Genomic DNA, 57,671 nt, shown 5'->3' on the forward strand with positions numbered 1-57,671 from the left:
GTAGCCACGCCCGCGCGGGCGGCCGCGCGGCCTTCTGTTCGGGCGTCATGGCAGCATGCTCCGCCCAGGTCTTGAAGGGAAGTTCGGTCGCCGGATCGATCACAACGTCGGCGCCCATCTTCTCGGCCAGTGTGCGCCGCGCAGGCGAGTAGTCGGCAGCGACGATCGGGTGTAGCCCTTTCAATTTCAGGGCAGCGATCACGGCCAGTCCGACGGGTCCGCAGCCGATCACCAGCGGCACCTCGTCACCCTGCACGTTGGCCTTGGCAACGGCGTGGACGCCGACCGCGAGCGGCTCGGTCAGCGCCGCGTGCTCGGCGGGCAGACCGTTCGGCACCTCCAGCATCAGCGCCTCGCTGAGCAGCATGCGCTCCGCATAGCCGCCGACATGGTCATTGGAGTAGCCGATGCTTTTTGGTCCATCGCCGCCAAGAAGAGCAGGCACGGAGCAGACCCGCGCGCCGGGCTTGAACCGCCGCTCGGTCGATGGCCCGTGCTCGATGATCTCGCAGCAGAACTCGTGACCGAACACGACATCCCGTGACGGATCCATCGGCTTGCGCGTGCCGCCCAGATGCTGCGTCATCTCCGCCATCCGGCGGGCATGCTTGCGCGCGTGCAAATCGGAGCCGCAGATACCGCAGGCAAGCGTCTTCACCAGCACCTGCCCGGCGCCGGGTACAGGCTCAGGCAGCGTGTCGGCGACGATTTCGCCGCCGCGAAAAATGGCCGCGCGCATGATTCCTCCTCGTGTACTTTCGTTGCCTGCTACCTTATACCTTCATCCGGAATGTTGAGAATGGTGCCGCAGGCCTTGCAGTGCACCGCATCGACGTCGTGGCGCTGGAGGCCGCATGTCGGGCAGGGGAAACGGACCTTGTTCGGCGCAATCAGCGCACGCGCGAGGTTGAAGAACAGCGTCACGCCGAAAATCATGATGATCACCGAGATCAGCCGGCCGATCGTTCCCGGCAGGGTGATGTCGCCGAAGCCGGTTGTGGTCAATGCGGTAACGGTGAAGTACAGCGCATCGGCGTAGTTGACGATCTGTGGATTGCGGAATTTCTGCGTCTCGTAGACGATCGCCGTCATGATGAAGATGAAGACCGCAAGATTCGTGACGGCGAAGATGACCTCCTCGTTACGCCGGAAGAAACTGAAATCGCTGCGCAGGCGCGTCAGCATCTGGTAGTCGCGCAACAGCCGCAAGGTGCGCAGAATGCGCAGGAAGCCGCCGCCTTCTCCCGCGAGCGGCGCCAGGAACGAGATGATCGCGACGATGTCTGTCCAGGTGGATATGCGGGTCATCTCCCGCATGCGGTTGCGGCTGATAAAGAGCCGCGCCGCGAAGTCGGCAAGGATCAGAGTGCCGAACGCGACGTCGATGATATCCGTCACCTGGGTGGACGGCAGGAACGAGGTCGCGATGATGAAGAGGATCGTGACGACGTCGAATGCGAGCAGCACATAACGGAAGCGAACGCCCTGCGGCGTCGACCCCTCGTAGAGCTGGCGCAGCTTGCGTTGCAGGTTTGCCCAAGTCACGCAGCTATTTTCACGCTTCGGAGGGCGTTTTCAAGAGCTACTGCGACCGCAACTTGCGGACATGGATGTTGATGTCGAGATCGATCCGGCTGACGCACGTTTGCTCGGTGCGGTGCGAGTTGCCGGCAAACCATCGCCCCTCACGCGCCTGCGGGTTGCGGACAGCAGCCAGCTTCAGGCAGCGCCATTGAGGCAGCTTGCCACTGCTCTCGCCGGCGAATTGCCAGGCCAGAACGACTTCCTCGCCATTCTTGTTGGTGCCGATGATGTGCGGGCACAGTTCACGCCGGCGGCCCTCGTAGTCGCAAGTCACCTGCCGTTCGGTCAGGATCGCGGCGCGGAAAAGGTTGTAGCTCGCGGAAGCCATGAGGCGCGGCCGTAGAGCGGAATACACGCTCGCTCAACAACGGGGACGCTGCGTTGTTCCATCGTAGCGAGGTGCCGGCAGGCTCGCGCAGCGAAGCAGTTTACTCCGCCGCTTCTTCCGTTCCTTCCTCGCTCGACTTCTTCACGCTACCTTCGTGCTTCTTCGCCAGCACAGGCTTCAGAAACTTGCCCGTGTAGCTGCGCTGAGCTTTGGCGATATCTTCAGGCGGACCCCAGGCGACGATCTCGCCACCGCCGTCACCGCCTTCAGGGCCTAAATCGATCACCCAGTCGGCAGTTTTGATGACCTCGAGATTATGCTCGATGACGACGACGCTGTTGCCTTGGTTGACCAACTCGTGCAGCACCTCGAGCAGTTTCGAGACGTCGTGGAAGTGCAGGCCCGTGGTCGGCTCGTCGAGGATGTAGAGCGTACGACCGGTCGCACGTTTGGAGAGTTCCTTGGCGAGCTTCACCCGCTGCGCCTCGCCGCCGGAGAGCGTGGTCGCCTGCTGGCCGACATGGATGTAGCCGAGGCCGACACGCTGCAGCGTCCGGAACGTGTCGCGCACCCGCGGCACCGCCTTGAAGAACTCCGCCGCTTCGTCGACCGTCATGTCGAGCACGTCGGCGATCGACTTGTTCTTGAACAGCACCTCCAGCGTCTCGCGGTTGTAGCGCTTGCCCTTGCAGGTATCGCAGGTGACGTACACGTCGGGCAGAAAGTGCATCTCGATCTTGATGACGCCGTCGCCCTGGCAGGCCTCGCAGCGGCCGCCCTTGACGTTGAACGAGAAGCGCCCGGGCTCGTAGCCACGTGCCTTGGCCTCAGGCAATCCGGCGAACCATTCGCGGATGGGCGTAAATGCACCGGTGTAGGTTGCAGGATTGGAGCGCGGCGTGCGGCCGATCGGCGACTGGTCGATATCGATGATCTTGTCGATATGCTCCAGTCCCTCGATGCGATCGTGCGGGGCCGGGCCCTCGCTCGCGTTGTTGAGCTTTCGGGCGATGGCCTTGTAAAGCGTGTCGATCAGCAGCGTCGACTTGCCGCCGCCGGAGACGCCGGTAATGGCCGTGAACAGGCCCAGCGGAATTTCCGCCGTGACGTTCTTCAAATTGTTGCCGCGCGCGTTGACCACCTTGATCGTGCGGCGGTGGTTCGGCGGCTTGCGCTGCGGGATCGAGATGAATTTCTCGCCGGTCAGATACTGTCCGGTGATCGAGTTGGGATTGCGCATGATGTCGTCCGGGGTGCCCTGGGCGACGATGCGGCCGCCATGCACACCGGCGCCAGGACCGACGTCCACCACGTAGTCGGCCGTGTGGATCGCATCCTCGTCATGCTCGACCACGATCACGGTGTTGCCGAGATCGCGCAGCCGCCGCAGCGTCTCCAGCAGGCGGGCGTTGTCGCGCTGGTGCAGGCCGATCGACGGCTCATCGAGCACGTACAGCACTCCGGTAAGTCCCGAGCCGATCTGCGAGGCCAGACGAATGCGCTGGCTTTCGCCGCCGCTCAACGTGCCGGAGGCGCGTGACAGCGTCAGATAGTCGAGACCGACGTCGTTCAGAAACGTGAGACGATCGCGGATCTCCTTCAGGATGCGAACCGCAATCTCGTTCTGTTGCTTGTTCAGCTTCTTCGGCACGGCCTCGAACCACTCGCCCGCGCCCTTGACGGACAGTTCGGCCACTTCGCCGATGTGCTTGCCGCCGACCTTCACGCACAGCGCTTCAGGCTTCAGCCGGTAGCCATTGCAGGCGGCGCAGGGAATGTCGGTGAAGTATTTTCCGAGTTCCTCCCGGGCCCATTCGCTCTCGGTCTCGCGGAAGCGGCGCTCGAGGTTGGTGACGATGCCCTCGAACGGCTTCCTGGTTTCGTAGGAGCGCATGCCGTCGTCATAGGCGAATTTGATCTCGTCCTCGCCGGAGCCGTGCAGGATCGCGTTCTGCGTCTTTTTGGGCAGATCCTTCCACTTGGTGTCGAGAGTGAATTTGTAGAACTTTCCGAGCGCCGTCAGCGTCTGCACATAGTACGGCGATGACGACTTCGCCCACGGTGCGATTGCGCCCTTGCGCAGGGTCAGCTCCTTGTCGGGGACGACGAGGTCAGCGTCGATGTGCTGCTCGACGCCAAGGCCGCCGCACTGCGGGCAGGCGCCATACGGGTTGTTGAACGAGAACAGCCGAGGCTCGATCTCGGGAATGGTGAAGCCGGAGACCGGGCAGGCGAACTTCTCCGAGAACAGCAGGCGTTCCGGGCCTGACTTGTCGTGGATCTTCGCGGTCTTCTTGTCCGACTTCTTATTATTTTCAACGGGTTCGCTGGTCGCCGGACCATCGGCGAACTCGACGACCGCGAGGCCTTCCGCCAGCTTCAGCGCCGTCTCGAAGCTTTCCGCCAGCCGCTGGGCGATGTCGGCGCGTACGACGATGCGGTCGACCACCACGTCGATATCGTGCGGAAACTTCTTGTCGAGCACCGGTGCTTCCGACAGTTCATAGAACTTGCCGTCGATCTTGACGCGCTGAAAGCCCTTCTTGAGGTATTCGGCGAGTTCCTTCCGGTACTCGCCCTTGCGACCGCGCACCACCGGCGCCAGCAGATAAAGCCGCGTGCCTTCGGGTAGCGCCAGCACGCGATCGACCATCTGGCTGACGGTCTGGCTTTCGATCGGCAGGCCGGTTGCGGGAGAGTAGGGCACGCCGGCGCGCGCCCACAGCAGGCGCATGTAATCGTAGATCTCGGTCACGGTCGCGACCGTGGAGCGTGGATTCCTGGAGGTCGTCTTCTGCTCGATCGAGATGGCCGGCGACAGGCCGTCGATCTGATCGACGTCCGGCTTCTGCATCATTTCCAGGAATTGTCGCGCGTAAGCAGAGAGCGATTCGACGTAGCGGCGCTGGCCCTCCGCGTAGATCGTATCGAACGCGAGCGACGACTTGCCGGAGCCGGACAGCCCCGTGAACACGACCAGCTTGTCGCGCGGAATCTCGAGGTCGATGCCCTTCAGATTGTGCTCGCGCGCGCCGCGAATCGTGATGGCGCGAAGTCCGCCTGCCGCGGACTGCTTGCGGTTCGCCTTGAGCACTTCATCCATCGATCAATTCCGGGGCTCTCCGCGCGGAGACTATCGCGCGCTGAAATGACGTTCGCGCTGCTGGGTAATCGGCGCTACGGAACATAGTGGGAACGATGCGGCTTTTCCAGAGGCTCGTCCGCCTCATCAACCGCTTCCTGCAGCACAGTGTCAGGAACTGTCAGTAGCTTTTCGCCGATCTGCTGCTGTTCCACCAGAACAATAAAACATGCAAACAAAAAGGCCGGCGCGAGGCCGGCCTTTCCGTGTTTCGGATCGTCGCGCGATCTCAGTAGCGCGTGGCGACCGGACCACCGAAGCGGTAGTTGATGCGGCCGGTGAAGACGTCGGTGTCGAGGCGGATGCGATCGCTCGCGTTCGCAGGCGAGAACGCGATGTCGTCCTTGCCCATGAACAGGTGATTGTACTCCAGGCCGGCCGACCAGTTCGGAGCGAAGGCGTATTCGAAGCCGACGCCAACCGAGGCACCCCAGCGGGTCTCGTCGGCAGAGCCGAGCGTGACGCCGTTCAGCGTGTTGGAGACGCTATATTCAACGGATTGAACCGCCGCGCCGCCCTTGGCGTAGAGCATGAACTGGTTCCACGCGTAGCCAACCTTACCGGTGAACAGGCCGAAAGCATCGACCTTCGAGTGGTTGGTCACACCGAACAGCGTGTTAGCGTTCGAACCCGACAAGTCCGCCCAGTTGCCCTGCGCTTCGAGGCCGAGCACCCAGGGACCAATCTGCCAGTTGTAGCCGATCTGGCCGCCGACGGTTCCGCCGTCGACATCGTGGCTGCCGAGCACACCCCATTTGCTGTCGCCCCAGCCGTAGCCGCCGTTGATACCGACATAGAAGCCGGTCCAGTTCCACACCGGCTCGACCATCGGCGGTGCCTTCACGGGATAACGTGCACCCAGGTCAGCCGCCGCTGCCGGTGTTGCGATCGCCAGGGCCACCAGCGCGACCGTACCCAGCAAATACTTCTTCATCTTACTTCTCCAGTGCATGGCCGTGCTTGATGCTGCGGCCTCTTCTTCGGCGCACGGCTGCTAACCTAATAGGCAACCCCCGACGCTTGATGCGCAGGACCATAGCGATTTCCGGCGCAGATGGCCGTCACCGAAATGACACAGCCAGGGGCGAATTTGCGGTGCAAAAACTAACAATTCGGCAACTTTTTCAATGTGTTAAAAGTTACCGAGAGCCGCGCTTCGGCCACATTTCCGGGCCCGAAACGCCGCTTTTATCACTGTCCTGTAATAATGTTTCTCGCAGTCGCGAGATGATGAAATTTTGAGTAAAATTGGCGTCTTCGATCGCAACCGAGGGTGGACACGTATGCAAAGTTCGAATAGAACATAAGTGGAACAAGGTCCGACCCAGCGTCTTAAAATTTGCGGTGTGGATAAGCCGCCGGGGCGCTCTCGGCGGCGACGACCGCAAGATAGGGTGAGTTTTTGGTATACGTGGCTGGGGCGGCCGCGCGTTCAGTGGAGAGTACGATGGCGGGTAGCGTCAACAAGGTCATTCTCGTAGGCAATCTCGGAGCCGATCCGGAGGTCCGGCGCACGCAGGATGGTCGTCCCATTGCCAATCTTCGCATCGCCACGTCTGAAACGTGGCGAGACAAGGCGACCGGGGAGCGCAAGGAGAGGACCGAGTGGCATCGCGTGGTCATCTTCAGCGAAGGGCTGGCCAAGATCGCCGAGCAGTATCTGAAGAAGGGCGCCAAGGTTTACATCGAGGGCCAGCTGCAGACGCGCAAATGGACCGATCAGCAGGGCGCTGAGAAATACACGACTGAGGTCGTGCTGCAGGGCTTCAATGCGGTCCTCACCATGCTCGACGGGGCGCGCGGCGGCGGTGGTGGTTTCGTCGCCGACGAGAGCGGCGACGACTTCAGCGCGGGCGGTCCGGCAGGTGGTGGTCAGCGGCGTGTCGCAAGTGGCGGCGGCGGTGGCCGTCGTGACATGGACGACGAAATTCCATTCTAGCCTTGAAGGTCGGCTTCGAAGTCGACTTCGTTAGCAGACGTGCCGGGTCGCCAGGTGGCGGCCCGGCGTCACGTTTTGCTGATTTGATATCGGGCCGATCATGCCAGGCCTCGTGGTCCTAATTTCACCGCAAGCTTCTTCGAAGTTTGGGATTCGCGGGGGCATCGTTTCGACGTCCGACCGGGCGGCGACCCGGCAACAAGGACAGACAATGCGCAAAGCATCTCTGCGTCTCCTCGGCGTAGCTGCAGGAACGATTCTAAGCTTTCTCGTGATCCAAGCCCCCGGTTTCAGCGCGGCACATGCCGCTACTGACGGCGATACCTATTCGCAACTAAATCTGCTGGGCGAGGTGTTCGAACGACTAAAGCGGGAGCACGTCGAAAAGGTTGACGATGCGAAGCTCGTCGAGGGCGCCATCAAGGGTATGCTCGAGTCGCTTGACCCGCATTCGCGATACATGGATGCGAAAGCCTGGCGCGACATGCAAGTCACGACCAGTGGCGAGTTCGGCGGTGTGGGCGTCGAAATCACAGCGGAGGATGATCTCGTCCAGGTGATCGCGCCTCTCGACGGCACGCCGGCGGCGAGAGCCGGTATCATGTCCGGCGACCTGATCACCCACATAGACGACCGCTCGATCCACGGGGTGTCGCTGGAGGAGGTCTCCGAATGGATGAAGGGGCCGATCAACACGCAGGTCCGGCTCAAGGTCATCCGTAAGGGAGTAGACGTACCGGTCGACATCGCGCTGACCCGCGAAGTCATCCGTTTGAGGTCGGTCAGCTATCGCATCGACGGCGACGACATCGGCTACGTGCGCATCAGCAGGTTCAGCGAGCAAACGACAAGCGAATTGCACAAGGCGCTCGCCGACATAGCCAAGCGCATCCCGCGCGAGAAGCTGTCGGGCTACGTCGTAGACCTGCGCAACAACCCGGGTGGGCTGCTTGAACAGGCGGTTTCGGTGTCGAGCGCGTTCATGGCGCGAGGAGAAGTGGTCTCGATCCGCGGCCGCAGCGCCGCCGACTCGCAGCGCTTCACCGCGCGGGGCGGGGACCTGACCAGGGGGAAGCCCCTCGTCGTTCTGATCAACGGCGGCTCGGCGTCGGCGTCGGAAATCGTCGCCGGCGCGCTGCACGATCACAAGCGGGCTACTCTGGTCGGCACCCGATCGTTCGGCAAGGGCTCGGTGCAGACGCTTATTCCGCTCGGAACCAGCAAGGGCGCGCTGGCTATCACCACGGCACGTTATTTCACGCCGTCCGGCCGCTCGATCCAGGCGCAGGGCATCATGCCTGACCTCGAGATTCTGCAAGATGTGCCGGATGCGCTGAAGGGACGTTCGGACGTCCAGGGCGAGGCGTCCATGCCAGGGCATCTTTCCGGCGACAGCGAAGAACGGCCGGGCTCGCAGTCTTACGTTCCCCGCGAAGAAAGGGACGACAAGGCGCTTAGCACCGCCTTCAGCCTGCTGCGGGGCTCCGTCAGCGCGAGGGCCGTGCCGAACTGAGGCGCGTCGGCTTGCGTTGCGCCATTCCGGATGCCGTTTGGCGCGGCGATCCGGAGTCCAGTTGCGTGCCTTATCGCCGGCTTCCTTGAATACGACGTATTTTTCGCACGCCCCGAATGGGCGGGAGTCATCAGCTACCCAGTGACCGCATCACTCCACGTCGTGTGCGCTACGCAGCGTGCGACCACACGAAATGCCGGAGACGTGTCATGAGCCTTGCACCGCTTTTGAACGCGCCGTTCGCGATCCAGCTGCACGCCTTCGCAGCAATGGCTGCCTTTGTCCTCGGCCTGGTTCAGTTCGCTGCGCCGAAGGGTACGCTGCCGCATCGAACGCTGGGCTTTATTTGGTTCGCCCTGATGCTGACAGTGGCGATCAGCTCCTTCTGGATTCACGAAATCCGCCTGTGGCGTGATTGGAGTCCTATTCACCTGATCTCAATCTATGTGCTGACCATGATTCCGATGGCGATCTACTTTGCGCACCGGCATAACATCCGCGGTCATGCCAGGACCGTGATTGGTATCTTCATCGGCGGGCTGATCATTGCCGGATTGTTCACTTTCGTCCCCGGCCGCATCATGCACGCCGTGGCCTTCGGGAACTGAAAACATCTCCGTGTAAGTTATTGGAAAGACGGTGAGAAAAAGCCCCGCTTGGCGCCTGATTCATTTGGTTTTGGCGCGCCGATCAGCTATATGATTCCCAGCTAAAATCAGCCTGGAATTGACCTTGTCCGATACCGACGACATGAAACCCGGGGAGCCGCCGCAGCCCTCCGATATTAAGCCCGTTTCCATCCTCGACGAGATGAAGCGCTCGTATCTCGATTACGCCATGAGCGTGATCGTGTCGCGTGCTTTGCCCGATGCGCGTGACGGCTTGAAGCCCGTGCACCGGCGCATCCTGTTCGCGATGAACGAGCAGGGAAACACACCCGATAGTAAGCTCGTGAAGTCGGCGCGTGTAGTCGGCGACGTCATGGGTAAATATCACCCGCATGGCGACCAGTCGATCTACGACGCGCTGGTGCGCATGGCGCAAGATTTCTCCATGCGGCTGATGCTGATCGACGGGCAGGGCAACTTCGGCTCGGTCGACGGCGATCCGCCGGCAGCGATGCGCTATACCGAGTCGCGTCTGGCCAGGCCGGCGATGGCGCTGCTCGAAGACATCGACAGGGACACTGTCGACTTCCAGCCGAACTACGACGGCAACGAGAAGGAGCCGGTGGTTCTGCCGGCGCGCTTCCCGAATCTGCTGGTCAATGGCGCCGGCGGCATTGCCGTTGGCATGGCGACCAATATCCCGCCGCACAATCTCGGCGAGACGATCGATGCCTGTATTGCGCTGATCGACAATCCCGCTCTCGGCGTCGACGACCTGATTTCGATCATTCCAGGCCCGGACTTCCCGACCGGAGGCTTCATTCTCGGCCGGCAAGGCATCCGTTCAGCCTATCACCTCGGCCGCGGCTCAGTCGTCATGCGCGGCAAGGTCGAGATCGAAGAAATCCGGAAGGATCGTGAAGCGATCGTCATTTCCGAGATACCGTATCAGGTGAACAAGGCCTCGCTGGTCGAGCGTATCTCCGAACTGGTGCGCGAAAAGAAGATCGAGGGCATCGCCGATTTGCGCGACGAGTCGGACCGCGATGGCTACCGCGTCGTCGTCGAGCTGAAGCGCGATGCCATGGCGGACGTCGTATTGAACCAGCTTTACCGCTTCACGCCGCTGCAGACGAGCTTCGGCGTCAATATGGTGGCGCTGGATTCGGGCCGGCCGCAGGTGATGAACCTGAAGGACCTGCTGACGATCTTCGTCGGCTTCCGCGAACAGGTTGTAACCCGGCGCACCAAGTTCCTGCTGGGCAAGGCGCGCGACCGTGCGCACATCCTGGTGGGCCTTGCGATTGCAGTTGCCAATATCGATGAGGTCATTCGCGTCATTCGCACGTCGCCGGATCCAGCGACGGCGCGCGAGACCTTGATGGCGCGCGACTGGCCGGCGCAGGACGTCGCCGCGATGGTTACGCTGATCGACGATCCGCGGCATCGCCTCAACCCGGACGGCACGGCCCGGCTTTCGCTGGAGCAGGCCAGGGCGATCCTTGATCTGCGGCTGCAGCGGCTGACGGCGCTGGGACGTGACGAGATTTCCGAGGAACTCGACAAGCTGGCGGCGGAAATCGCCGACTATCTCGACATCCTGCGCTCGCGCGCCCGCGTGCAGGGCATCGTCAAGGACGAACTGCGGGCGGTGAAGGAGGAATTCGCGACGCCGCGCCGGACGATGATCGTCGAACAGGAGGGCGAGGTCGAGGACGAGGACCTGATCCAGCGGGAGGACATGGTCGTCACCGTGTCGCACGCGGGCTACGTCAAGCGGGTGCCGCTCTCGACCTATCGGGCGCAGAAGCGCGGCGGCAAGGGCCGCTCCGGCATGCAGACGCGCGAAGAGGATTTCGTCAGCCGCCTGTTCATCGCGTCGACGCACACGCCGGTGTTGTTCTTCTCCTCGCGCGGTCAGGTCTACAAGGAAAAGGTCTGGCGCCTGCCGATGGCGCCGCCGAACTCCCGCGGCAAGGCGATGATCAACATCCTGCCGATGGAGCAGGGCGAGCGCATCACCACCATCATGCCGTTGCCGGAGGACGAGAGCACGTGGAAGGACCTCGACGTGATGTTCGCCACCACCGGCGGAACCGTCCGGAGGAACAAGCTGTCGGACTTCGCCGACGTTCGCCGGTCCGGCATCATCGCAATGAAGCTTCAGGAGGGCGAGGCGATCGTCGACGTGCAGATCTGTACCGAGCGCGATGACGTGTTGCTGACAGCGGCCGGCGGTCAGTGCATCCGCTTCCCGGTCACGGACGTTCGGGTGTTCTCCGGGCGCACCTCGATGGGTGTGCGCGGCATTGCCCTCGGCAATGACGACAAGGTGATTTCGCTGTCGATCCTGCATCACATCGAGGCGACCGCCGAGGAGCGGGCGGCCTATCTGCGCCGCGCCAGCGCCGTGCGGCGCGGCGACGCCGAGGAGGAGGCGGGCACCGATCAGGAAGAGGCGAACAGCGCCATCGAACTCGGCGAGCAGCGGTATGTGGAGATGTCGGCAGCCGAGCAGTTCGTGCTGACGATCTCTGAAAACGGCTACGGCAAGCGCACGTCATCGTTTGAGTACCGAACGACCGGACGTGGCGGCAAGGGTATCGTCGCGATGTCGGTGAACAACCGCAACGGCAAGCTTGTGGCGTCGTTCCCGGTCGAAGAGAGCGACCAGATCATGCTGGTGACCAACGCCGGTCAACTCATCCGTTGCCCGGTGGACGGCATCCGTATCGCCGGCCGTTCTACGCAAGGCGTGATCGTATTCGATACCGCCGAGGGCGAGCACGTTGTTTCCGTCGAGCACATCGAGGAGGCCGAGAACGGCAACGGTGGCTGACGGATTGTGTCACCGCGCTGCGCGAGAAAAAAAACGGCGGCCCTTGGCCGCCGTTTGAGTTTTGCCTGGAGGGAGTGAGAAGCGGAGGGGGCATCCTCCGGCCGTCTTCAGGCGCAACTCTTAGCGCTGCGCCACCGAAACGATGCGGACCTGCGTCGGTGCCGTCTTGGTGCCGGCATTGCGCAGGCAGGAGGCCTCGAAATTCGGCCACGCCTGCTGCGAGCAATCCTTGCCAATCGGCCGATAGTCGAGGCGGTCGGCCTTCTTGAGCGCGATGGACGAGTACACGCTCGCTTCGACCTGCGGAGCGAAGCCCGGGAGAACTGTCAGTGCGGCTGCGATGAAGGCCGCGACGGCAATCGCTGAAAACGCCTTGATCATGGTGGTCCCCTGTTATCGATGGGCTCGTTGGCCCGTCTTGCGCCGTTGTTGAGGAAAGATTTACCGAGTTACGGTTTCAGGACTTCTGCACGAGAGCGGGAAAACGGTTTCGTGCCGGTCTCGAATTGTTTCGTCATCCGCAGCTGACGAAACAAAGCAGGAGAAAATCATTGAATTTCAATGGATTGCTGGAGCCCGATGAGGTGACCCGAAAGGCTGGGCACTAGCCGTCCGACGACGTGCGGCCGCCTAGTGCATAGAGACTGCAACTGGAGCCCTGCTTGCGGGCGACCCGGCCGGCGGGTTAGACGAAGCGCATGCCCCGTATCGCCATCTATCCGGGTTCATTCGACCCGGTCACCAACGGCCACCTCGACGTGGTGCGCCATGCGGTCCACCTCTGCGACAAGCTGATCGTCTCGATCGGCATCCATCCTGGCAAAAAGCCCTTGTTCACCACGGAAGAACGCCTGGCGATGGTGCGCGAAGTGTTTGAGCCGATCGCCAAGGCAGCGGGCTGCCAGTTCGACTGCTCAACTTACGACAACCTGACAGTCACGGCGGCAAAGGCGGTAGGCGCGACGATTATGATCCGCGGCCTGCGCGACGGGACTGACCTCGACTACGAAATGCAGATCGCTGGCATGAACGAGACGATGGCGCCGGACATCCACACCGTGTTTACGCCCGCCTCCGTAGCCGTCCGCCCGATCACCGCCACACTGATCCGGCAGATCGCCGGGATGGGCGGCGACGTTTCAGCATTCGTGCCTGCCTCCGTCGCCAAGAGCCTCAAGGCCAAGCTCGCGGGCTGAGGGCTTCGCGACTGATCTGATCCCTTCACCATCCGGAGCTTCCATGATCCGCTTCTTCGCCGTCGTCGCTTTGCTGTTTGCCGTCGGGCCGGCGCTTGCACAGCCGCTGCCTGCCAATCTCGACAAATCCAATGCGCTAGTGATCGACACGACCAAAGGCCGCATCGTCATCAAGCTGCGCAGCGACATCGCACCGGCGCACGCCGAGCGGTTGAAAACGCTGGCGCGGGAGGGCTACTATAATAACGTGCCGTTCCATCGCGTAATCGACGGCTTTATGGCCCAGACTGGTGACGGCCAGAATTTCAACGGCACCGGCGGGTCGAAACATCCGAACCTGAAACAGGAGTTCTCCAACGTGCCGTTCAAGCGCGGTATCGTCGGCATGGCGCGGCGCGGCGACAGCGTCGACAGCGCCAACTCGCAGTTCTTCATTATGTTTGGCGAACAGGCGAGCCTCAATGGCCAGTACACCGTGATCGGTGATGTGGTATCGGGCATGGATGTCGTCGACAAGCTGAAGAAGGCACCTCCAGGTTCCGCTGGTGGTGCTGTGACCGATCCCGACAAGATGGTGAAGGTGCAAGTCGCGTCGGACATCAAGTAGCAAGGGAGTGAAGAATATGGCCACTGAGAACACACTGATCCTCGAGACCACACAGGGGCCGGTCACGATCGAGATGCGGCCCGATCTCGCGCCGTTGCACGTCGAGCAGATCAAGGGCCTGGTCAAGAAGGGCTTCTACGATGGTATCGTCTTTCACCGGGTGATCGACGGTTTCATGGCGCAGACCGGTTGCCCGCACGGCACCGGCACCGGTGGCTCGGGCAAGAAGATCAAGGCCGAGTTCAACGCCGAACCGCATGTGCGCGGCACAGTGTCGATGGCGCGCGCGGCGGATCCGAATTCCGGCGACAGCCAGTTCTTCATCTGCTTCGATGACGCACGTTTCCTGGACAAGCAGTATACTGTCTGGGGCAAGGTCACCGAGGGCATGGAGAACGTCGACAAGATCAAGCGCGGCGAGCCGGTGCAGGACCCTGACAAGATCGTCAAGGCGCGCATGGCGTTGGACGCGTAGCGGCCCGTCTTCTCCTCTGAGATGAGGGGGAGGCCCTGAGCGCTCATGCGCACCGACCTGTTCGACTTCGATCTTCCGCCCGAACGGATCGCGCTGCGACCGGCAAGTCCACGCGATGCCGCGCGCATGCTCGTTGTCAGGACAGGTGAGCCACTCGCAGATCGTGGTGTCCGCGATCTGCCGGAGTTCCTCCGGCCGGGCGATCAGCTCGTCGTCAACGACACCAAAGTCATTGCCGCGCAACTGACCGGCCGCCGGCTCGGTCGTGGCACTGAACCAAAGATCGAGGCGACGCTGGTCAAGCGTATTGACGGCTCACGCTGGCAAGCGTTGGCGAAGCCTGCGAAGCGGCTCAACGTCGGCGACATCGTGCGCTTTGGCGCGGAAGGCCGGGTGTGTTTCCTCGGGCAGCTCGACGCGACGGTTGAAGCGAAGGGCGACGCCGGCGAGGTGACGTTCGCCTTCACCTTCCACGGCCCGGTGCTCGATCAGGCGATCGCCGAGATGGGGAATACGCCGCTGCCGCCATATATCGCCGGCAAGCGCCCGGCGGACGATCGCGATGCGAGCGATTATCAGACGATGTTCGCGCGCGAGGAGGGGGCCGTTGCGGCCCCCACGGCTGGACTCCATTTCACCCCGGAGCTCGAAGCCGCGGTGCGGGCAAAGGGGGTACAGGTCCAACGCATCACGCTTCATGTGGGAGCCGGTACGTTTCTGCCGGTGAAAGCCGACGATACCGCCGGTCACAGGATGCACGCGGAATGGGGCGAGATCTCCGCTGACACGGCCGATACGCTGAACGCCGCACGGGATGCGGGTGGGCGCATCGTCGCGGTCGGCACCACCTCGCTGCGGCTGCTCGAAAGTGCCGTCGGCGAGGGCGGCAAGCTCGGCGCGTTCTGTGGCGATACCTCGATCTTCATCACACCAGGCTACCGCTTTCGTGCCGTCGACCTACTGATGACCAATTTCCATCTGCCGCGTTCGACTCTGTTCATGCTGGTTGCGGCGTTTTCCGGACTCGACACCATGAAGACCGCCTACGCCCATGCGGTGGCGAACGGCTACCGGTTCTATTCCTACGGCGACGCCAGCCTGCTGTTTCGTGCGCAGGTCTAACGACGCGGCTAACTGACATTTCTGCCATCATGCCCGCCTTCACCGGCACGACAGCGCAGGGCCATGGGCGATTGGGTCACCATCACTGCCTCCTGAGCACGAGTTCCGCGATCTGCACCGCGTTCAGGGCTGCGCCTTTAAGAAGCTGATCGGCTGCCGCGAACATCGAGATCGAATGGCCTGAAGGATCGCTCAAATCCTTGCGGATGCGGCCGACCAGAACGTCATCGCGGCACGATGCATCGATCGGCATCGGAAAATAGTTCTTCACCCGGTCATCGACGATTTTTACGCCAGGTGCATCCGCGAGGGCCGCGCGAACCTCGTCTTCGGAAATCGGTGTTTCGCATTCAAAAGTGATGGCGGCGCAATGCGCACGCAGAACCGGCACCCGTACACACGTCACGCCGATCGCGATCCGGTCGTCCTCGAAGATTTTCCTGCTCTCCTTGATGACCTTGGTTTCTTCATCATTGTAACCCGTCTCCGGATCGACGGCCGTATTGTGGTTGAACAGGTTGAAGGCGTAAGGATGCGGCAGCACCTTTGGTGCGAAGGCCTCTCCGTTGAGGCTCGCACGTGTCGACTCGACCAGTTCCTGCATCGCGGCCGCGCCGGCGCCGCTTGCCGCCTGGTAGGTCGAGATGATCAATCGCTTGATCCGGTTCTTCCGGTGGATTGGCCACAGCGGCACCAGCGCCGTGATCGCCGCGCAGTTCGGGTTGGCGATGATGCCCTTGTGATCCTTGACGCGATCGGCGTTGATCTCCGGGATCACGAGCGGCACGTCCGGCGCCATGCGGAAGGCCGACGAGTTGTCGACCACCACGGTGCCGGCCTTGACGGCAAGAGGCGCGAATGTCCTCGAGACGCTGCCGCCAGCCGAGAACAGCGCAATGTCCACGCCGGAAAATGAGCTCTCGGTCAGCTCTTCGACAACGACCTCGCGACCACGAAAGCCGAGGGACTTGCCGGCGGATCGCGCGCTGGCCAGCGCCTTCAGTGTGCCTACCGGGAATTTCCGCTTGTCCATGGTGGCTATGAATTCCGCGCCGACGGCGCCGCTGACGCCGACGATCGCTACGGTGGGGCTGGTCTTCACGTTGGTCTCCTTCGGGCAACAAAAAAGCCCCGGACCTTCTCAGGCGGGGCTTCGGTCAAGCAGCGATTAAAGTGGTGATCTAAACGCGCGCGCTTTCCTCCGCCCGGAATGGCGTTTTCGTCGTGGCGCGCTGGGTGGTCGTGATCATCGGGGCCGGACCATATGGTCGGTGCCATGCCGCGTCAATGCTTTACAGGCGCGGTCAAGCCGATTACGCGCTATTTCGATGAGCGTGCCCAACCATTTCAAATTGTTGCAGACCGACGGCGCGGCCCGGACCGGTCACCTGACGACGACGCATGGCGTGGTGCGAACGCCGGCGTTCATGCCTGTCGGCACCGCCGGTGCGATGAAGAGCCTGCATTGGCGCGACGTGCGGGAAGCAGGCACCGACATCGTGCTCGGCAATACCTACCACCTGATGCTGCGGCCCGGTGCCAAACGCATCGCGGCGCTGGGTGGTTTGCAGCGCTTCACGGGCTGGAATGGGCCGATGCTGACCGACTCAGGCGGCTTTCAGGTCATGTCGCTCGCCCAGTTGCGCAAGGTCACGGAGGAGGCGGTCACGTTCCGCTCGCACATCGATGGCGCAAGCGTCGTGCTTTCGCCAGAGCGTGCGGTCGAGGTGCAGCGGCTGCTCGGTGCAGATATCGCGATGCAACTCGACGAATGTGTGCGCCTGCCGACGACCCGCGGCGACATCGAACGTGCCATGCAGCTGTCGCTGCGCTGGGCTGAGCGTTGCAAGCGTGCCTTTGAGGCGTCGTCGCCGGGCAAAATGCTGTTCGGCATCGTGCAGGGGGGCGATGTGCCGATGCTGCGCCACGCCAGCGCCCGCGCGCTGGTCGATATCGGCTTCCACGGTTATGCGATCGGCGGCTTGGCGGTCGGCGAGCCACAGGCCGTGATGCTCGAGATGATCGAAGAGACCGCGCCTTTGCTGCCGAATGATCGGCCGCGATATCTGATGGGCGTGGGGACGCCGGAAGATTTGCTGGAAGCGGTGGCGCGGGGCATCGATATGTTCGACTGTGTGCTGCCGACCCGCAACGGCCGCCACGGCGTCGCCTTCACGCCGCGGGGGGCGGTCAACCTGCGCAACGCGCGCCACGCCGACGACCCGCGGCCGCTCGACAAGACGAGCCCCTGGCCGGCCACGCGCAGCGCTTCGCGCGCCTACCTGCACCATCTGGTCAAATCGAACGAGGCGCTGGGGGCGATGCTGCTCTCGGAGATCAACATCGCCTACTATCAGCAATTGATGCAGGGCATGCGAGGTGCCATTGCCGGCGGAACGTTCGAGACATTCCGCGCGGAGGTCCGTGCAGCATGGGCGCGGGGCGATATCGATCCGCGCTAGTGCACTGCTTCCAGTCAGTAGCAGACGAAGGTCTTGACCGCGTGCCTCGTGACGAAACCGTAGCCGCAGGTCTCACAACTCCAGAGGTAGCTCAGTTCGCCATCCGCCGAGAAAGCGGAGCCTTCCGCTGCCACAAGGGAGTCGGCGCAGATAGGGCAAGTCGGCATGTCGCTCGCGCGGGGGGCCGGACGAGGCGTGTCGGTCGACAGTCGTTCAGCGATCGCTGACATCGTGGCCTCCTCTCTTAAGAGTTGAACGATCCCCAACGGCTAAGTGCACGCAACGTATCATGGATTTGTCTGACGGTCTCGCGACACTAATGCGTTTATTTCGCGAAGGTCGTTGTGCAGCGCAGTGCCTAGTTTCTGAAACGTAATGATCGGCTCGATACATTGGAGTATTTCGATTAATTCGAAGTGTATTGAAGCGCCTTTGATCGACTCCTGCGCGACAAATCCGATCAGAAAATTATCTGCAATTGCTGCGAGGACGCGGCTGCGTCCGTGAAACGCGCGCGAGCTTTCTGCTTCGACAGACCCGCGTCCGCTGCGTTAAGTTCGTTCGCACCTCATCTGGAGATCTTGCAAATGCCGTCGCCTGTTCAAGCTGTTTCCTCCTCGTCATCGCGTGTGCCCGGACGGGGCCGCGTTTACGACAGCATTGCGGACGCAATCGGCGATACGCCGCTGGTGCGACTGAACAAGCTGCCGCAGCAGCGCGGCGCGAAGGCCGTGATCCTCGCCAAGCTCGAGTACTTCAACCCGGCAGCAAGCGTGAAGGACCGCATCGGTGCGGCCATGATCGGCGCGATGGAGAAGGCCGGTGTCATCAATGCTGACACGGTGCTGATCGAACCCACTTCGGGCAATACGGGTATTGCGCTGGCATTCGTCGCCGCTGCCAAAGGCTACCGGCTCAAGCTGGTGATGCCGGAATCGATGTCGATCGAGCGGCGCAAGATGCTTGCCTTCCTCGGCGCTGAGCTGGTGCTGACGCCGGCCGCGCAGGGCATGAAGGGCGCGATCGCGACTGCCGAGGAGATCAACCGTTCGACGCCGAATTCGGTCATTCCGCAGCAGTTCAAGAACCTCGCTAACCCGGAGATCCACCGTCTCACCACGGCGGAGGAAATCTGGAACGATACCCAGGGCAACATCGATCTGTTTGTCGCCGGTGTCGGCACGGGAGGGACCATTACCGGCGTTGGGCAGGTGCTGAAGCCCCGCAAGCCGTCGTTGCGGGTGATTGCGGTCGAGCCAGAGGAGAGCCCGGTGCTGGGTGGCGGCCAGCATACACCCCATAAGATTCAGGGGATCGGCGCGGGATTTGTGCCGGATATTCTCGACCGTTCGATGATCGACGAGATCATGCGGGTGAACGGCGCCACGGCGATCGATACGTCGCGCGCCTTGGCGCGGACCGAGGGGATCGCCGGCGGTATTTCGTCTGGCGCCGCGATCGCAGTCGCGATCGAACTTGGCAAGCGGCCGGATAACGCGGGCAAGACCATCGTTGCTGTCGTGCCCTCGTTCGCCGAGCGCTACCTGTCGACCGCGCTGTTCGAGGGGATTTAGGGCAGGGAAAGTCTGGTTTGAGGCGCACGAAGGTCGTTCACCACGCCGTTGGTGTCTGCGGTCATGCCCCGCGGAAGCTGGCATCCAGTACACCGCGGCCTCTGAACTCAGGTCTGTGCCGCTCTGGAATATTGCGTCCCCGCGTTCGCGGGGACGACGGTCGAGAATTTGGCAAACGCTTGCGATCTTGCGGTCGTCGCCTGCGGTGTCGTCCCTTCGCCTAGGCGTTAATCCGCACCGGCAGCGTCTCGTAACCTTTGATGAAGTTGGAATAGACGCGCTTCGGTTCGGCCACGACCTCGATCGTATCGAAGCGCTTCAGGATCTCTTCCCAGGTGATGCGAAGCTGCAGCTCCGCGAGGCGCAGACCGAGGCAGCGATGAATGCCGAAGCCGAACGAGATATGATTGCGCGAGTTCCGCCGCTCGATCATGAAGTCGTTGGCCTTTTCGAACATTTCCTCGTCCCGATTGCCCGAGACGTACCACATCACCACGCGCTGCCCCTTCTTGATCTGCTTGCCGCCGATTTCCGTATCAGTGAGCGCGGTGCGACGCATGTGGGTCAGCGGCGTCTGCCAGCGGACCACCTCAGGCACCAGATTCTGCACCAGGTCCGGATTTCTGCGCAGCTTCGCATACTCTTCCGGGAACTTGTTCAGTGCGTAGACGCTGCCGGACAGCGAGTTACGGGTGGTGTCGTTGCCGCCGACGATGAGGAGGATCAGGTTGCCGAGGAAATTGCGGGGATCCATGCTTCGCGTGGCCTCGCTGTGCGCCATCATCGACAGAAGGTCTGTCTTCGGCGGCTGCTTGGCGCGCTCTTCCCATAGTCGGGCAAAATAGGCTCCGCACTCCTGCAGTTCGTCATCGCGCGCCTTTTCAGAGGCGATGATCTCGCGATTTCCCGGTGCTGCCGTGGCAACGTTCGACCAGCGGGTCAGCTTGCGACGCTCTTCCCATGGAAAATCGAACAGAATCGCGAGCATCTGCGTTGTGAGCTCGATCGAGACCTTGTCGACCCAGTCAAAGGTTTCGTTGCGCGGCAGATTGTCGAGGATCTCGCAGGCGCGAACGCGGATAGTGTCGCCGAGTTTCGCCAGATTCTGCGGCATGAACATCGGCTGCACAGTCTTGCGCTGAGCGGCGTGTTTCGGCTCGTCCATGGCGATGAAGCTTTCTCGCGCATAGACCGGTTTCACGTCCTGAATGCCGATGCCGCCGAGGTGAACGTCGGAGGAGAACAGCGCGTGACTGGTCTCCACCTGCATGATGTCCTTGTACCTGGTGACCGACCAGTAGTCGCCGACGCGGCTTTGCGGACAGTAGTGAACGGGATCTTCCTTTCGCAACCGTTCGAAGTAGGGCCACATCGTGTCGGAACGGTAGAGCTCCGGCTTGCTGACGTCGATGTCCTCCAGTTTCATGGAGTAGGCTTCGACGGTCGCATGATCCAGTCCCTGAACGGTACCGTGCATGATGATACTTCCTGCTCTTAAGAATCCTGCGACGGCCCCGCGAACGGGATGGTCGCTAAGGGCTTTGACCGTCTGCCGCTACGCCGGGATCCGCACCGGCAAGGTTTCATAGCCCTTAATGAAACTCGAATAGACGCGCTGCGGCTCGTCCATGACTTCGATCGTGTCGTAGCGCTTCAGGATCTCTTCCCAGATGATCTTCAGTTGCAGTTCGGCGAGCCGCAGACCGACGCAGCGGTGGATGCCGAATCCGAACGACAGGTGTGTCCGGGAACGCTTACGGTCGATGATGAAATCGTACGGATTGTCGATCACCTCGTCGTCGCGGTTGCCCGAGACATACCACATCACGACCTTGTCGCCCTTCTTGATCTGCTTGCCCTTGAATTCGATGTCTTCCAGCGCCGTACGGCGCATGTGGGCAAGCGGTGTCTGCCAGCGGATCACCTCCGGCACGAAGCTGTCGAGCAGGGCAGGGTTCTCACGCAGCTTCTTATACTGCTCGGGGAATTTGCTCAGCACATAGATGCTGCCGGACAGTGTGTTGCGCGTGGTGTCGTTGCCGCCGACGATCAGAAGAATCAGGTTGCCAAGGAAGTTGGCGAAATCCATGTTCCGCGTCGCGTCGCTGTGCGCCATCATCGACAAAAGATCGCTTTTTGCCGGTTGTTTCATGCGCTCGTCCCACAGCGTCTGAAAATACCGCGCACATTCGATGAGTTCGGCCTGGCGCGCTTCCTCGGTCGGCACGAGGCCTTCCGGTCCCGGCAGTGTGGTGGCGACGTCCGACCAGCGCGTCAGCTTGTGCCGATCTTCCCAAGGGAAGTCGAACAGCACGGCCAGCATCTGCGTCGTGAGCTCGATTGAGACGTTGTCGACCCAGTCGAAGGTCTCATGGCGTGGCAGGTTGTCGAGGCAAGAGGCAGACCGCTTGCGAATATTGATTGCCAGCTCGTCGAGATGGGTCGGCGTGAACATCGGCGCGACGGTCTTGCGCTGCGGGCCGTGCCGGGGCTGGTCCATGGCGATGAAGCTCTCGCGCCGCAGGTCTACCGGGACATCGCGAATGGTGATGCCGCCGAGCGCAGCAGCGGAGGAGAACACCGCGTGGTTGGTTTCGATCTCCATGATGTCGTTGTACTTGGTCACCGACCAGTACGGCCCAAACATCGAATCCTTGCAGTAGTGAACGGGTTCTTCCTTACGCAACCGGTCGAAATACGGCCAGAAACTGTCCGTGCGGTACAGCTCAGGATGGCCGACGTCGAAATCCTCGAGTGGCGTCGAATAGGCGCGCTCACGCGCTTCTTCTGCCGGCTGGATCGTGCCGTGCATTGGGGTTTGCTCCGCTAGCGATCATCCGGCTGTGTGGCCCCGGATGATGCGTTATCATTCGCGCAAGGTGCCACGTTAGAATGATTACAACCCCAGGCTGACGCATTTGCAAGCACGAATAGTGACGCAAGCGTCATGTTGACCGACGGGCAGCGACGGCTGCTGCCAATAATACCGTCTTACCTCTTGATGCGTGGCATTCGTGACGACAGGTCATGGATTAGTTGCCGCCAATACGGATCGGGAACTGCCAGGGCTGTTCAAGATCAGAAGTCGTCTGTGCCCTGATTCTCCAGGTCGTCGAGGTAGATCTGCAGCGGCGCAAGGACGACGACGGCCGCCTCGGGGGCGGAATCGCGATCAATGCTGACGAACCCGACGCTTTCGAGCTCGGCGAGCGCGCGCGCCACCTCGCTTTCCGACAGGTTGACCGTCTCGCGCAGGCGTTCGACGGTCGGTCCGCTGCCTTGCGCCAATGGCCCAATCGTGGACCGCAGGGCGAAAGCGATGTCGAGAGCCTCGCCGCTCAGCATTTGTGTTCTCCGTCTTGGTCCGAACCGACGTGCCGCCAATAGCTGTGGCCGCTGATGGCCGCAACAGGCACAAAGCAGGTTCATGCCATCGGAGCTCACCGGCGCGGCCGAAGTCGCATTCCGCCATCTCTATCGCCTGTTGCGTGAGGAGTGTCACAGTGCGGGCAAGGCCGCTCGGAGCACTCAGCAATCCGTCAACGGCGAAACTGGTCGGGCCAGTAGCCGGCGCGCTCGAACAGCACGATGCAGATCACGACGACGAGCGTAATTGCCGCGACGATCAGCCGAGTGCTCCATGTCATGCCGCGGCTCACCCACCAGAGGAGGGCACAGCTCATGATGACCGGAACGACGATTTCGAGCGGGACCAAGCGCACCTCCATCCGTTCAAGCAACGGAAAAGTAACGCGCGCAGATTGTCAAAGTTGTTAATCCGCGTCGGCCAGCCTGCGCAGCGTGGCCCTGAACATCAGGCTCTGCTTGCCGACCAGGGCTACGCCATTCATCGTGCCGCCAGTGTCGGTGTATTTGCCTGAGACGCCGATGCTGACCTCGCCGCCGCCGAACAGCGGGTTCACATCCGGCGAGCGGGTGTGCTGATTGACGACCACTTCACCACGGAAGCTCGCCGAGTTTTGCTGGACTGAATACGAGCCGGTGTAGAACAGGTAGGCATCCCCGCCACGGATCGCGCCATCACGAAACACGATGACGCCGCTGCCCTTGCCGGAACGGCCATCGAGCAGATCCACGTGAATGGAGTAAAGGCCGTTACGCATTTGTCCCTACATGCCTCGAACCCATCTTGTAGACCGACGCCGGCATTGTAAACCGCCTCCCGGCGCGCAGGATCGTGCTTGTTTGCCGCGAAACGAGGTTCCTGGGCGGGCACGACGGTGATCGCGGAGCCGGCGAGGCTGCGCAGTTTTGTGGCGAGCCGCCGCTCGCTGGATAAGCAGAAGTCTCGATCACAAGCCTTTTGCGCAAAGCGGCAGGCGCGAGGTCGCTGCGAAGCGATCCGAAACCGCTCGCGGCCGAACTCGCGTCGCCTCCTGGCCAGGCATCCTGTTTGACGAGGAGGCAGGCCCTTCTTTGCCGAGCTGGCAGAGCGGCGAATTCTGCAAGCCTCGCCATGCTGGCACGCGGCTTGCTGGAAATCTCAGAACTGCTTGGGCAGCTCACAATGCTCGTACGGCCATCAAGCGTCACCGCGCCTGCGCGATCGGTGCCCTCTGATGTGGCGACGAGTTGCAACAAGAAGATGTTGACCATGTCTTCAACTGGCAAGATCAAGTGCAACAGCCTGTCGCGCCGCCGCCTTCTCAAAGGCGCCGCAGCCGCCGTCGGGGCGTCGGCCGCATCAGGTGTGATCGGCGGGTTTCCCACAATCTGGGCGCAAAACATCAAGGATGTTGTGTTGCGTCATTCGGGTCCACCGGTCACTGCGATTCCGGCCATCGCCGAGCAAGCGACGAAGGACCTCGGCTTCACGGTGCAAATGCAGGCGACCGAGAACGCGGACCTTCTCAACCGGCTGCTCTCGCAATCCAACGCCATGGATTGTGCCGACATCAGCCTGGTCTACATGCGCTATCTCGTCGGTCGCAACGTGCTGCAAACCATCCCGATTTCGAAGGTCAAGGATTGGGACAAAACGCTGCCGATCTTCACGAAGGGTGAGTTCGGCGACGGCCGCAAGGCGCCGCAACAGGGCATCACGCCGACGATGATCCTCTATGCGACGACCCCGGATGGGCAGAAGGTCACAACCGGAGCACCGACCGAATGGGTGACGGCCGTTCCGACCGTCACGAATGCCGATACCCTCGGCATACGGCCCGACCTGACCGGGCGCCCGATCACGAGCTGGGCGGATCTGCTGAGTGGCGACTTCAAGGGGAGGGCGGCCCTGCAGGACAATCCGACGATCGGCATTATCGACGTGGCGATGGCGCTCGAAGCGCGCGGCGACATCAAGTACGGCAACAAGGGCAATATGACGAAGGAGGAAATCGACAAGACCATCGCGACGATGATGGAGATCAAGAAGAGCGGCCACTTTCGCTCTTTCTGGTCCAGCTTCGACCAGTCGGTGAACCTGATGGCGGCGGGCGAGGTGGTGATCCAGTCGATGTGGTCCCCCGCCGTCGCCGCCGTGCGCTCGCGGGGCATTCCCTGCACCTATCAGCCGCTGAAGGAGGGTCTTCGCGGCTGGGGCTACATGCTCGGCGCCATGAAGCACGTCGACGGACTGAAACGCGATTGCTTCTACGAATATCTGAACTGGTACACGAGCGGCTTTCAGGGGGCCTTCATCGCCCGCCAGGGCTACTACGCGGCCCAGCCGGAGAATGCGCGGAAGTTTCTGACCGAGGCAGAGTGGGATTACTGGTACGGCGGTAAACCGGCAGCGACTGACATCATGAGCCCCTTCGGCAAGCTGATGGAAAAGGTCGGCAACGTGCGCGACGGCGGCTCCATCGAGGAGCGGCTCGGCAACATCGCCGTGTGGAATTCGGTCATGGACGAGGACCGCTATCTCACGCGCAGATGGAACGAGTTCATCACGTCCTGATCAAACCACATTCCAAAAAGCTTCGGAGTTCACTGATGCAACTTGGCGTTTTCATCCCCATCGGCAACAACGGCTGGCTCATCAGCACGACGTCGCCGCAGTACATGCCGACGTTCGACCTCAATCGAACCATCGTCGAGAAGGCCGAGCGGTTTGGCTTCGACTTCGCGCTGTCCATGATCAAGCTGCACGGTTTCGGCGGTCCGTCGCAGTTTTGGGACCACAATCTTGAATCGTTCACCCTGATGGCAGGGCTCGCATCCGTGACGCAGCGCATTCAACTCTTCGCCACATGCGCGGTGCTGACGATGCCCCCTCCGATCGCCGCGCGGATGGCGGTCACGATCGACAGCATCTCGCATGGCCGTTTCGGCGTGAACATCATCTCGGGTTGGCAGCGGCGAGAGTATACACAGATGGGAATCTGGCCCGGCGCCGAACACTACAAACGCCGGTATGAGTATTGCGCCGAGTACGTCACGATCATGCGCGAACTGTGGGAGGCGGGGCGGTCTGATTTCAAGGGCGAGTTCTTCAAGATGGATGATTGCCGCTGCAGTCCACTGCCGACCAGCCGGATCCCCATCATCTGCGCGGCCCAGAGCGATGCCGGCACGCGCTACGCCGCCGAGCATGCCGATTACAATTTCTGTGCGAGTTTCGGCGAGAACAAGCCGAGCGCGGTGGCGCCGAGCGTCGCCAGACTCGTCGCCGCCAACAAGGAGACCGGGCGCGACTGCGGCGCGCTCGTCCTCACCATGATTATTGCCGACGAGACGGACGCCGCTGCAATCGCCAAGTGGCAGCACTACAAGGATGGCACCGACATGGAGGCGATCGCTCATCGCGATGCTCAGGCGAAGGACGATCCGAATACCGACATCTATAGCCAGCCGAACCGCCGTGCGCTTGCCGGTGGAGACAAGCTGCCGACCAACCAGGGGGTCCTCGTCGGCTCCTATGCCAGCGTGGCGCGCATGCTGGACGAGATGTCCGCGGTGCCTGGGGTGCGCGGCGTGATGCTGACCTTCGATGATTTCGTCGTCGGCATGGAACAGTTCGGGACCCGCATCATGCCGCTGATGCGGTGCCTCGAGAAAACCAACAAAGCCGCTTGATGCGGGCAGCTCAGTTCGAAGTGAGCCAGTTGGAATCAGGCCAGTTGGAAGGCTGAATCGGCTTTAAAGTGGACGCACTCGCAAACGCCCCCGATATCCTCTCAGCGACAGCGGAAAACACCCGCCACCGGGAATGGCGGCTTCCGCGGCGAGCGGTCTCGTGGCTGCAAGTTCTTCCCCTGACCGCAATCCTTGTCGTTCTGTTCGCGCTGCCGACGCTGCTCTTTCTGGTTGTCAGCTTCTTCGACTATGACCGGACCGGCATCTACCCGGCGTTTCTGCTCGACAGCTATCGAGAGATCTTCACCAGCGCGTCGACGCTGCGCGTTTACGGGAGCACGCTCAAGTTCGCGGCGATCGTCTGGGCGATCACACTCTTTCTCGGCTTCAACATCGCCTACTTTCTGATCTTTCATGTACGCAATCCCAAGATCCGCATCATTTTCTTCCTGCTTTGCGCGATCCCGTTCTTCACCTCCGCGATCATTCGCACGATGGCCTGGATTCCGTTCCTTGGCCGCTCCGGAGTGTTCAATCAGGCCGTGATGGGGCTTGGCTTCACCTCACAACCGCTCAGCTTCCTGCTGTTCTCGGACTTCTCGGTCGTCATTGCCTACGTGCACCTCTATACGCTGCTGATGATCGGCCCCATTGCCAATTCGCTGTCGAAGATCGATAGGTCGCTGGTCGAGGCCGCGCGCGACGCCGGCGCCAGCCGCTGGCAGATCATGGCCCATGTCATCATCCCGCTGAGCAAGACCGGAATCGCCCTGGGCTCGATCTTGGTCATCACACAAGTGATGGGCGACTATTTCGTGGTGCGGCAGATGAGTGGCGGACAGAGCGCTTCGATCGTGTCGGCCTTGTCTGTAGAGATTCAGGCCATGCAATACCCGCCGGCGGCGGCCAACGCGATCGTGCTGGTTGTCATCGTAGCGCTCATGGTTGGCTGCCTGTTGCGGATCGTCGACGTTCGCAAGGAGCTCATGAAGTAGCGAATGGCAAGAGTTCCCGTCGCAGAGAACCCGATCGATGCCCGGCCATGGACCTTTTATGCGCTGGGTTTCCTTTTCACGCTCTACCTGCTGTTCCTCTACGGTCCCATGCTCGTGATCTACGCTCTGTCGTTTCAGGGGGCCAACGGCGGAGTGACGTTTCCGATTGTGGAGCCATCGCTTGAATGGTTCCGCGATGTGTGGCGGCCGGGCCAGATGGCCAACATACCGGCGGCGTTCTGGAGATCGGTGACGCTGGCCGGCGTCGTCAGCCTCGTGACGGTCGTGATTTCGGTGGCCGCAGGGCTGGCTTATCGGCGCCCGTTTCCGGGGGCGGCAATCGTCTTCTACTTGGCCGTATCGAGCCTTGTCATGCCAAGCCTGTTGGTTGGGTTCGGGATCGGGCTCGGCTTCCAGTTCTTCGGCCTGCAGCCGGATCTCTTCACCTCGGCGCTGGGCGCCCAGCTGACCTGGACGCTGCCATTCGGGCTTCTGACGATGTTCGCCGTCATCAACCGTTTCAACCGGTCATGGGAGGAGGCTGCGACCGACCTTGGCGCGAGTCCGCTGCAGCGGTTGCGTTACGTCACGCTGCCGATCCTGCTGCCCGGCATTCTCGGCGTGGCACTGAGCGCCTTCACGCTCTCTTATGACGAATACGCGCGCACGACGCTGACAATTGGTGCTCGGAACACGCTGCCGCTTGAGATCTATGCCCTGATCTCGAGCCAGACGACGCCGATGCTGTTTGCGCTCGGCACGCTCACCACTGCCGTGTCGTTCCTCCTGATCGCCGTCGCACTTTTCGTCGTGCTGAGAATGCAGCGTCGGCGGGAGTGGACATCACGGATCTGATCCGAACCGCCTGGAGGCCGCATGGACCCGCGCTTCGATGTCGAACTTGTCGCCGTCACCAAACGCTACGGCGCGACAGTCGCGGTCGATTCAATCTCGCTGCGGGTGCCGAAAGCCGGCTACTGCTGTTTGCTGGGTCCCAGCGGCTGCGGCAAGACCTCGACGCTGCGCATGATCGCGGGGCATGAAGGCATCACCGAGGGGGATCTGCTGATCGATGGCCGCAACGTGACCGACCTGCCGCCGCGCGCCCGTGGCACGGCGATGATGTTTCAGAACTACGCGTTGTTCCCGCATCTCGACTGCCTCGACAACGTCGCCTTCGGCCTTCGAATGCGCGGAGTTGGAAAGGCGGAGCGGCATCGCCGTGCCCACACCTTCCTCGAACTCGTGGATATGGGCGGCTATGCGAAGCGACTGCCCGCGCAGCTCTCGGGCGGTCAGCAGCAACGCATCGCGCTTGCGCGGGCGCTCATCATGCAACCGCGAGTGCTGCTGCTCGATGAGCCGCTGTCGGCGCTGGACCCGTTCCTGCGCGTACGGATGCGGGAGGAGTTGAAGCGCTTGCAGCGTGAACTCAAGATCACGTTCATTCACGTCACCCACGCTCAGGACGAGGCAATGGCGCTTGCGGATGTGATGGTGGTGATGGACGGCGGCGAGATCCGGCAGGTGGGGCCCCCGGCGGAGGTGTTCGAGCGACCCGTGAGCGCTTTTGTCGCGCGTTTCATCGGCGGACACAACGTTCTGCCATGGCAGGGCAACATGATCGCAGTGCGCTCCGACCACTGCACGCTCGATCGGTCGGGCAGGGGGCCAAGCTTGAAGGCACGCGTTTCCAATGTCGAATACCAGGGGCCGACTGTTCGCGTGGCCCTCCTGACTAGCGACGGCCTTGAGGCCGCGGTCCTTCTCAGCGATCATGTGTTCAAGGAAAGCCTGGTGTCGACGGGAGACGAGGTTACCTTCTCCTGGCCCGAAGCCAGTGCGCACCGCCTGGCCGCCTAACCGAGAAAGAACGCGATGGCAGATACCGCGCTTCACGACCTGACCCTCGCCGAGGCCGCTCCCTTGGTCCGGGCGCGCAAGCTGTCGCCCGTGGAATACGCAAACGCGCTGCTGTCGCGCACCGACGCCCTCGAGCCGCAGCTCAACGCCTACATCACCCGCACCTCGGAGGCGGCGATCGAGGCAGCGCGCGCTGCCGAAGCGGAGATTGCGCGGGGCAATTGGCGCGGGCCACTGCACGGCATCCCCTTCGCCGTGAAGGACATCTACGACACGGCCGGCGTTCTGACCTCGGGACATTCACGCACGTGCATCGATCGCGTGCCGGACAAGGATGCGACCGCGGTGGCCAGGCTGCGGGCCGCCGGTGCCGTGCTGATGGGCAAGCTTGCGACCCATGAGTTTGCCCATGGCGGTCCATCGTTCGATCTGCCCTGGCCGCCCGCCCGTAATCCCTGGAACACCGCGCACTTCACGGGCGGCTCCTCGTCCGGCTCGGGAGCGGCGATCGCCGCGGGCCTCGTGCCTGTGAGTCTTGGATCAGACACCGGCGGCTCGATCCGTGGTCCGGCCGGGCTATGCGGCATCGCCGGGCTGAAGCCGACCTATGGCCTGGTCAGCCGCGCCGGCGTGCTGCCCAATTCATATTCGTATGACCATTGCGGGCCGATGGCGCGGACCAGCGAGGACTGTGCGCTGATCCTCAACGCAATTGCGGGCAATGATCCCGCCGATCCCGCCTCGGCAAAGGGGCAGGCGAGGGACTTCACCGCTGGTATCGACCTCGGAGTCAAAGGTCTGCGCATCGGTGTGGTTCGTCATTTCTGGGAGAGGGACCTGACGGTTCACGCGGAGGTGCCGGCCGCAATGGCGGCGGCAATCTCGACCTTCCGCGAGATGGGCGCCATCGTCGAGGATGTCGCGCTACGACCTCTGCAATCCTATTCCGACGTGAAGATCGTCACGGCCGAGAGCGAACTGTTCTCGCTGCATCTGCCGGAACTCATTGCTCGGCCGGAGCAGTTCGGACAGGATTTCAGGGCGCGCAGTCTCGCTGCTTGCCTGTTCACCGCCGAAGACTATGTGCGCGCGAGCCGCGAACGGCGGGCCATACTGGCCGAGATGCACCCGCTCTATCGCCGCTATGACCTGTTTCTGACCGCCAACACTTCGGCGGCTCCGCGCCTGGACCGCCACGACACGCTCTCGTTCTGGACGCGGCCGAACCTGACCTCGCCATTCAACTGCACCGGCGGGCCGGCGCTTGCCATTCTCTGTGGCTTCACCAACGAAGGCTTGCCGCTGTCCATGCAGATCGCAGGCCGGCCGTTCGACGATGCGCGCGTTCTGCGAGCGGGTCATGCTTTCGAACGCGCCACGGGCTTCTACAGGCGCCGTCCATCGCTCGTGCCAGGCACAAGGCCCGGCGCGGTCGATCCCAAGCCCTGGTCGCCCGACACGTCATCGGTCGAGCCGGCCGTTCGGGTGTTGGCGGAGAACGCCGCCCGCCATGCCGGCCTCCGGCTTTCAGATCCTGTGCTGGAGGAACTCGTCGCTGTTGCTCCGTCGGCTCTGGCCTTGGCGCGACGCCTGAGACGGGATCATCCGCGCGAGGCGGAAGTCGCGTCGATTTTTGACCCGGCGGATTGATATCCGGTTGTTTGGACTTTCTGCCGCCAGCAGCGGATGTCACGTCAGCTCGCGTGGTGTTGGATGCCATTCATCCAGGTCTCGCTGACCTTAATTTTGCTGATTTTTGCATGAGGGTCGGTCGGATCTTGTTCGAGCAGGGTAACGTCCGCAAGCTTGCCTGCCTTGAGCGTGCCTATCTGACTGTCCATATGGCACTGCCACGCGGCATCGATTGTTATTGCGCGAAGCGCTGCGTGGACGGGAATGCGCTCATCGGGAAAGAACACTTCTCCGCCTTCGTTCATCACCCGCGTCACGGCGTCCTCGACATAGCGCAGCGGCTCGATCGGTGTCACATTCCAGTCCGAATGAAGCGAGATCTTCAGGCCTGCCGCGAGAGCCGACGCGCAAGGATCGTAGAAGCGTGCCCGATCCGGTCCCAGCAGCCGGTCTTGGAAGGCCTTACCCCACCAGCGCACGTGACCGATCAGGAACGAGGGCGATAGGCCCAACTGCCTCATGCGGATCATTTGCTCGGGATGAAGAACGCTGCAATGCTCGATACGGTGGCGAAGTTCGCTCGCCGGTGCCCCACCTAGAACGGCCTCATAGGCATCGAGGACCATATCGATCGCCGCGTCGCCGTTGGCATGGATGCCTACCTGCCACCCACGATGATGAGCCTTGCGGATCACTTCGGTGACGTGCTCAAGGCTATAGTTCAAAGCGCCGCGCGCGGTCGTGCCGAGATAGTTTTCGCGCTGATAGCCGGTTTGCGCCTGGTTTGATCCATCGGCCCACGCCTTGATGCCATTGACCCGGAAAAGGTCGTTTCCGCGCCCCGGCTTGATGCCTTCCTTCTCCCAACCGTCGAACTCGGTCGAGACCAGCATGCCACGATAACGAACAGGCGCATTGCCATCGGCAAATATGGCATCGAGCAGTTTGAGGTCCTGCGTGCCGGCCATGATACCTATGCCGCAGTCATGCAGCATTGTGCACCCGACCGAGCTGGCATGCTTGAGCAGACGACGCACACGCTCAATCATTTCGGCTCCGGTCGGGGCGGGCATGACGTGGATAAAGGCCTGCTGCGCAGCCATTTCTTCGATACGCCCCGTAAAGGCTCCATTTTGCCGGACGAACCGTGCTCCGGAAGGATCAGGCGTGTCGATTGTTATGCCGGCTGCTTTGAATGCCTGGCTGTTTGCATAGGCGATGTGACCGTTGCTTTCTTGCATGAAAAATGGATTGCTCGGAGCGAGGGTATCGAGGTCGGCAAGCGTCGGTACGCGGGCGTCTTTCGTGATGCTCGCATCGAACTGCTGCGCGCGAACCCATTCGCCTTGCCTGGCCTGTGCCACACCTTGCTGCAATTTTGCCCAGACGGCCGCAAAATCCGGGTTTGTGATTGGGCTTACATTGATCCAGTCTTCAAAAGCCGCGAATGCGAAATGCATGTGGGGATCAATCAGCCCCGGCATCAAGGTCCGCCCCTGAAGATCGATCACGCGTGTATTGGTACCGCTGAGAGCCTGCACATCGTGCAGCGTGCCGACGGCAGCGATGCGGTTGCCGCGTACGGCGAGAGCCTCGGCTCGCGGCATTTCGCTGTCCATCGTCAGAATCGCTCCGCCCTTGAAAAGGGTGTCAGCCGGATCGGACGAGGAAGCCTGCCGCGCCGATGCGCATGCCGGGGAAACGACTGCCGAGGTCACGGCAGCGCCCGCAAACCGCAGGAAATTGCGCCGTGATGCTGCAGATCGAAGAAACGAAACCATGCACGGATTACAGGCCAAGCACATCTTCTTCTACTACCTTCTGCTCGGGGAGAGTCTGGCTCGATCCGTAATCGTCTGTGATCGTTAGGGCTGGCGCGGCATAGAGACGACGAGGTGGCAAGATCTGTGTGGCAAGATCTGTCTCGTCGCTCTCTGGTCTGGTCGCTTTCGGACAATCTCTAGCTTAGGTCTGCCCGGCTATTTGCCCCATGGGGATCGGGCGCTGAATACCCACCCATTCACAGAGCCGGATGGAGGCGTCCGGAGATCATGATCTTCCTTTCATATGCAAACGACGGGGCCGCGGCATCGTGCGATTTGTGGAGGTTCTTCGCTATCAGCCGAGACCCTGAATCGCGCCGGGACAAACCCTAAGCGCCACCCATCAACAGTGGTGGAGCGGAGTCCGGCGCTAGAACCGAACGCGCCTTCTTCTTCTTCTTCTTCTGGGAAGTCACTTAAGCGAAAGCGGCATTTTTGATCCTGCGAATTGATGAACTATGCAGGATCGATAGTGGCTATCGGCGAGTGGTCGCCTCTTGGCGACCGCTCCGACGTCCTTTGGCGCGGCGCGCCAGTTCCTCATCGACGAAGCATTTGCGCAATCGCCGCAGTCCTTCGGCAATCTGCGCTGTTTCGATCGCCCCATATCCCAGGATGACGCCCACCGGAGGCTTCCTGCCCCCGCTGAAGCTGGTAAATCTTTGAACGGCGACATCGAGATCGACGGCCCGCGACACGATCGCGTCGATGTGATCAACGGACGACGTCCGCGCGTAGGCAGCGACATGCAGACCGGTGCTCGACGGTATGAGTTCCAGGTGATTGGAAAAGTCCCGCTTGACGGTGTCAGTCAGGATCTCGTGCCGCTCGCGATATGCGCTGCTCATTCTGCGGATGTGGCGCGAAAACCCGCCGTTCTCGATGAAGCTCGCCATCGCATTCTGCGCGATCGCCGGCGTATGCCAATCGCTGACAAACTTCGCCTTTTGCACGGCCACTTGCAGCGACGGCGGCACCACCACGAAGCCCAGACGCAGAGTCGGCAACATTGTCTTAGAAAAGCTGCCTACATAGACAACGCGTCCTGCAGCATCGAGCGTCTGCAGCGGCTCGAGCGGACGCCCGCCGAAGCGAAATTCGCTGTCGTAATCATCCTCGATGATGACTGCGTTATTGCGTTCAGCCCACGCCAGCAGTCCCCGCCTGCGCGTCAGACTCATGGCCACACCGAGAGGAAACTGGTGCGACGGCGTCACATAGACGGCCTTGGCTCTCTTGGGCAGTTTTTCCACGACGAGCCCTTCGCCGTCGACAGGTACGCCGGTCACGCGGGCTCCCACAGACTGGAACAGTTGTCTCGCATACCGATATCCCGGGTCCTCGACTGCAACAACGTCGCCCGGCTCGAGAAGTACGCGAGCCACAATATCAAGCGCCTGCTGCGTACCACTTGTCACGATCAGGTCGTCCGGCGAGCCCAAGACGCGGCGCGAGATGCCGATGTGGCGAGCGATCGCTGTCCGCAGGTCCCGGTTTCCTGCTGGTGTCTCGTAGACGCCTGCGGTTTTCTCGCATTCACGCAGCGCCCCGGCGACAGCGCGCCGCCACGCCTTGTGCGGAAACAGCGACGCGTCCGGAAGCGCGCACCTGAAGTTGAAGCGCACCGGACGGAAAAAAGCTTCCTCTGGGAGCGGTATTGTCTCCCAGAGTGTTCGTGGCTCTATTGTGCGGGCGAGCGGTCGCTTTCCCTTCGTCGCGGGACGTCCGGTCTCGAATTCGCGGCTGACGAACGTTCCGGCGCCCACGCGAGATTTCGCAAATCCCTCCGCAAGAAGACGTTCGTACGCGATCGTGACCGTCGAGCGTGAGACCGCAAGCGCAGTCGCCAGCTCGCGCGTCGGAGACAGGCATTCTCCCGGCTGCAGTCGTCCGTCGAGAATCGCCTGCCTGATCTGACGATAGATCTCACCGCTGAGATCGCTCTTGCCGACAAGGCTGACGTGGAAAGTCACGGTCGCCTCCGAAAAATTGGACTGGTCGACTATACGTGGATTGGCTCTTCCATCATACCGCTGCCCCCACTTAGGCTCCGCTCTGCAGGCCAACAAGGTCTATGGCGGAACCACAGGGCACATGCGGATCAGATGACATTCGCGCATCACGATCGCCTCGATCGATCTCGAGCCGAGGGTTGCCGCTGATTTCGCGATGACGCGTTCGCGGTGATCGATTGCGGCGTCCACAACGAGGTCGACCGACTGGGAGCACCCTGACGGCAGGGAGATTCATGGCGTCGCTCGGCAACGCCACGGTCCTGCATCGAAACCGCGGCTCATGTCTCACACGCCGGAGCACCGATCATAAAAGCAGTATGACGAAAGGGAAGGGCCCATGGACCCCAAACGACGGGCGACCTCGATAATCGGTCCGAGCGCGAGCAGCGACTTTAGAACTCCTCGGAACGTCGTTTCGCGAAGCAGTCCAGGAACAGGCGCTGCACCCGGCGGCCACGACGTCGTCAGAGTCCAGCGATCGTCCTGGGGGACGCGTTTCTTGAGTTGGTGCGTCTGGTGTTCAGACCGGTTTCGGCAACGAAAGGCCCTGTCGAAGCTCGATGATCGGTTGCTCAATGACATCGGCAAGACTCGGCAACAGGCAGATGCCGAGGCGGCGAAGCCATTCTGGAAATGACTCAGCTATTGGTCGACATGCTGCCCGCGGCAATGCTCGGCCTCTTCGTCGCCATCCCGTTTGGTCCGATCTGTTTGATGTGCGTGCAGCGGACGCTCGCGTCCGGCATTTGGTTCGGAATTGCCAGCGGCTTCGGCGCTGCGGTCGCCCACGGACTATTCAGTTTTCTGGCCCAGACAAGCGCCGTTGTGCTGGCGCAAACGGCGGTCACTGTGCAGGCGCCGCTGCGCATTGCGGGAGGGCTCGCTCTCATCGTCATAGGTCTCAGAACCTACCTGGTCCCCACTCGCACCACTCGCGTAGCAAGATCTCGAGACCTGTGCTCCGCCTTCTTGTCGATGTTGCTGATCGCGGCTGCGAATCCGATGACAAGTCTTCCGTATCTGGCCATTGTTGCTGTGCCGCAGGCCGAAAGGCAGCCGATCATGAGCTGTGGGCTCGCAGTGCCTATCGGGGTGATGCTTGGCAGTGCCTCCTGGTACCTGGCGCTTGCGTTGGCTGCGAACACGATGTTTCAGAACCTGGAGCATGCGATGCTGGATCGGCTCAACACTCTCGCAGCAATCCTTTTGATCGGATTGGGGGCCGCATTTTGCGTGCGCGTGGCTTGAGTCAGGTCGCTCGATCGAAGCGTCTGCTTTGAGCGCCGTTGCATTCGCTATTGGTTGCGGCTGATCATGAGAGGTTGGATGCGTTGGCCGAACTGCTCCATGCCGATCAGGAAATCGTCGAACGTCAGCATGATGCCCTTGGTGCCCGGCACCGATGCCGCCTGATCGAGCATGCGGGCGACCGATGCGTATGAGCCGACCAGCGTTCCCATGTTGAAGTTGATCGCTCCCTCGGGAACGGTGATGGCCTTGGCCGTCGAGCCGTCCGCGGCATTCGGATCGGCCGCCGCCTGGCCGGACATCCAGGCGAGGGCGTCGAGGTCGGTGCCGGCCCGGAAGTGCTGCCACTTGGCCATGGCGGCCTCGTCCGTTTCATCGGCGATCACCATGAACAGAACGTAGGTGCCGACGTCCCGTCCGGTATGCGCGGCCGCCGACAGCATCTGCTTGTTGGTTGGCGCATAAGCGGTGGGCGTGTTGACGCCTGACCCGAGGGTGAAGTTGAAATCGCAGAACTCGGCACCGAACTGCATGCCGCGCGCGCTCTGACCTGCAGCGACGATCTTGATGGGTTTCTGAGGACGTGGACTGAGTTGGCAATCATTCATCTGGAAATGTTTGCCCTTGAAGTCCGAGCGGCCGGTTTCCCAAAGCTCCCGCAAGATGCGCACATACTCTGTGCTGTGGTCGTAGCGACGTCCGAAGTGCGCCTCACCCGGCCACAGGCCCATCTGCTCGTACTCGTCCTTCGCCCAGCCTGACACGATGTTGATGCCGGCCCGGCCGTTGGAAATCGAATCGATCGTGACCGCCATGCGCGCAACGATCGCCGGCGGAATGGTCAGTGCCGCGACTGAAGCATAGAGCCGGATCCGCGACGTGACCGCGGCAAGGCCGGCCATCAGCGTGAAGGATTCCAGCGCGTGGTCCCAGAACTCGCTCTTGCCGCCGAAGCCCCGCAGCTTGATCATCGAAAGCGCGAAGTCGAGGCCGTAGTGCTCAGCCTTCTGCACGATCTCGCGGTTGAGGGCGAACGTCGGCATGTACTGCGGCGACGTGGTGGAGATCAGCCAGCCGTTATTGGCGATGGGGATGAACACACCGATGTCCATGACAACTCCTGCAGCGAGGGGTAATGGCCGTGCGCCCTCGCGGAGCAAGATGGATGCCAGTTTTGCCGGCGGGGCCGGATGATCGATTGAGGGGCTGCTTCGCCGGAAGCCGCTATCCTGGAACAGGCAGGCAACCGGCGCCTGAGTGCCTGGGGCCAGACAGGCGGAACTGTCAGGTCAGGACCGGTCCAAGGCATCCTTGGAGGCTATCACCGCGCCCGATCGCTGCGCCACCGACGGAGAGTTGAGGCGGGGCGCTAAGAGACGGCGATGGCGCCAGTGTTACAAAGTGAACAAAATTTTTGGTTCCGTGGGAACGACGGTCGCCCTTCCGACTCATCTTCATAACGATGTGCAGCTTGGGAGGGGGCGCGATGGAGAACACCACGCTTGTGGAAAGCGCTTTGTTGGCCGTGATCCTTCTCGGAACAGTGACGATGGTCAGCGGGCTATTGATGATCTAGGCTGCGCCGGTATCACTGAAGCTACGCCAACGTACTTCACGATATTCCCGATCGATCTCGCGTTGCATGGTGCTGCGACGGAATTCCGTGTCGCTTGCATCCATCTTGGTCCGCAACATGATCGGCGCTTCAAGATCAGCCCGTTGTGCAAAGCCGCGAGTGATGCAAAGCAGGCACACTCGCTCTCTTTCTTCGCGGTGTTGCAACGTTTCTCTGCATTGATCCGCAGCGATGCGATGACAATGCAAAGTCTGTAGCTGCGTGATTCGCGGTTGTCGCAGAGCAAACCTCCATACGACGGCTTGCCGGGACACCTCGTTGGGTCATCTAGGTGTGTTCGATGCACAAGAAGATTCTGATCATGGGCCTGCCCGGTGCGGGCAAGACGACGCTCGCTAACGCGCTCGCGCCGCGTCTAAATGCGGTGCATTTCAACGCCGATGACGTTCGCGCCAACGTCAATCGGGACCTCGGCTTCTCTGAGGCGGACCGCATCGAGCAGGCGCGCCGCATGGGCTGGCTTTGCGACCAAGTCGTAAAGGTCGGCTGCTTCGCGATCGCCGATTTCATCTGCCCGACACTTGCTGCGCGCGAGGCGTTCCTGAGTGGTGGCAACGCCTTTGTCGTCTTTGTCGACCGGATCCGGGCAGGCGCCTTCGAGGACACCAACCGGATGTTCGTTACACCGGAGCGCTTCGATCTTCGGGTGACGAGCGACGGTGCGCCGGAATTCTGGGCGGAACAAGCCATGATGCGGCTGCGCCCGATCTTCGACCCCAAAAAGCCAACCGCACTGTTTGTCGGGCGCTATCAGCCGTTCCACGACGGGCATCGGGCGCTGATCGTCGAAGGCATCAAGCGCGTCGGTCAAGTCTGCATCGCCGTGCGTAACACGCAGGGCATCGACAGCAAGAATCCCTTCGACTTCGAGTACGTACGCTCGCGCATCGAACATGCGTTGCGAGAGTTCGAGGGACGCTTCCTGGTCGTGCCGATCCCGAATATCAGCCACATTTTCTATGGGCGTGACGTGGGCTACGCCATCGAGCGGATCGACCTGGATGATGCGACCGAGAGCATCTCGGCGACCGAAATGCGCAGAAAATTGTTGGCCGGTCGTTAGGCGTTGTGAGGGGTATGCAGCACGGCATTCATTTCATTTCCGGTCTGCCACGGGCGGGATCAACGCTGCTGGCCGGCATCCTGCGTCAGAACCCAGGCTTCCATGCCGGGATGACCAGTCCGGTCGGCACGCTATTCATGGCCCTGCTCAGACAGATGAGCCAGGAGAACGAGTTCGCCCTGTTCATCGAAGAGAGGCAGCGCAAGGCCGTTCTCGCCGGCCTGTTCGAGAGCTTTTATCAGCATATCCAGGCAGAGAAGCTCGTGTTCGACACCAACCGCCTCTGGTGCGGCAAGCTGCCGGCGCTGGCCACGCTATTCCCGGACGCGAAGGTGATCGCCTGCGTGCGCGACCTACCCTGGGTGCTCGATAGCGTGGAGCGGCTGATCCGGCGCAACAAGTTCGAGCCGTCCAAGATCTTCAACTTCGATCCCGGCGGCACGGTCTACAACCGGGTGGATGGTCTGCTCGGGATGAACGGCATGGTCGGCTTCGCCTATAACGCGCTCAAGGAGGCCTATTACGGGGAGCATGCGGACCGGCTCATGCTGCTGACCTACGAGACGCTGACCCGCACGCCGGCCAAGGCGATGGCGGCGGTCTACGACTTCATTGGCGCGCCGCCCTTCGCCCATGACTTCGATCACGTCGACTACGCGGAGGACGAGTTCGACGCGCGGCTTGGCACGCCGGGCCTGCATCGCGTCGCTGCCAAGGTGCAACACATTGATCGGCAGATGATCCTACCGCCAGACGTGATCCGTCGCGTCGAGAACGACTCCTTCTGGACCGATGCCAAGCGCAATCTGCGCGGCGTGCGGGTCGTCTAGCGGCGAGCACACATTGGTCTTGTCGTAACATTGCACCACTGACGTTCCGCCTATCTCGCGGTCACTGCGGAACTTGATGCAAAGCCGACACACCCATCTCTCTTTCTTCGATGCTTTGCGAAATTCTCCGCATCGATCCGTAGCGACGCAGACATACTCAAAGTTGTAGCAGCGTGATTCGCGTTATCGACAAGTCGAACTCGTGATCGCTCATCACGAATGATTGTCGGAGTGGATATCGAACGTTCGGCTTGATCTCAAAATCGGTGCTCCTGCGTCAATCCCAACAATCAAAGCTTCAAGTGCGTTCGCAACGAACCGAAGAGAAGTTTGAGGCAGGATACATGGGACGACGGTCAAGGAATTGATCGAGGCGGCGGCATGAAGCGCAACCGAGCTCAGACGCACGGCTCTGGTCTTGAGCACTCTTCGCCGACGCGCGGCTTGTCCGGTGCGAAGCGCGCCGGCAATCGTATGCGGCGCCTGGCGGATTTTCTGTTGCACGAAACGCAGCCGAACCGGTCGGATGCGCTGGTCGCTGCCGTGCATGGGCGAATTGACGGCGCCGTTCAGCAGGCACGGCTCGCAAGATCGTCGTACGATCCTTCCGATCGCGTTCGACGGCTGAAACGGGCGCTGGTCGGCACCACGGCGCTGGTTGCCGTCGCGCTGGCGGAGACTCTTACTCTCGTGGAGCTGGCGCCGTCCGCCTATGCGCAGGGCGGCGGCACCGGCGGCCCCAGCCAATCGGGCAACATCGGTGGCGGCGGTGGTGCCACCACAGCGACAGGCACCGGCAACCCCGGCCATCCCGGCGCCTTCGTCAGCAGCGGCGGCGGTGGCGGTGGGGGCGGGGGCGGCGCCGGCGTTTATGGCGGCGCGGGCGGCTGCGGCGCCTCCGACGGCGGTCTCGATTGCGGCAGCGGCAGCGGGGGTGCCGGTGGCGCCTTCGCCGGCGCCGATGGTAGCCCCGGCTCGCGCGCCGATGTCCTCAGCGGCAGCGGCGGAGGCGGAGGCGGGGGCGGGGCGCACGGTTACCACGGGAGCACGCTGCCGTTCGAAGGTGCTTTGGGCGGCAAGGGCGGTTACGGCGGCCAGGGCGGCAAGGGCAGCGTTTGTTGTAAAACGGGTGGTGGGGGCGGGGGCGGCGCCGGCGGCTTTGGCGCGCTCGTCACCGGCTCCACTGGCGCGCTCTCTGATTTGGTCAACGCCACCGGCGGCCAGGGCGGCACCGGCGGCGCAGGCGGGGGAGGTGATCGCGAGAATTATGCCGGCGGCGGCAACGGGGGCGACGGCGGTGTGGGCCTCTGGTTGAACCAGACCAGTCAGGTCACGCTCGGCTCCTACTCAAGAATTGCTGGCGGCGACGGCGGCACCGGCGGCACAATCCTGACCGGGCCAACAAAGATCGGCCCCGGCGGCACCGGCGGCACCGGCGGCGGGGGTCTCGTGTTGGTCGGGACCACCGGCAGCATCGTGACCAATAACGGCATGATCCGCGGCGGCGACGGCGGCACCTCCGGCTACGGATTTCAGTCTACGGGCGGCAACGGCGGCTACGGCGTGTCGGTCACTGGCGGCAACCTGATCAATAGCGGCTATATCAAGGCCGGCGACGGCGGCAATGCCAACACCCAATCTGAGGCAAGTCTATCGAAGGGCGGTGCAGGCGGCTATGGCGTCACGCTTGGCGATGGCGACGCCCTGACCAACAGCGGCACGATCAAAGGCGGCAATGGCGGCAACGGCGGCCCAAATTTTAACAGCGCCGCCCCCGGCGGCAATGGCGGCTATGGCGTCACGCTTGGCGATGGCGGCACCTTGACCAACAGCGGCACGATCACCGGCGGCAACGGCGGCAACGGCGGCTACAGCTTCCGCAACGGCAACGGCGGCACCGGCGCAACCGGCGTCTCGGCTACTGGCGGCACCTTGACCAACAGCGGCACGATCACCGGCGGCAATGGCGGTAACGGCGGCGGCGGCCTCTACCTCGTCGGCGGCAACGGCGCCAAAGGCGGTATAGGCGTCAGCATTGCCAATGCCGCCACCCTGATCAACAGCAGCACGATCGAGGGAGGCAACGGCGGCACCGGCGCCAACGGCGTCGGCGGCATCTTCACTGTCGGCGGCAGCGGCGGCTACGGCGGTATAGGCGTCAGCATTGCCAATGGCGCCACCCTGATCAACAGCAGCACGATCAAGGGCGGTAACGGCGGCAGCGGTGGCACCGGACGCACCAACGGCGCTGGCGGCTATGGCGGCTGGGGCGTATACGTCAACAGCGGCACTGTGATCAACAGCGGCACGATCTATGGCGGTCTTGCCGACGGCGGGTCTGGCTCACGGTCCCGCGCCATCACCTTCGGCGGCGGGACCAACAAGCTCGAGCTGTGGAACGGCTCGACCATCAACGGCAATGTGGCCGCGACCACTGGCGCCAACGACACCCTGGCGCTGGGCGGAATGGCCAACGGGACCTTCAACGTCAGCCAGATCGGTTCGCAATATCAGGGCTTCGAGGCGTTCGAGAAGACGGGCAGCAGCACCTGGACGCTGATGTGTACAACGGCGTGTCCGACCTCTGTCACCCCCTGGACGATCAATCAGGGCGTGCTGTCAATCTCCTCGGACAACATGCTGGGCGACACGTCCGGCGTGCTCACCTTCAATGGCGGCACGCTGCAGAACACGGCGGCCTTCAGCACGACGCGGAGCATTACCCTGTTGAGCGGCGGCGGCATCTTCAACACCGCCGCCGATCTCACCGTCACCGCCGTCATCTCCGGCTCCGGCGCACTCACCAAGTTTGGCGCCGGCACGCTGACCCTCACCGGCACCAATACTTACACCGGCGGCACGTTCATCGACGAGGGGACGCTCTCGGTCTCCTCGGACGGCAACCTCGGCGCTGCGACGGGTGTGCTTGCCTTCATCGACGGTGGCACGCTGCAGAACACGACGGCGTTCACGACGGCGCGCAACGTCGCGCTGATCGGCATCGGTACGTTCCAGACCGACGCCGACCTCACGGTGAGCGGGGTTGTCTCCGACTTGCTTCCGTTTGCCGGCGGCGCCCCCATCAAGACCGGCAGCGGTACGCTGACGCTCACCGGCAACAATACCTACACCAGCGGCACGACCATCAGCGCCGGCACGCTGCAGATCGGCAACGGCGGCACCTCAGGCTCGATCGTGGGTGATGTCGTCAACAACGGCGTCCTGACCTTCAACCGCTCCGACGATCTCAGCTACGGCGGCGCGATTTCCGGTACCGGCGCGCTCACCAAGCTTGGCGCCGGCACGCTGACGCTGACCGGCGCCAGCACCTACAGCGGCGACACCACGATTAACGCCGGGACGTTGCGGGTCGCCGGGACGCTCGGCGCCGGCGCGGTCAGCGTTGACAGTGGCGCTACGCTGGCTGGTCCTACGCTGACCGGTTCCGGCAGCATCGGCGGCACGGTGACCGTGCAGAACGGCGGCATCCTCGCAGGGGCAAATACCGCGACGAACAGTGGAGCGTCGCTGAGCATGGGCGCGCTGGTGCTGAACGCGGCCTCGAGCGTCAATGTCGCGATCGGCACCCCGAGCGGCACCTTGTTCGACGTCGGCGGCAACCTGACGCTCGCGGGCACGCTCAACGTCACGGACGCCGGAGGCTATGGCCCCGGCGTCTACCAGTTGTTCGAGTATGGTTCGCTCACCGATAACGGACTGACGCTCGGAAGCCGCCCGGCGGGATTTGTCAGCCGGATCGACACAAAGAACACCGCGCAGCACCAGGTGAACCTCGTAGTCTACGACGATCCGACCAAGCTACAGTTCTGGCAAGGCTCGGTCGGCGGCGGCACGGGCATGTGGCGCGCGGGCGATCCCAACTGGTTGAACGCGGATGGCAGCCAGTCCACGGTTTGGGGCAGCGTGCATGGGGTTTTCGAGGGCAACCCCGGCACCGTGACGATTGAGGGCCCACAGAGCTTCGAGACCCTCGAATTCGTCAGCGACGGCTACAACCTCGTCGCCGGACAAAACGGTGCATTGACGGCGACGGGCACGGCGCGGCTGTGGGCCGAAGGGGTGCGGACGACGGCGACCATCGCTACGTCGATCACCGGCACGGGCGGCATCGTCAAGATCGGAGCCGGCACCGTCGTGCTCACGGGTGCCAATACCTATTCGGGCGGCACTGCGATCGACGCCGGCACGCTGTCGGTCTCCTCCGATGCCAATCTCGGCGACGCATCGGGGGGGCTGAGCTTCAACGGCGGCACCCTCGAGAACACCGCGGCCTTCACCACGGCGCGCGCCATCACGCTCGCCACTCGCGACGGCACCTTCCGCACCACCGCTGATCTGACCGCGACCGGCATCATCTCCGGTCCCGGCGCGCTCACCAAGACCGGCGCCGGCACGCTGACGCTGACGCGCGTCAACACCTACAGCGGCGGCACGATCATCAAAGCCGGCACGTTGTCGGTCTCCGCTGACCCCAATCTCGGCGACGCGTTGGGCGGCCTGAGCTTCGATGGCGGTGCGCTCGAGAGCACCGCGACCTTCACGACAGGGCGCGCCATTACGCTCGCGCCGGGCGGCGGCACCTTTCGCACGACTGCCGACCTGACAGTCACCGGACTCGTCTCCGGCGCCGGCGCGCTCATCAAGGCCGGGTCCGGTACTCTCACTCTCACCGGCAATAACACCTACAGCGGCGGCACCACCATCGCCGCCGGCACGGTGCGTATCGGCGATGGTGGCACGGCGGGCTCGATCGTCGGCGATGTCGCGAACAACGGCGTTTTGGCCTTCGATCGCTCCGACGATCTCTCTTATGGAGGGGCTGTCTCCGGCAGCGGTGCGCTTACCAAGTTCGGCGCGGGTCGGCTCACTCTCACGGGCAACAGCACTTACACGGGCGGCACGACCATCTCCGCCGGCACACTGCGCATTGGTGATGGCGGCACGTCGGGCTCGATTGTCGGCGACGTCGTCAATAACGGTGTCCTGGCTGTCGACCGCTCCGACGATCTAAGCTACGCGGGTGCAATCTCCGGCACCGGCGCGCTTGCCAAGTTCGGTGCCGGCAGGCTGACGCTGACCGGCGCCAACACCTACATTGGCGGCACCACCATCTCCGCCGGCACACTGTCGGTTGCGGCGGACGCCCATCTCGGCGCAGCGTCGGGCGGCCTGACCTTCAACGGCGGTACCCTTGAGAACACCGCGGCCTTGAGCACGGCGCGTGGCATCACTTTGGGCGCTGGCGGCGGCACCTTCAACACGGTCGCGGATCTTACCGCGACCGGCATCATCTCCGGTCCCGGTGCACTCACCAAGGTTGGTAGCGGCAGGCTGACGCTGACCGGCGCCAACATCTACACCGGCGGCACGACCATCGCCGCCGGCACGCTGCGTATCGGCGATGGTGGCACGTCGGGATCGGTCGTCGGCGATGTCGTCAACCACAGCGTCCTTGCCTTCGACCGCGCTGACGATTTCAGCTACGCAGGTGCAGTCTCCGGTGCCGGCGTGCTCGCCAAATTTGGGGCTGGCCGGCTTACCCTCACCGGAACGAACACCTATGGCGGCGGCACGACCATCGCAGCCGGCACGCTGCGCATCGGCGATGGCGGTGCGTCGGGATCGATCATTGGCAACGTCGTCAACAACGGCGTCCTTGCCTTCGATCGCTCCAACGATCTCTCTTATGGAGGCACCATCTCCGGCAGCGGTGCGCTCGCCAAGTTCGGCGCCGGTCGGCTCACCCTCACAGGGACAAACACCTATAGCGGCGGCACGACCATCAACGCCGGCACGGTGGCGATCTCCTCCAACGCCAATCTGGGCAACGTATCGGGCGGCCTCATCTTCAATGGCGGCGCGCTTGAGAACACCTCCGCCTTCACCATGGCGCGCGCCATCACCCTCGAGGCCGGCGGGGGGGCCTTCAACGCGGCCGCCGATCTCACTGTCACCAGCATCATCTCCGGCCCCGGCGCACTCACCAAGACCGGCGCAAGCAGGCTGACGCTAACCGGCACCAACACTTACACCGGCGGCACGAGCATCAACGCCGGCACATTGCACATCGGCAATGGCGGCACGTCGGGCTCGATCGTCGGGGACGTCCTCAACAATGGCGTCCTTGCCTTCGACCGCTCAGACAATCTCACCTATGACGGCACTGTCTCCGGCACCGGCGAACTCGCCAAGCTTGGCGCCGGCAGGCTGACCCTCACCGGCACTCACAGCTACACTGGTGACACGACCGTCGATCGCGGCGCGCTGATCGTGAATGGCTCGATTGCCGAGTCGAACCTGCTGACAGTGAATGTCGGCGGTCTCGTTGGTGGCATTGGTACGCTGCCCGCAACCACGATCAACGGCGGCACGCTGTCACCGGGCAACTCAATCGGCACGATCAGTGTGCAGGGCAATCTCGCGTTCTCGACTGCGGCGACCTACCTGGTCGAGGTCTCGGCGACCGCCACCGACCGCACCAACATCAGCGGTACGGCGGCGCTCGCCGGCACCGTGCGGGTCGTGGCCACACCCGACGACTACAGGCCCCGCACGCGCTACATCATCCTTCACGCTGACGGTGGGGTGAGCGGGACCGAGACGCTATCTGCTGTCAGCACTGCTTTCCTCGATCCGTCGTTCAGCGACGACGGCAACAACGTGTTCCTCGATCTGACGCTGCGACCGTTCAGCTCGGCGGCGCGGACGCCCAATCAGCATGCCGTTGCCAATGCATTGCAAGCCGGCATCAACAGCGTGCTCGGAGCTGCGGTGCTCAATCTGCCCACCGCGGCCGATGCGCGTCGCGCCTTCGATGCGCTCTCGGGCGAAGTGCATGCGAGCGTAGCGGGTTCGCTCGCCGACGACAGCCGCTACGTGCGCAGCGCCGTGCTCAGTCGATTGCGCCAGGCGCCTTATGCAGAGGGGCCGCTGGCGGCACTCGGGATCGGCGGCCCGGAACTCGCCTATCAGCCATCGCCACAAGAGGCGTATGCGGCGAACTTACCAGTGAAAGCACCGCCCATTGCGCTGCCGCGCCGTCCCGATCTGACCTTCTGGTCGCAGGGCTATGGCGCCTGGGGCACCTTCGAGGGCAACGGCAACGCCGCCACCGTCGAGCGCAGCCTCGGCGGTGTGTTGGTCGGGCTCGACGGCAGTCTCACGGACGGCTGGCGCGTCGGCTTCGCCGCCGGCTATTCACAGTCGAAGATCAGGATCGGCGCACGCGCGAGCAGCGCCAGCGTCGATAGCGGTCATGTGGCGCTCTATGGCGATGGCAGCTTCGGCGCCTGGAACCTGCGCGGCGGCGCCGCCTATGCGAACCATCAGATCGACACCAGCCGCTGGATCGCGTTCCCGGGCTTCGTCGAGCAGGCGAAGTCGCAGTATGGCGGCGCCACGGCGCAGGTGTTTGGCGAACTCGGCTACGGCTTTGAGTTTGGGCGCATGGCAGCCGAGCCGTTTGCCGGGCTGGCCTGGGTGCACCTCCACGCCAACGGTTTCCGAGAGGCGGGCGATCTCGCCGCGCTCATCGGCTCAGGCAGCACCCAAGACGTCGGCTACTCGACGATCGGCGCGCGGTTCGCGGCGACGTTTGCGCTGGTCGACCGCATGGCGCTGACGCCGCGGGCGTCATTCGCGTGGCAGCACGCCTTTAACGATGTGACGCCTGCGGTGGAGCTCACGTTCCAGAGCACCGGCATGGGCTTCGGCATCACCGGCGTGCCGCTGGCGCGCGACAGCGCGCTGGTCGAGGCGGGGCTCGATTTGCGCGTCACATCACAGGCGACGCTCGGTGTGTCCTATCTCGGCCAACTCGCCGACGCTGTCCAGGATCATGCCGTCAAGGGGCAGTTCACGTGGAGGTTTTAAGAAAGCAGACGGCACATTGCGGTGCTCGGGCCAACCGATTCTTCGCTCGCGTGAGAGGGCAATGGGCAGCGATATGGACTCGACACAAAGGCGGCGTGTGATCGCCGCGGGACTGATCGGCAACGTGCTCGAATGGTACGACTTTGCGGCACGGCCAATCGGCGGCCTGATCATCGGCCACATCGGTGATCGCTCAGCCGGCGTGCGGCGCTGACTGTCTCGGTGGCGGCTATGGCGATCCCCACCTTCCTGATCGGCGTTCTTCCGGGATACGAGACTCTTGGTCTGCTTGCGCCGATAGCGTTGACGGTCTTGCGCATGGTGCAAGGGCTTTCGGCCGGTTGAGCACGTTCCCGCTGGCCGGCGCGGCTTGATGGGAGCCTTGGCACCGTGTGGATCCTGCGGCGGCATCCTGCTCGGCTCTGCCGTTGGTGCGGGCTTTGCGGCGAGCATGTCCGAGGCTGGTGCCGTTCCTGTGCGGTCTTGTCGTGGGGCTAGTAGGATAATCCTCTAGCAACGCCTTCGCCAACAACGACGCATAGAGTTTCGAGACGCTACTTCCATTCTCGACCTCTTCGAGGCATGGCCTCAACAACGCCTGCTGATGCACCAGCCGCATTCCCGGCCGGTCGCCGTAAGCAAGCAGAGGAGGGGCTTTAACCCCTCATAACTACCTGATTTTATGATGATCTCTGGTGAGCGCGGTGGGACTCGAACCCACGACCCCATGATTAAAAGTCACGTGCTCTACCACCTGAGCTACGCGCTCACTCGGGGCGCTGTGTAGGAGCCGCCGCCGCGGGGGTCAAGCGACGATAAGGTCGCCGTTCCCAGTCTTGTAGACTGCCAAAATAATCATCCAACGCAAGGCGATAAGACGATTCTTTGATGTTAATTCGTTTACCCTGCGGAGCGATACGCGTCCAGCGCGGACGAGCCTTAGGACGTTACGTCCTGCGCACGCTCGTTTTGCAGGGAGTGCCCTCCGGCGATCTGGCGGTGGATGCCGACCGGGCGGGTGCCGATCAGTTCGGCGGTGCGAATGCGTGCGTTGCGCCAGAACTCGAAGGAATTGGCCCGCGAATTCTCGAGTAGCGCGATGCCGACCGCCGACAGGAACGGCAGGCTCTGGAGAATCAGCACACCGGCGAAGATGTTGATTTCGCGCACTTCCTTGAAGTTGGTGATCACCAGCACCGCGGCGCCGACCCACAGCAGCACGCCGATCACCGCTTCCCAGAACGCCTGGAATTCGACCGACATCCGTGACAGGCCGCCCTTGGATGTGCGTGCGAAGGGCAGGTGCTCGGTAATGAGCCCGTTGGCAACGGCGCGCGACACGGTCCACTGCACCGACATGGCGGCGAACATGGCGGCCAGCATCTGGCCGGGTTTGACGTGCACCCGCAGCCGGTACAGCGCCAGGAAATGCACCAGCGATACCGCGAAGGCGGCGATGATCGGCAGGGTGAGAATCTTGTCGGGGACGGCGATGTCGGCGAAGGCGACGATCGGCACCCAGACAAGATTGAGCAAGGCGACCAGCACGCCGAGGCTTTCAGCGCCGAGCCAGTTCAGCCAGCCGAGTGAGAACTCGCGCCTCTGCGCGGGCGTGAGCCGGCTCGATCCGGGCAGGAAGCGCCGCCAGTGCTTCTTGACGATCTGGAAGCCGCCATACGCCCAGCGATGCCGCTGTTTCTTGAACGCCTCATAGGTGTCCGGCAGCAGCCCGTGGCCATAACGGGTGTTGGTGTAGTGGGTGGTCCAGCCCTGCTCGATGATCGAGAGGCCGAGATCGGTATCTTCGCAGATCGTGTCGCCGGACCAGCCACCGGCAGCTTCCATCGCTGCGCGGCGAATCAGGCACATGGTTCCGTGGATGATGATGGCGTTGTGCTCGTTGCGCTCCACCATGCCGATGTCGAAGAAGCCGGCATATTCGCCGTTCATGACGTAGTGCATCAGCGAACGGTCGCCGTCGCGATGGTCCTGCGGCGCCTGCACGATGCCAACGCGTGGATCGGCGAACGCCGGAACAAGATCCTTCAGCCAGTCGGGATGGACGGTGTAGTCGGCGTCGATGATACCGATCACCTCGGCGTCCGCGGCCGTACGCGCCATGGCGAGACGCAAAGCGCCGGCCTTGAAGCCTTCGACCTTCTCGGCATTGATGAAGATGAACCGCTCGCCGAGTGCTCGGCAATGGTCCTGGATCGGCTGCCAGAATGCCGGATCAGGCGTATTGTTGATGATCACGACGCATTCGAAGTTCGGGTAGTTCAGCCGCGATACCGCGTCGAGCGTCTGCTTCAGCATCTCCGGCGGCTCGAAATAAGCCGGAATGTGGATCGAGACCTTTGGTGCCTTCTCGCTCCATTCGGCCGGCTGGGGCAGGGCGCGATTGATCAACCGCTGCGGACCGCGGCCAAACGCGATCGTGGCGATCTCCTCGATCCGGGCCATGGCTATGAAGATCAGCGGGATCAGTAGCAGGATGCCGAGGGTGAGGGCGAAGCCCGAACCGAACAGAAAGTAATGCCCGCTCCAGTAGGCGAAGATGTTCGCGACCCAGGCTCCGACCACGCAGGCTGCCGTCGCGAGCACGAGGGACTGCAACACCGTCGGCCGCCTGAGACGGAAGATCGGCAGCGACATCAGCACGCCGACGAGCAGTGCAATCAGCGCTTCCTTCCAGTAGGACTCATTGACGATCGGTCCGGTCCACGGGAATTTCGGTTCGCGTGCCGCATTAAGAATTCCCCAGTAAGGTCCAACACCGCCTTCGAAAAACTTCCACGGCTGATCGATCGCTTCGACGATGTTGTATTCCATGCCGATTTTTTCGGCGCGCGTGACAAAGTCGCGCAGCGTCACCGCCTGCTCGAGCGGTCCCGGGTTCGAACGCCTCAGATTATAACCGGCGCTAGGCCAGCCGAATTCAGCGATGACGATCCGCTTGCCGGGGAAGAGCTTGCGAAGCAGGTCGTATCGGTCGACCGCCTGGGCGACCGCTTCCTCAACCGGAAAGTCCTCCCAGTACGGGAGCACGTGGGCGGCGATGAAATCCACCGACGAAGCGAGTTCGGGAAAGTCGCGCCAGATGTTCCAGATTTCGCCGGTTGTGACCGGCACGTCCACCTGTCGCTTCACCCGGCGTACAAGTTCGGCCAGGTCATTGGCCTTGAACTCGCCGCGATAGACCGTTTCGTTTCCGACAACGATGCCGATCACATTCGAGTTGCGTTTGGCCAGTTCGATCGCCGCCTGGATTTCGCGCTCATTGCGCTCGAGGTTCTTGTCGATCCACGCGCCGACCATGACCTTGAGACCAAACTCGTTGGCTATCGGCGGAACGAGTTCGACGCCGCCGGTCGAGGAGTAGAGACGGATCGCACGCGTCATTGGCGCAAGCTTGCGCAGGTCGGCGCGGATTTTCTCCTGCGTTGGAATGTTGTCGACGTCAGGATGTCCAGAGCCGTCGAAGGGCGCGTAGGACACGCTCTGCAATGTTCCGCGGAAGTCGGGCGCGCTTCTCTCTTCGCGAAGGAGAGCCCAGATGCCCGCGTGGAGCGCAGTGACGCAAGCAAGAACTACGACGACGGCGCGCATCGCACCAAAACCTAAACGGGGAGAGTTGCTGCTAGGCGAACCAGTCCCCTTGGTTCGCTGAAGGCCGCGGCTTTGGGAAATGTATCTATGCCGTGCGATTTAACAACTCGTATGAGGCTGTGTCGTTTCAAAGACTTTTCATCAGCAAATCTGCGAAAAATCCTGAACGCCTGTTCAGGAGCGCGCCGCTTGGCGCACTATTTGCTGGCGGGTGGCGGCGTAGCGGGCGCTGCCCCCGGCTGAGCAGGCTGCTGGGCCGGGGCCGCCGGCGCGGTCGCGGTCGTCGCGGTGGGCTGAACCGCCGGATTGATCCAGCAGGCGTGCACGCGTCCGCTTAGGCTGTCAGGTGCCTTGGGGTCGATCGCGGGAAAGCGAGTGATGCAACGGAACGCTGCCTGCACATGGCCGCCGGGGCAACCGAACCGATCGTAAAGGTCGAGGTGCCGGAATGCGGTATCCAGGTCGTCGCGCCACATCAGGCCGACAACGCGACGGCCGAGCCAGACGCACTCGGGATTGCCTGCCGGCCCGTTGATAGCCTGGGCCGCTTCCGCAAACTCATCCACCTTGCGCTGATTGTCTTTGGCAGCATCCGGCGCTGTGGCGCCTTGCTTGGACGGCTGTTCCTGCGTCCGCAGATCTCCGCTTTGGGCTGACGCTGAATCGGTTCCAATGTCCGGTGAGATTGAGATAAGGCCAAGCGCCATGCAGGCGAGTGCGACCCGTGCCGCACGGCGACCGAAGGAAGTGAAGGCTACACGACGCATGAAGTTCCCGAAATTTTCCAAATGCGAAAGGCTCGATGCGGACTTGAAGCCCGTTGCTGCCAGCCCCATTGCTGCCGTGCAAATGATGCCGTGCAAATAGGTCTCCAATGCGGCGCCCCACGCCGCCGAAGGACTCAAATGGCGGAGTTTCAGGCACTTGTCCAGCAATACGGCTGTGCTGCGACGGAATAGCAGGCGGATGCGGCCGACTGCCGGTCTTACGCGCGCAAGCGTTGAGGCTTGGCAGTCAGCCGGTTAAACGCTATCGACGCCGTTCCCGGGAGATATCCACTGTCCTCGCTTCGTACGCCTCTCACGCTTCTCGTCATCTCGTTGAGCTTCATCGCTGGCGTGTGGTGGTGGATCGCCCAGCCGATCGCCTTGGCGCGGCCGCCGATCGACGCCTCGACCAGGCTTGATTGCGTCTCCTACGCGCCGTTCCGCGGCCTGCAGAATCCTCTCGATCCTTCGCTGCGCGTGAGCGCGCAGCAGATCACGGAAGATCTTGCCCAGCTTGCGCGCATCACCAACTGCGTGCGGACCTATTCGGTCGATAACGGCCTCGACCAGGTTCCTGCGCTGGCCGCGAAGGCCGGCTTGAAAGTCATTCACGGCGTCTGGCTCGGCAGCGACCGGCTGAAGAATCGGCAGCAGATCGATACGACGGTTGCACTCGCCAAGGAATATCCTGGCGTGATCTCCTCGATCGTGGTCGGCAACGAGGTCCTGCTGCGCGGCGAGATGACCGCGACCGATCTTGCCAGCTACATCCGCTCGGTGAAATCGCAGGTGACCGGGATTCCCGTTACCTACGCGGATGTGTGGGAATTCTGGCTGAAGCATCGGGAAATCTACGAGGTCGTCGATTTCATCACCATTCACATCCTTCCGTACTGGGAGGATTTCCCGATCCGCGCGCGCCATGCGGCAGCCCACGTGGATTCAATTCGCAAGCGGATTGCCGTGGCGTTTCCGGCGAAGGAGATCCTGATCGGCGAGACCGGATGGCCGAGCGCCGGTCGCATGCGCGAGGGCGCGCTGCCGTCGCGGACCAATCAGGCGCGGGTCGTATCGGAAGTACTCGCGCTCGCGCGGGCCGAAAAATATCGCGTCAACCTGATCGAAGCCTACGATCAACCGTGGAAGCGCCAGCTCGAGGGGACCGTCGGCGGCTACTGGGGCCTGTTCGATTCCGAGCGGCGTGCGCTCAAATATCCTCCCGGTCAGTCCATCAATAACTTTCCGGGATGGAAATCGCAGATGGGCGCCGGTCTCGCCTATTGCACCTTTGTGTTCCTCGTTGCGTTGCTGACCCAGCGTCGCAAGCCGTGGCCACCGCGCTGGACGGCCTGGGCCGCGGTCGGACTGTCGGCGACGGCGGGCGGGATCCTGCTCGGCGTCGCCGCCGACAAGCTGCTCGTCGAAAGTCTCGGCTGGGGAGGGTGGCTGCGCTGGGGGGCGCTGTTCGGCGCCGCGATCTTCACACCGGTGTTCGCATCGATAGCCCTGATCGCCGGCCGATCGCTGCCGACGCTGGTCGAACTGATCGGCCCGGTCCACCTGCGCGATCGCGCGCCGCTGTCGGTGATACTCGGGCTTTGTCTGGCGGTGACCGCCGTCATCGGCCTGGAGACGGCGCTCGGCTTCGTCTTCGATCCGCGCTATCGCGATTTTCCGTTCGCCGCGCTGACGATGGCCGCGCTGCCGCTATCGCTTCTGATGCTGCTGAACCGGCGCCCCAAGGGGCCGCGGCCGATCGCAGAAGCGGTGTTCGGCGGCGCGCTGGTGCTCTCAGCCGCGTATATCTTCATCAACGAAGGGCTGGCGAACTGGCAGTCGATCTGGACCTGCGCGGTCTACGCGATCTTCGGAGCTATGATGTGGCAGGTGCGGGCCGCGCAAACCCAAGAATGAGCAGGCCGACGGCGATACCGCACAGAACGACGTTGTAGAGAACGATGCCGGCGCCCGCGGCAACAAGTCCCGCCGTCAGGGTGACGATCGACGGCCGCATCATATGCAGCACGGCGATGATGATGGCCGCACCGCCGAACACGGAGTGGCGGAACAGCCAGGTTGCCGTCTGCCTGGTTTTGCACAGCCAGGTCTGCAATCCGGCGTCGCAGGCGAGCGCCACTTGTGAATTCTCGATGGCGAAATAGCGCAGGTAGATCGCGTAGCCGACGGTCAGAAAACCGACCACCAGCAGCCACTGGACCTGCAGCGCGCTGAGGCGAAAGGGATGCTTCTTCATGCGGCGACTATGGTTCGTGCGCGCGGCCGATTCAAGGCCAAGCGCCCTGTGAGCGGACCGCTTCAGCGGAAGCCAAGCATCGTTGCGAATGACGAGGTTGTTGTGGCCGGTTTCGCAGGTGCGGCCTCGGGCTGCACGGCGCGTGTGGTCTTGCGCTGCTTCTGCGGGCGGGAGGGGGCGGGTTTCTCGTCCGGCTCGGCCGCAAGCCGTTGGCCGTCGAACGACGTCGTCGTGCAATCGCGGCTTGCGTTGCTCAGCGCGGTGCAGATGCGCGCCGCAGCCGCCGCATCCTTGATCGGCCCCGCGATCAGGTGCAGTTGCAGGCCCAGTCCGTTTTTCCGCTCGCGCACCCCTATCAGCGGCCGCAAGCCTTCGAGCTGCGCCTTGTGCGCCTTGATGAGCCCGCGCCACAGCGCACGGAGACCGCCGACGGAGCTGGCCGTTCCCAGGTCCAATCCAAAATCAGCAAAGGCGACAGGCGATTCCTCGACAGCAGACGCATTTGCGTCACCGGCCGCGAGCGCTTCTGGCCTAGGCTCATGCGCCGCAGGCGCGTCGGCGACCGACGGCGGCGACGTTGACGCCTGTTCCATCGAAGGCATGGCAGGAGCAAAAACAACTGTCGCAGGTACGGGCGCGATGATCGGCGCGATTGCAGCGTCCGGCCACGGAATTGCGGGTTTCTCGTCGGCCTTCTTGATCGAACCCGTCACGACATCGAGACCTTGCTCGATCGCGGACAGACGGGTGAACAAGCGATCGCGATCGCTGTTCAAGGTCTCGATCGCCGCCGTCAGCCGCAGCGCTTCGAGCTCCATCTGCCGCAGGGTTGTTTCGACCTGTTTCGCCCGGCCGGCGGATTCGTCCGCGGCGACCTGGGCGCGCTGCACATAAGCCGGAAGTTCTCTGGCAAGGATGCCAAGGGTGACGGCCCCGACCGCTGCAAAACCCCAGAGTCCGAGGCGCCACCATGCTCGGCGATCGAGGTCGTCCTCCTCGGCGACGATACCGCCGAGCCAACCGTCGGAATCGTCGGTTCCGAGGTCGTCCGACAGCGAATCGGATTTCCTTGCGGTCACTTCCCTGGCCGCCCCGCCATGTCACGAATCAATTTGTAAAGCCTAACAGGAACGAGCGCGGCCCGCTTCCGGCCGGAACGCCGCAAAAGCCTTTGTTCCGAGGAAAGGCTCGGCTAAGACGGCCCTGAAAAGCCTGACGTTTCTCGGCTCGAAGGGATCGAATGACGGAACGGACCTGCCTGACCGTGGTGCTTGCCGCCGGCGAGGGAACGCGGATGCGCTCATCGTTGCCGAAGGTGCTGCATCCGGTTGCCGGGGTCAGCATGCTTGCGCAGGTGCTCGCTGCCGCCCCGCACGGGGCGGGGCAGCGGCTCGCGGTCGTGATCGGTCCCGGTCGCGATGACGTGGCGGCTGAGGTCAGGCAGGCGCGCGCGGACGCTGCGATCTGCGTCCAGCGCGATCGGCTTGGGACCGCGCACGCGCTGCTCACTGCCGCCGATGAGATCGGCCGTGGCGCCGATGATCTGATCGTCGTTTTCGGCGACACGCCGCTGATCTCGTCGACGACGCTGACGCGTCTGCGCGAACCGCTGGCACAGGGGGCGGCCGTCGTCGTGCTTGGATTTCGCGCCGTCAATCCGACCGGCTACGGACGACTGCTCGCGGAAGGCGATCGGCTGATCGCCATTCGCGAACATGCCGATGCCAGTGAGCAGGAACGCGCGATCGCGTTGTGCAATGGTGGCGCGATGGCAATCGACGGCCGCCTCGCGCTGCAACTGCTTCAGAAGATCGGCAACGCCAACGCCAAGGGTGAGTACTACCTCACCGACATCATCGAGATCGCCAACCAGAGCGGCATGAAAGCATCCTTCATCGAAACCACGGAGGACGAAGTGCGTGGCATCAACACCAAAGCGCAACTCGCCGAAGCCGAAGCGGTGATGCAGCAGCGGCTGCGCCAAGCCGCCATGGAGGCGGGCGTGACGCTGATAGCGCCGGAGACCGTCTATCTCGCCGCCGACACGAAGTTCGGCAAGGACGTTGTGGTCGAGCCGTTCGTCGTGTTCGGGCCCGGCGTGGAAGTCGACGATGGCGCCGTCGTGCACTCGTTCACGCACGTGGTCCAGGCGAAGATCGGCAAGAAGGCGTCGGTCGGTCCGTATGCGCGGCTGCGGCCGGGCACGGTGCTCGGGGAAGGGGCGAAAATCGGCAACTTCGTCGAGACGAAAGCGGCGGCGATCGACGCCGGCGCGAAGGTCAACCATCTGACGTATATCGGTGACGCGCATATCGGCGCGAACGCGAACATCGGCGCGGGCACGATCACCTGCAATTATGACGGCTTCGACAAATATCGCACCGAGATCGGCGAGGGCGCCTTCATCGGCTCGAACTCTGCGCTGGTCGCGCCGGTGACGATCGGAGCCGGCGGTTATGTCGGCTCGGGCTCTGTCGTAACGACGGATGTGCCGGCCGATGCGCTGCGCATCGAGCGTGCCGATCAGACGACGAAAGATGGCTGGGCCAAGCGCTTTCGCGAAACGAAGATGCGCGAAAAGGCGGCAAGAGGCTCGAAATAGTTGAAGCAAACCTTAACCGTGCCGCAACAACCGCGTCGCAATCGGCAATAAATTTTGAGTAACGCCGCCTTAAGTTGAACAGCTAAGAGTAGCCCTTACATTCGACGCTTAAGGACGCTGACCGCATGTGCGGAATTATTGGAATTTTGGGACACGGACCAGTCGCGGAGCAGCTCGTCGACTCGCTCAAGCGGTTGGAATATCGCGGCTACGATTCAGCCGGCGTGGCGACGCTCGAAGGCGGTCGGCTCGTGCGGCGCCGCGCCGAAGGCAAGCTGAAGAACCTGGAAACACGTTTGCAGCGCGAGCCGCTGAAGGGGCACAGCGGCATTGGTCACACGCGCTGGGCGACGCATGGAAAGCCGACCGAACACAATGCGCATCCGCACGCGACGGAGCGTGTCGCGGTCGTTCACAACGGCATCATCGAAAACTTCCGCGAACTGCGCGAGGAACTGGAAAAAGCCGGCGCAAAGTTCGTCACCGAGACCGACACCGAGACGGTGCTTCAGCTCGTCGACAGCTATCTCGCGAAGGGGCTGACGCCGGTCGACGCCGTCAAGGCGGCGTTGCCGAAGCTGCGCGGCGCGTTTGCGCTCGGCTTCATGTTCGCCGGCGAGGACAATCTCATCATCGGGGCGCGCAAGGGACCGCCGCTTGCGATCGGCTATGGCGACAAGGAAATGTATCTCGGCTCGGACGCGATTGCGCTGAGCCCGTTCACCGACAGGGTGAGCTATCTCGAAGATGGCGACTGGGTGGTGATGTCGCGCGAGGGCGCGACCATCCGCGACGAGCACGGCACCGTCGTGCAGCGCCCGATCATCAAGTCCGCCGCATCGAGCTTCCTGATCGACAAGGCGAACTATCGCCACTTCATGGCCAAGGAAATTCACGAGCAGCCGGAGGTGGTGGGCCATACGCTGGCGCGCTACTTCGACATGGCCACCGAGAAAGTGGCGCTGCCCGAGAGACTGCCATTCGACTTCGCCAAGCTCGACCGCATCTCCATCT

Annotated in this window: 46 protein-coding genes and 1 tRNA gene (2 of these 47 running past the window's edge); 26 read left to right on the plus strand and 21 right to left on the minus strand. The window is 62.7% G+C overall.

Going from position 1 to position 57,671, the window contains the following annotated elements; translation table 11 throughout:
- From RCO31_RS14040 to RCO31_RS14060, 5 genes are all read right to left on the minus strand, one after another.
- A protein-coding gene (locus RCO31_RS14040; RefSeq protein WP_308969025.1) for a zinc-binding dehydrogenase crosses the window boundary here: on the minus strand, window positions 1–739 show its 5' portion. It extends 347 nt beyond the left edge of the window; only the first 739 of its 1,086 coding nucleotides appear in the window; it begins with the start codon at window positions 737–739; its stop codon lies off the left edge, out of view.
- Between the two features lie 29 nt (window positions 740–768).
- On the minus strand, window positions 769–1,545 hold the full coding sequence (locus tag RCO31_RS14045; protein ID WP_308969026.1) for a potassium channel family protein: 777 nt from the start codon (window positions 1,543–1,545) through the stop codon (window positions 769–771).
- Window positions 1,546–1,582: 37 nt separating this feature from the next.
- A complete protein-coding gene (locus tag RCO31_RS14050; RefSeq protein WP_308969027.1) occupies window positions 1,583–1,912 on the minus strand; it encodes a hypothetical protein in 330 nt (109 codons plus the stop codon).
- A gap of 100 nt (window positions 1,913–2,012) precedes the next feature.
- Window positions 2,013–5,015: an excinuclease ABC subunit UvrA gene (gene uvrA / locus RCO31_RS14055; protein WP_308969028.1), complete on the minus strand. Its 3,003-nt coding sequence runs from the start codon at window positions 5,013–5,015 to the stop codon at window positions 2,013–2,015.
- Window positions 5,016–5,283: 268 nt separating this feature from the next.
- Window positions 5,284–5,988 carry an outer membrane beta-barrel protein gene (locus RCO31_RS14060; RefSeq protein WP_308969029.1) on the minus strand — a complete coding sequence of 235 codons (705 nt, stop codon included), beginning with the start codon at window positions 5,986–5,988 and terminating at the stop codon, window positions 5,284–5,286.
- A 513-nt stretch (window positions 5,989–6,501) separates the two neighbouring features.
- Here RCO31_RS14060 and RCO31_RS14065 point away from each other — a divergent pair.
- The 4 genes from RCO31_RS14065 (at window position 6,502) to gyrA (ending at window position 11,953) form a co-directional block, all read left to right on the plus strand.
- Complete coding sequence (locus tag RCO31_RS14065; RefSeq protein WP_308969030.1) at window positions 6,502–6,993, plus strand: single-stranded DNA-binding protein; 492 nt, start codon at window positions 6,502–6,504, stop codon at window positions 6,991–6,993.
- A gap of 211 nt (window positions 6,994–7,204) precedes the next feature.
- Window positions 7,205–8,506, plus strand: a complete 1,302-nt coding sequence (locus RCO31_RS14070; RefSeq protein WP_308969031.1) for a S41 family peptidase — start codon at window positions 7,205–7,207, stop codon at window positions 8,504–8,506.
- A 209-nt stretch (window positions 8,507–8,715) separates the two neighbouring features.
- Window positions 8,716–9,114 carry a DUF2306 domain-containing protein gene (locus RCO31_RS14075; protein ID WP_308969032.1) on the plus strand — a complete coding sequence of 133 codons (399 nt, stop codon included), beginning with the start codon at window positions 8,716–8,718 and terminating at the stop codon, window positions 9,112–9,114.
- A 142-nt stretch (window positions 9,115–9,256) separates the two neighbouring features.
- On the plus strand, window positions 9,257–11,953 hold the full coding sequence (gene gyrA / locus RCO31_RS14080) for a DNA gyrase subunit A (protein WP_308969103.1): 2,697 nt from the start codon (window positions 9,257–9,259) through the stop codon (window positions 11,951–11,953).
- Window positions 11,954–12,073: 120 nt separating this feature from the next.
- On the opposite strand, the gene RCO31_RS14085 is transcribed toward gyrA, so the two are convergent.
- Complete coding sequence (locus RCO31_RS14085; RefSeq protein ID WP_308969033.1) at window positions 12,074–12,334, minus strand: hypothetical protein; 261 nt, start codon at window positions 12,332–12,334, stop codon at window positions 12,074–12,076.
- Window positions 12,335–12,651: 317 nt separating this feature from the next.
- On the opposite strand from RCO31_RS14085, the gene coaD reads away from it, so the two are divergent.
- From coaD to queA, 4 genes are read left to right on the plus strand one after another with little or no spacing between them, the layout of a single operon-like run.
- Window positions 12,652–13,149: a pantetheine-phosphate adenylyltransferase gene (gene coaD, locus RCO31_RS14090; protein WP_308969034.1), complete on the plus strand. Its 498-nt coding sequence runs from the start codon at window positions 12,652–12,654 to the stop codon at window positions 13,147–13,149.
- Window positions 13,150–13,192: 43 nt separating this feature from the next.
- Window positions 13,193–13,756, plus strand: a complete 564-nt coding sequence (locus RCO31_RS14095) for a peptidylprolyl isomerase (protein ID WP_308969035.1) — start codon at window positions 13,193–13,195, stop codon at window positions 13,754–13,756.
- Window positions 13,757–13,772: 16 nt separating this feature from the next.
- A complete protein-coding gene (locus RCO31_RS14100) occupies window positions 13,773–14,231 on the plus strand; it encodes a peptidylprolyl isomerase (protein ID WP_308969036.1) in 459 nt (152 codons plus the stop codon).
- 45 nt (window positions 14,232–14,276) lie between these two features.
- The gene (gene queA, locus RCO31_RS14105) at window positions 14,277–15,353 is read left to right on the plus strand and encodes a tRNA preQ1(34) S-adenosylmethionine ribosyltransferase-isomerase QueA (RefSeq protein WP_308969037.1); all 1,077 of its coding nucleotides are present in this window, start codon (window positions 14,277–14,279) and stop codon (window positions 15,351–15,353) included.
- 82 nt (window positions 15,354–15,435) lie between these two features.
- On the opposite strand, the gene RCO31_RS14110 is transcribed toward queA, so the two are convergent.
- On the minus strand, window positions 15,436–16,455 hold the full coding sequence (locus RCO31_RS14110) for an aspartate-semialdehyde dehydrogenase (RefSeq protein ID WP_308969038.1): 1,020 nt from the start codon (window positions 16,453–16,455) through the stop codon (window positions 15,436–15,438).
- Between the two features lie 226 nt (window positions 16,456–16,681).
- Between RCO31_RS14110 and tgt the strand changes: the two genes are divergently transcribed.
- A complete protein-coding gene (tgt, locus tag RCO31_RS14115) occupies window positions 16,682–17,815 on the plus strand; it encodes a tRNA guanosine(34) transglycosylase Tgt (protein WP_308969039.1) in 1,134 nt (377 codons plus the stop codon).
- Window positions 17,816–17,829: 14 nt separating this feature from the next.
- Here tgt and RCO31_RS14120 read toward each other — a convergent pair whose 3' ends face one another.
- Window positions 17,830–18,045: a hypothetical protein gene (locus RCO31_RS14120; protein ID WP_308969040.1), complete on the minus strand. Its 216-nt coding sequence runs from the start codon at window positions 18,043–18,045 to the stop codon at window positions 17,830–17,832.
- 357 nt (window positions 18,046–18,402) lie between these two features.
- Here RCO31_RS14120 and cysK point away from each other — a divergent pair, with 357 nt between their 5' ends.
- Complete coding sequence (cysK, locus tag RCO31_RS14125; protein ID WP_308969041.1) at window positions 18,403–19,389, plus strand: cysteine synthase A; 987 nt, start codon at window positions 18,403–18,405, stop codon at window positions 19,387–19,389.
- Window positions 19,390–19,609: 220 nt separating this feature from the next.
- On the opposite strand, the gene RCO31_RS14130 is transcribed toward cysK, so the two are convergent.
- From RCO31_RS14130 to RCO31_RS14150, 5 genes are all read right to left on the minus strand, one after another.
- Window positions 19,610–20,866, minus strand: coding sequence for a cytochrome P450 (locus RCO31_RS14130; RefSeq protein ID WP_308969042.1), 1,257 nt, complete (start codon window positions 20,864–20,866; stop codon window positions 19,610–19,612).
- 78 nt (window positions 20,867–20,944) lie between these two features.
- Window positions 20,945–22,201: a cytochrome P450 gene (locus RCO31_RS14135; RefSeq protein WP_308969043.1), complete on the minus strand. Its 1,257-nt coding sequence runs from the start codon at window positions 22,199–22,201 to the stop codon at window positions 20,945–20,947.
- Between the two features lie 266 nt (window positions 22,202–22,467).
- On the minus strand, window positions 22,468–22,734 hold the full coding sequence (locus tag RCO31_RS14140; RefSeq protein WP_308969044.1) for a hypothetical protein: 267 nt from the start codon (window positions 22,732–22,734) through the stop codon (window positions 22,468–22,470).
- 194 nt (window positions 22,735–22,928) lie between these two features.
- Window positions 22,929–23,105, minus strand: a complete 177-nt coding sequence (locus RCO31_RS14145; RefSeq protein ID WP_374991478.1) for a hypothetical protein — start codon at window positions 23,103–23,105, stop codon at window positions 22,929–22,931.
- Between the two features lie 57 nt (window positions 23,106–23,162).
- Window positions 23,163–23,513 (minus strand): GrlR family regulatory protein, encoded by a 351-nt coding sequence (locus tag RCO31_RS14150; protein ID WP_308969045.1) that lies wholly within the window; start codon window positions 23,511–23,513, stop codon window positions 23,163–23,165.
- 482 nt (window positions 23,514–23,995) lie between these two features.
- Here RCO31_RS14150 and RCO31_RS14155 point away from each other — a divergent pair, with 482 nt between their 5' ends.
- The 6 genes from RCO31_RS14155 (at window position 23,996) to RCO31_RS14180 (ending at window position 30,935) form a co-directional block, all read left to right on the plus strand.
- The gene (locus RCO31_RS14155; RefSeq protein ID WP_308969105.1) at window positions 23,996–25,309 is read left to right on the plus strand and encodes an extracellular solute-binding protein; all 1,314 of its coding nucleotides are present in this window, start codon (window positions 23,996–23,998) and stop codon (window positions 25,307–25,309) included.
- Between the two features lie 35 nt (window positions 25,310–25,344).
- Window positions 25,345–26,427, plus strand: coding sequence for a pyrimidine utilization protein A (rutA, locus tag RCO31_RS14160; protein WP_308969046.1), 1,083 nt, complete (start codon window positions 25,345–25,347; stop codon window positions 26,425–26,427).
- 68 nt (window positions 26,428–26,495) lie between these two features.
- Complete coding sequence (locus tag RCO31_RS14165; RefSeq protein ID WP_308969047.1) at window positions 26,496–27,422, plus strand: ABC transporter permease; 927 nt, start codon at window positions 26,496–26,498, stop codon at window positions 27,420–27,422.
- Window positions 27,423–27,425: 3 nt separating this feature from the next.
- Window positions 27,426–28,277 carry an ABC transporter permease gene (locus RCO31_RS14170; RefSeq protein WP_308969048.1) on the plus strand — a complete coding sequence of 284 codons (852 nt, stop codon included), beginning with the start codon at window positions 27,426–27,428 and terminating at the stop codon, window positions 28,275–28,277.
- 21 nt (window positions 28,278–28,298) lie between these two features.
- Complete coding sequence (locus RCO31_RS14175; RefSeq protein ID WP_308969049.1) at window positions 28,299–29,285, plus strand: ABC transporter ATP-binding protein; 987 nt, start codon at window positions 28,299–28,301, stop codon at window positions 29,283–29,285.
- 15 nt (window positions 29,286–29,300) lie between these two features.
- The gene (locus RCO31_RS14180; RefSeq protein WP_308969050.1) at window positions 29,301–30,935 is read left to right on the plus strand and encodes an amidase; all 1,635 of its coding nucleotides are present in this window, start codon (window positions 29,301–29,303) and stop codon (window positions 30,933–30,935) included.
- A gap of 44 nt (window positions 30,936–30,979) precedes the next feature.
- Here RCO31_RS14180 and RCO31_RS14185 read toward each other — a convergent pair whose 3' ends face one another.
- Both RCO31_RS14185 and RCO31_RS14190 read right to left on the minus strand, forming a co-directional pair.
- Window positions 30,980–32,722 carry an amidohydrolase gene (locus tag RCO31_RS14185; protein WP_374991479.1) on the minus strand — a complete coding sequence of 581 codons (1,743 nt, stop codon included), beginning with the start codon at window positions 32,720–32,722 and terminating at the stop codon, window positions 30,980–30,982.
- A 494-nt stretch (window positions 32,723–33,216) separates the two neighbouring features.
- On the minus strand, window positions 33,217–34,713 hold the full coding sequence (locus RCO31_RS14190; protein ID WP_308969052.1) for a PLP-dependent aminotransferase family protein: 1,497 nt from the start codon (window positions 34,711–34,713) through the stop codon (window positions 33,217–33,219).
- A 379-nt stretch (window positions 34,714–35,092) separates the two neighbouring features.
- On the opposite strand from RCO31_RS14190, the gene RCO31_RS34745 reads away from it, so the two are divergent.
- Window positions 35,093–35,392, plus strand: coding sequence for a DUF1127 domain-containing protein (locus RCO31_RS34745; RefSeq protein ID WP_374991480.1), 300 nt, complete (start codon window positions 35,093–35,095; stop codon window positions 35,390–35,392).
- On the plus strand, window positions 35,389–36,003 hold the full coding sequence (locus RCO31_RS14195) for a LysE family transporter (protein ID WP_308969053.1): 615 nt from the start codon (window positions 35,389–35,391) through the stop codon (window positions 36,001–36,003). The genes RCO31_RS34745 and RCO31_RS14195 overlap by 4 nt, the downstream gene beginning before the upstream one ends.
- Before the next feature lie 47 nt (window positions 36,004–36,050).
- On the opposite strand, the gene rutA (RCO31_RS14200) is transcribed toward RCO31_RS14195, so the two are convergent.
- Window positions 36,051–37,115, minus strand: coding sequence for a pyrimidine utilization protein A (rutA, locus tag RCO31_RS14200; protein WP_308969054.1), 1,065 nt, complete (start codon window positions 37,113–37,115; stop codon window positions 36,051–36,053).
- Window positions 37,116–37,404: 289 nt separating this feature from the next.
- Here rutA (RCO31_RS14200) and RCO31_RS14205 point away from each other — a divergent pair, with 289 nt between their 5' ends.
- From RCO31_RS14205 to RCO31_RS14225, 5 genes are all read left to right on the plus strand, one after another.
- Window positions 37,405–37,836 carry a hypothetical protein gene (locus tag RCO31_RS14205; RefSeq protein WP_308969055.1) on the plus strand — a complete coding sequence of 144 codons (432 nt, stop codon included), beginning with the start codon at window positions 37,405–37,407 and terminating at the stop codon, window positions 37,834–37,836.
- Window positions 37,837–37,919: 83 nt separating this feature from the next.
- The gene (locus RCO31_RS14210; protein ID WP_308969056.1) at window positions 37,920–38,702 is read left to right on the plus strand and encodes an adenylyl-sulfate kinase; all 783 of its coding nucleotides are present in this window, start codon (window positions 37,920–37,922) and stop codon (window positions 38,700–38,702) included.
- Between the two features lie 14 nt (window positions 38,703–38,716).
- Window positions 38,717–39,532, plus strand: coding sequence for a sulfotransferase (locus RCO31_RS14215; protein ID WP_308969057.1), 816 nt, complete (start codon window positions 38,717–38,719; stop codon window positions 39,530–39,532).
- Window positions 39,533–39,913: 381 nt separating this feature from the next.
- Window positions 39,914–47,425, plus strand: coding sequence for an autotransporter-associated beta strand repeat-containing protein (locus tag RCO31_RS14220; protein WP_308969058.1), 7,512 nt, complete (start codon window positions 39,914–39,916; stop codon window positions 47,423–47,425).
- A gap of 61 nt (window positions 47,426–47,486) precedes the next feature.
- A complete protein-coding gene (locus RCO31_RS14225) occupies window positions 47,487–47,639 on the plus strand; it encodes a hypothetical protein (protein ID WP_308969059.1) in 153 nt (50 codons plus the stop codon).
- A gap of 479 nt (window positions 47,640–48,118) precedes the next feature.
- Here RCO31_RS14225 and RCO31_RS14230 read toward each other — a convergent pair.
- From RCO31_RS14230 to RCO31_RS14240, 3 genes are all read right to left on the minus strand, one after another.
- Window positions 48,119–48,194 (minus strand) — tRNA-Lys (locus RCO31_RS14230).
- A gap of 170 nt (window positions 48,195–48,364) precedes the next feature.
- Window positions 48,365–51,034: a glycosyltransferase gene (locus RCO31_RS14235; RefSeq protein ID WP_308969060.1), complete on the minus strand. Its 2,670-nt coding sequence runs from the start codon at window positions 51,032–51,034 to the stop codon at window positions 48,365–48,367.
- Between the two features lie 197 nt (window positions 51,035–51,231).
- Entirely contained in the window at window positions 51,232–51,801 is a 570-nt protein-coding gene (locus RCO31_RS14240; RefSeq protein ID WP_374991481.1) for a beta-1-3, beta-1-6-glucan biosynthesis protein, read from the minus strand.
- Window positions 51,802–52,134: 333 nt separating this feature from the next.
- On the opposite strand from RCO31_RS14240, the gene RCO31_RS14245 reads away from it, so the two are divergent.
- On the plus strand, window positions 52,135–53,715 hold the full coding sequence (locus tag RCO31_RS14245) for a glycosyl hydrolase family 17 protein (protein ID WP_308969061.1): 1,581 nt from the start codon (window positions 52,135–52,137) through the stop codon (window positions 53,713–53,715).
- Here RCO31_RS14245 and RCO31_RS14250 read toward each other — a convergent pair.
- Window positions 53,675–54,055 carry a hypothetical protein gene (locus tag RCO31_RS14250; RefSeq protein ID WP_308969062.1) on the minus strand — a complete coding sequence of 127 codons (381 nt, stop codon included), beginning with the start codon at window positions 54,053–54,055 and terminating at the stop codon, window positions 53,675–53,677. The genes RCO31_RS14245 and RCO31_RS14250 overlap by 41 nt on opposite strands.
- 62 nt (window positions 54,056–54,117) lie before the next feature.
- Entirely contained in the window at window positions 54,118–55,134 is a 1,017-nt protein-coding gene (locus tag RCO31_RS14255; protein ID WP_308969063.1) for a hypothetical protein, read from the minus strand.
- A 161-nt stretch (window positions 55,135–55,295) separates the two neighbouring features.
- Between RCO31_RS14255 and glmU the strand changes: the two genes are divergently transcribed.
- Together glmU and glmS are read left to right on the plus strand one after the other, a co-directional pair.
- Window positions 55,296–56,657, plus strand: a complete 1,362-nt coding sequence (gene glmU / locus RCO31_RS14260) for a bifunctional UDP-N-acetylglucosamine diphosphorylase/glucosamine-1-phosphate N-acetyltransferase GlmU (RefSeq protein ID WP_308969064.1) — start codon at window positions 55,296–55,298, stop codon at window positions 56,655–56,657.
- Between the two features lie 125 nt (window positions 56,658–56,782).
- Window positions 56,783–57,671, plus strand: the 5' portion of a protein-coding gene (gene glmS, locus RCO31_RS14265) for a glutamine--fructose-6-phosphate transaminase (isomerizing) (RefSeq protein WP_308969065.1). 938 nt of this gene lie beyond the right edge of the window; 889 of the gene's 1,827 nt are visible here — the first part of the coding sequence; the start codon lies at window positions 56,783–56,785; the stop codon falls past the right edge of the window.

This window comes from Bradyrhizobium sp. LHD-71, from assembly GCF_031157255.1.
Taxonomy (GTDB): Bacteria; Pseudomonadota; Alphaproteobacteria; order Rhizobiales; family Xanthobacteraceae; genus P52-10.

What these genes read in the sequence shown, in the direction of transcription:
- RCO31_RS14050 (WP_308969027.1), bottom strand. Translation starts at nt 1,912, where the DNA reads ATGGCTTCCGCGAGCTACAACCTTTTCCGCGCCGCGATCCTGACCGAA.
- uvrA (WP_308969028.1), bottom strand. Translation starts at nt 5,015, where the DNA reads ATGGATGAAGTGCTCAAGGCGAACCGCAAGCAGTCCGCGGCAGGCGGA.
- RCO31_RS14060 (WP_308969029.1), bottom strand. Translation starts at nt 5,988, where the DNA reads ATGAAGAAGTATTTGCTGGGTACGGTCGCGCTGGTGGCCCTGGCGATC.
- RCO31_RS14065 (WP_308969030.1), top strand. Translation starts at nt 6,502, where the DNA reads ATGGCGGGTAGCGTCAACAAGGTCATTCTCGTAGGCAATCTCGGAGCC.
- RCO31_RS14070 (WP_308969031.1), top strand. Translation starts at nt 7,205, where the DNA reads ATGCGCAAAGCATCTCTGCGTCTCCTCGGCGTAGCTGCAGGAACGATT.
- RCO31_RS14075 (WP_308969032.1), top strand. Translation starts at nt 8,716, where the DNA reads ATGAGCCTTGCACCGCTTTTGAACGCGCCGTTCGCGATCCAGCTGCAC.
- gyrA (WP_308969103.1), top strand. Translation starts at nt 9,257, where the DNA reads ATGAAACCCGGGGAGCCGCCGCAGCCCTCCGATATTAAGCCCGTTTCC.
- RCO31_RS14085 (WP_308969033.1), bottom strand. Translation starts at nt 12,334, where the DNA reads ATGATCAAGGCGTTTTCAGCGATTGCCGTCGCGGCCTTCATCGCAGCC.
- coaD (WP_308969034.1), top strand. Translation starts at nt 12,652, where the DNA reads ATGCCCCGTATCGCCATCTATCCGGGTTCATTCGACCCGGTCACCAAC.
- RCO31_RS14095 (WP_308969035.1), top strand. Translation starts at nt 13,193, where the DNA reads ATGATCCGCTTCTTCGCCGTCGTCGCTTTGCTGTTTGCCGTCGGGCCG.
- RCO31_RS14100 (WP_308969036.1), top strand. Translation starts at nt 13,773, where the DNA reads ATGGCCACTGAGAACACACTGATCCTCGAGACCACACAGGGGCCGGTC.
- queA (WP_308969037.1), top strand. Translation starts at nt 14,277, where the DNA reads ATGCGCACCGACCTGTTCGACTTCGATCTTCCGCCCGAACGGATCGCG.
- tgt (WP_308969039.1), top strand. Translation starts at nt 16,682, where the DNA reads ATGAGCGTGCCCAACCATTTCAAATTGTTGCAGACCGACGGCGCGGCC.
- RCO31_RS14120 (WP_308969040.1), bottom strand. Translation starts at nt 18,045, where the DNA reads ATGTCAGCGATCGCTGAACGACTGTCGACCGACACGCCTCGTCCGGCC.
- cysK (WP_308969041.1), top strand. Translation starts at nt 18,403, where the DNA reads ATGCCGTCGCCTGTTCAAGCTGTTTCCTCCTCGTCATCGCGTGTGCCC.
- RCO31_RS14130 (WP_308969042.1), bottom strand. Translation starts at nt 20,866, where the DNA reads ATGCACGGTACCGTTCAGGGACTGGATCATGCGACCGTCGAAGCCTAC.
- RCO31_RS14135 (WP_308969043.1), bottom strand. Translation starts at nt 22,201, where the DNA reads ATGCACGGCACGATCCAGCCGGCAGAAGAAGCGCGTGAGCGCGCCTAT.
- RCO31_RS14140 (WP_308969044.1), bottom strand. Translation starts at nt 22,734, where the DNA reads ATGCTGAGCGGCGAGGCTCTCGACATCGCTTTCGCCCTGCGGTCCACG.
- RCO31_RS14150 (WP_308969045.1), bottom strand. Translation starts at nt 23,513, where the DNA reads ATGCGTAACGGCCTTTACTCCATTCACGTGGATCTGCTCGATGGCCGT.
- RCO31_RS14155 (WP_308969105.1), top strand. Translation starts at nt 23,996, where the DNA reads ATGTTGACCATGTCTTCAACTGGCAAGATCAAGTGCAACAGCCTGTCG.
- rutA (WP_308969046.1), top strand. Translation starts at nt 25,345, where the DNA reads ATGCAACTTGGCGTTTTCATCCCCATCGGCAACAACGGCTGGCTCATC.
- RCO31_RS14170 (WP_308969048.1), top strand. Translation starts at nt 27,426, where the DNA reads ATGGCAAGAGTTCCCGTCGCAGAGAACCCGATCGATGCCCGGCCATGG.
- RCO31_RS14175 (WP_308969049.1), top strand. Translation starts at nt 28,299, where the DNA reads ATGGACCCGCGCTTCGATGTCGAACTTGTCGCCGTCACCAAACGCTAC.
- RCO31_RS14180 (WP_308969050.1), top strand. Translation starts at nt 29,301, where the DNA reads ATGGCAGATACCGCGCTTCACGACCTGACCCTCGCCGAGGCCGCTCCC.
- RCO31_RS14185 (WP_374991479.1), bottom strand. Translation starts at nt 32,722, where the DNA reads ATGTGCTTGGCCTGTAATCCGTGCATGGTTTCGTTTCTTCGATCTGCA.
- RCO31_RS34745 (WP_374991480.1), top strand. Translation starts at nt 35,093, where the DNA reads ATGGACCCCAAACGACGGGCGACCTCGATAATCGGTCCGAGCGCGAGC.
- RCO31_RS14195 (WP_308969053.1), top strand. Translation starts at nt 35,389, where the DNA reads ATGACTCAGCTATTGGTCGACATGCTGCCCGCGGCAATGCTCGGCCTC.
- rutA (WP_308969054.1), bottom strand. Translation starts at nt 37,115, where the DNA reads ATGGACATCGGTGTGTTCATCCCCATCGCCAATAACGGCTGGCTGATC.
- RCO31_RS14210 (WP_308969056.1), top strand. Translation starts at nt 37,920, where the DNA reads ATGCACAAGAAGATTCTGATCATGGGCCTGCCCGGTGCGGGCAAGACG.
- RCO31_RS14215 (WP_308969057.1), top strand. Translation starts at nt 38,717, where the DNA reads ATGCAGCACGGCATTCATTTCATTTCCGGTCTGCCACGGGCGGGATCA.
- RCO31_RS14220 (WP_308969058.1), top strand. Translation starts at nt 39,914, where the DNA reads ATGAAGCGCAACCGAGCTCAGACGCACGGCTCTGGTCTTGAGCACTCT.
- RCO31_RS14225 (WP_308969059.1), top strand. Translation starts at nt 47,487, where the DNA reads ATGGGCAGCGATATGGACTCGACACAAAGGCGGCGTGTGATCGCCGCG.
- RCO31_RS14235 (WP_308969060.1), bottom strand. Translation starts at nt 51,034, where the DNA reads ATGCGCGCCGTCGTCGTAGTTCTTGCTTGCGTCACTGCGCTCCACGCG.
- RCO31_RS14240 (WP_374991481.1), bottom strand. Translation starts at nt 51,801, where the DNA reads ATGCGTCGTGTAGCCTTCACTTCCTTCGGTCGCCGTGCGGCACGGGTC.
- RCO31_RS14250 (WP_308969062.1), bottom strand. Translation starts at nt 54,055, where the DNA reads ATGAAGAAGCATCCCTTTCGCCTCAGCGCGCTGCAGGTCCAGTGGCTG.
- glmU (WP_308969064.1), top strand. Translation starts at nt 55,296, where the DNA reads ATGACGGAACGGACCTGCCTGACCGTGGTGCTTGCCGCCGGCGAGGGA.